The 57,671-nt window shown below is 47.1% G+C and carries 48 protein-coding genes, 1 tRNA gene and 3 pseudogenes (1 of these 52 running past the window's edge); 26 read left to right on the forward strand and 26 right to left on the reverse strand.

Annotation, left to right across the window (positions count from 1 at the left end; translation table 11 throughout):
• The 4 genes and pseudogenes from C5O23_RS14705 to C5O23_RS08425 form a co-directional block, all read left to right on the forward strand.
• Window positions 1–136, forward strand: a pseudogene (locus C5O23_RS14705) (IS30 family transposase); the annotation flags it as partial.
• Between the two features lie 122 nt (window positions 137–258).
• On the forward strand, window positions 259–459 hold the full coding sequence (locus C5O23_RS08415) for a hypothetical protein (protein ID WP_107032506.1): 201 nt from the start codon (window positions 259–261) through the stop codon (window positions 457–459).
• A gap of 225 nt (window positions 460–684) precedes the next feature.
• Window positions 685–1,689, forward strand: a complete 1,005-nt coding sequence (gene dusB, locus C5O23_RS08420) for a tRNA dihydrouridine synthase DusB (protein ID WP_107032507.1) — start codon at window positions 685–687, stop codon at window positions 1,687–1,689.
• A complete protein-coding gene (locus tag C5O23_RS08425) occupies window positions 1,686–2,381 on the forward strand; it encodes a GIN domain-containing protein (protein WP_107032508.1) in 696 nt (231 codons plus the stop codon). Before dusB ends, C5O23_RS08425 begins: the two co-directional genes overlap by 4 nt.
• 89 nt (window positions 2,382–2,470) lie before the next feature.
• On the opposite strand, the gene C5O23_RS08430 is transcribed toward C5O23_RS08425, so the two are convergent.
• The 3 genes from C5O23_RS08430 to C5O23_RS08440 all read right to left on the reverse strand — a co-directional run bounded on the left by C5O23_RS08430 (window position 2,471) and on the right by C5O23_RS08440 (window position 6,447).
• Window positions 2,471–3,196, reverse strand: coding sequence for a GIN domain-containing protein (locus C5O23_RS08430; RefSeq protein WP_107032509.1), 726 nt, complete (start codon window positions 3,194–3,196; stop codon window positions 2,471–2,473).
• Window positions 3,197–3,280: 84 nt separating this feature from the next.
• Complete coding sequence (locus C5O23_RS08435) at window positions 3,281–4,444, reverse strand: dicarboxylate/amino acid:cation symporter (RefSeq protein WP_107032510.1); 1,164 nt, start codon at window positions 4,442–4,444, stop codon at window positions 3,281–3,283.
• Between the two features lie 47 nt (window positions 4,445–4,491).
• Complete coding sequence (locus C5O23_RS08440; protein ID WP_107032511.1) at window positions 4,492–6,447, reverse strand: NAD(+) synthase; 1,956 nt, start codon at window positions 6,445–6,447, stop codon at window positions 4,492–4,494.
• A gap of 125 nt (window positions 6,448–6,572) precedes the next feature.
• Here C5O23_RS08440 and cls point away from each other — a divergent pair, with 125 nt between their 5' ends.
• From cls to C5O23_RS08495, 10 genes are all read left to right on the forward strand, one after another.
• The gene (cls, locus tag C5O23_RS08445) at window positions 6,573–8,027 is read left to right on the forward strand and encodes a cardiolipin synthase (protein ID WP_107032512.1); all 1,455 of its coding nucleotides are present in this window, start codon (window positions 6,573–6,575) and stop codon (window positions 8,025–8,027) included.
• Window positions 8,028–8,546: 519 nt separating this feature from the next.
• Window positions 8,547–10,934 carry an endopeptidase La gene (gene lon, locus C5O23_RS08455; protein WP_161553576.1) on the forward strand — a complete coding sequence of 796 codons (2,388 nt, stop codon included), beginning with the start codon at window positions 8,547–8,549 and terminating at the stop codon, window positions 10,932–10,934.
• Between the two features lie 46 nt (window positions 10,935–10,980).
• The gene (locus C5O23_RS08460) at window positions 10,981–11,571 is read left to right on the forward strand and encodes a PASTA domain-containing protein (RefSeq protein WP_107032515.1); all 591 of its coding nucleotides are present in this window, start codon (window positions 10,981–10,983) and stop codon (window positions 11,569–11,571) included.
• Between the two features lie 2 nt (window positions 11,572–11,573).
• Entirely contained in the window at window positions 11,574–12,644 is a 1,071-nt protein-coding gene (locus C5O23_RS08465; protein ID WP_107032516.1) for an RluA family pseudouridine synthase, read from the forward strand.
• Between the two features lie 106 nt (window positions 12,645–12,750).
• Window positions 12,751–13,629, forward strand: a complete 879-nt coding sequence (locus C5O23_RS08470; protein WP_107032517.1) for a cell division protein FtsX — start codon at window positions 12,751–12,753, stop codon at window positions 13,627–13,629.
• Window positions 13,630–13,646: 17 nt separating this feature from the next.
• Window positions 13,647–13,934, forward strand: coding sequence for a DUF3098 domain-containing protein (locus C5O23_RS08475; protein ID WP_107032518.1), 288 nt, complete (start codon window positions 13,647–13,649; stop codon window positions 13,932–13,934).
• Window positions 13,935–13,966: 32 nt separating this feature from the next.
• Window positions 13,967–14,785, forward strand: coding sequence for an undecaprenyl-diphosphate phosphatase (locus tag C5O23_RS08480; RefSeq protein ID WP_107032519.1), 819 nt, complete (start codon window positions 13,967–13,969; stop codon window positions 14,783–14,785).
• A 22-nt stretch (window positions 14,786–14,807) separates the two neighbouring features.
• A complete protein-coding gene (truB, locus tag C5O23_RS08485) occupies window positions 14,808–15,533 on the forward strand; it encodes a tRNA pseudouridine(55) synthase TruB (protein ID WP_107032520.1) in 726 nt (241 codons plus the stop codon).
• Window positions 15,534–15,600: 67 nt separating this feature from the next.
• Window positions 15,601–16,653, forward strand: coding sequence for a tRNA preQ1(34) S-adenosylmethionine ribosyltransferase-isomerase QueA (queA, locus tag C5O23_RS08490; protein WP_107032521.1), 1,053 nt, complete (start codon window positions 15,601–15,603; stop codon window positions 16,651–16,653).
• Between the two features lie 57 nt (window positions 16,654–16,710).
• On the forward strand, window positions 16,711–17,343 hold the full coding sequence (locus C5O23_RS08495; RefSeq protein WP_107032522.1) for an IMPACT family protein: 633 nt from the start codon (window positions 16,711–16,713) through the stop codon (window positions 17,341–17,343).
• Window positions 17,344–17,441: 98 nt separating this feature from the next.
• Here the strand turns inward: C5O23_RS08495 and rsgA are convergent, their stop codons facing one another.
• The 7 genes from rsgA to C5O23_RS08530 all read right to left on the reverse strand — a co-directional run bounded on the left by rsgA (window position 17,442) and on the right by C5O23_RS08530 (window position 25,099).
• Window positions 17,442–18,389: a ribosome small subunit-dependent GTPase A gene (gene rsgA / locus C5O23_RS08500; protein WP_107032523.1), complete on the reverse strand. Its 948-nt coding sequence runs from the start codon at window positions 18,387–18,389 to the stop codon at window positions 17,442–17,444.
• Window positions 18,386–19,264 (reverse strand): tetratricopeptide repeat protein, encoded by an 879-nt coding sequence (locus tag C5O23_RS08505; protein ID WP_107032524.1) that lies wholly within the window; start codon window positions 19,262–19,264, stop codon window positions 18,386–18,388. The genes rsgA and C5O23_RS08505 overlap by 4 nt, the downstream gene beginning before the upstream one ends.
• A 55-nt stretch (window positions 19,265–19,319) precedes the next feature.
• Window positions 19,320–20,165 carry an AraC family transcriptional regulator gene (locus C5O23_RS08510; RefSeq protein WP_107032525.1) on the reverse strand — a complete coding sequence of 282 codons (846 nt, stop codon included), beginning with the start codon at window positions 20,163–20,165 and terminating at the stop codon, window positions 19,320–19,322.
• Between the two features lie 122 nt (window positions 20,166–20,287).
• Window positions 20,288–21,415 (reverse strand): endolytic transglycosylase MltG, encoded by a 1,128-nt coding sequence (gene mltG / locus C5O23_RS08515; RefSeq protein ID WP_240597755.1) that lies wholly within the window; start codon window positions 21,413–21,415, stop codon window positions 20,288–20,290.
• Window positions 21,390–21,725 (reverse strand): MerR family transcriptional regulator, encoded by a 336-nt coding sequence (locus C5O23_RS08520; RefSeq protein ID WP_107032526.1) that lies wholly within the window; start codon window positions 21,723–21,725, stop codon window positions 21,390–21,392. The genes mltG and C5O23_RS08520 overlap by 26 nt, the downstream gene beginning before the upstream one ends.
• Before the next feature lie 164 nt (window positions 21,726–21,889).
• Entirely contained in the window at window positions 21,890–23,971 is a 2,082-nt protein-coding gene (locus tag C5O23_RS08525) for an outer membrane beta-barrel family protein (RefSeq protein ID WP_107032527.1), read from the reverse strand.
• Between the two features lie 144 nt (window positions 23,972–24,115).
• Entirely contained in the window at window positions 24,116–25,099 is a 984-nt protein-coding gene (locus C5O23_RS08530; RefSeq protein ID WP_133166531.1) for a hypothetical protein, read from the reverse strand.
• 295 nt (window positions 25,100–25,394) lie between these two features.
• Here C5O23_RS08530 and C5O23_RS08535 point away from each other — a divergent pair, with 295 nt between their 5' ends.
• Window positions 25,395–26,033 (forward strand): energy transducer TonB family protein, encoded by a 639-nt coding sequence (locus C5O23_RS08535; protein ID WP_107032529.1) that lies wholly within the window; start codon window positions 25,395–25,397, stop codon window positions 26,031–26,033.
• A 12-nt stretch (window positions 26,034–26,045) separates the two neighbouring features.
• Here C5O23_RS08535 and C5O23_RS08540 read toward each other — a convergent pair whose 3' ends face one another.
• The 3 genes from C5O23_RS08540 to rd form a co-directional block, all read right to left on the reverse strand.
• Window positions 26,046–26,336: a hypothetical protein gene (locus C5O23_RS08540; protein ID WP_107032530.1), complete on the reverse strand. Its 291-nt coding sequence runs from the start codon at window positions 26,334–26,336 to the stop codon at window positions 26,046–26,048.
• Between the two features lie 53 nt (window positions 26,337–26,389).
• A complete protein-coding gene (locus C5O23_RS08545; RefSeq protein WP_205743438.1) occupies window positions 26,390–26,917 on the reverse strand; it encodes a P-loop NTPase family protein in 528 nt (175 codons plus the stop codon).
• Window positions 26,918–27,273: 356 nt separating this feature from the next.
• On the reverse strand, window positions 27,274–27,435 hold the full coding sequence (gene rd, locus C5O23_RS08550; protein WP_107032531.1) for a rubredoxin: 162 nt from the start codon (window positions 27,433–27,435) through the stop codon (window positions 27,274–27,276).
• Between the two features lie 335 nt (window positions 27,436–27,770).
• Here rd and C5O23_RS08560 point away from each other — a divergent pair, with 335 nt between their 5' ends.
• The 3 genes from C5O23_RS08560 to C5O23_RS08570 all read left to right on the forward strand — a co-directional run bounded on the left by C5O23_RS08560 (window position 27,771) and on the right by C5O23_RS08570 (window position 30,638).
• A complete protein-coding gene (locus tag C5O23_RS08560) occupies window positions 27,771–28,412 on the forward strand; it encodes a flavodoxin family protein (protein ID WP_107032533.1) in 642 nt (213 codons plus the stop codon).
• 414 nt (window positions 28,413–28,826) lie between these two features.
• Window positions 28,827–28,899: transfer RNA gene (locus C5O23_RS08565), tRNA-Lys, on the forward strand.
• Window positions 28,900–29,399: 500 nt separating this feature from the next.
• Window positions 29,400–30,638, forward strand: coding sequence for a site-specific integrase (locus C5O23_RS08570; RefSeq protein ID WP_016411861.1), 1,239 nt, complete (start codon window positions 29,400–29,402; stop codon window positions 30,636–30,638).
• 58 nt (window positions 30,639–30,696) lie between these two features.
• On the opposite strand, the gene C5O23_RS08575 is transcribed toward C5O23_RS08570, so the two are convergent.
• From C5O23_RS08575 to C5O23_RS08600, 5 genes are all read right to left on the reverse strand, one after another.
• The gene (locus C5O23_RS08575; RefSeq protein WP_107032534.1) at window positions 30,697–30,987 is read right to left on the reverse strand and encodes a helix-turn-helix domain-containing protein; all 291 of its coding nucleotides are present in this window, start codon (window positions 30,985–30,987) and stop codon (window positions 30,697–30,699) included.
• 414 nt (window positions 30,988–31,401) lie between these two features.
• Complete coding sequence (locus C5O23_RS08585; RefSeq protein ID WP_107032536.1) at window positions 31,402–33,360, reverse strand: DNA topoisomerase; 1,959 nt, start codon at window positions 33,358–33,360, stop codon at window positions 31,402–31,404.
• A gap of 189 nt (window positions 33,361–33,549) precedes the next feature.
• On the reverse strand, window positions 33,550–34,998 hold the full coding sequence (locus tag C5O23_RS08590; protein WP_161553577.1) for a DUF4099 domain-containing protein: 1,449 nt from the start codon (window positions 34,996–34,998) through the stop codon (window positions 33,550–33,552).
• A 20-nt stretch (window positions 34,999–35,018) separates the two neighbouring features.
• A complete protein-coding gene (locus C5O23_RS08595) occupies window positions 35,019–35,390 on the reverse strand; it encodes a hypothetical protein (RefSeq protein WP_107032538.1) in 372 nt (123 codons plus the stop codon).
• Window positions 35,391–35,569: 179 nt separating this feature from the next.
• Window positions 35,570–36,166 (reverse strand): hypothetical protein, encoded by a 597-nt coding sequence (locus C5O23_RS08600; protein ID WP_107032539.1) that lies wholly within the window; start codon window positions 36,164–36,166, stop codon window positions 35,570–35,572.
• A 412-nt stretch (window positions 36,167–36,578) separates the two neighbouring features.
• Between C5O23_RS08600 and C5O23_RS08605 the strand changes: the two genes are divergently transcribed.
• On the forward strand, window positions 36,579–37,805 hold the full coding sequence (locus C5O23_RS08605; protein ID WP_205743439.1) for a sigma-54-dependent transcriptional regulator: 1,227 nt from the start codon (window positions 36,579–36,581) through the stop codon (window positions 37,803–37,805).
• Between the two features lie 51 nt (window positions 37,806–37,856).
• Here the strand turns inward: C5O23_RS08605 and C5O23_RS08610 are convergent, their stop codons facing one another.
• From C5O23_RS08610 to mobA, 8 genes and pseudogenes are all read right to left on the reverse strand, one after another.
• A complete protein-coding gene (locus tag C5O23_RS08610) occupies window positions 37,857–43,991 on the reverse strand; it encodes a MutS N-terminal domain-containing protein (RefSeq protein WP_107032541.1) in 6,135 nt (2,044 codons plus the stop codon).
• Window positions 43,981–44,436 (reverse strand): DUF1896 family protein, encoded by a 456-nt coding sequence (locus C5O23_RS08615; protein ID WP_107032542.1) that lies wholly within the window; start codon window positions 44,434–44,436, stop codon window positions 43,981–43,983. Before C5O23_RS08615 ends, C5O23_RS08610 begins: the two co-directional genes overlap by 11 nt.
• Window positions 44,437–44,458: 22 nt before the next feature.
• A pseudogene (locus C5O23_RS08620) lies at window positions 44,459–45,766 on the reverse strand (TraM recognition domain-containing protein); the annotation flags it as partial.
• A gap of 115 nt (window positions 45,767–45,881) precedes the next feature.
• The gene (locus C5O23_RS08625; RefSeq protein WP_107032543.1) at window positions 45,882–47,693 is read right to left on the reverse strand and encodes a reverse transcriptase domain-containing protein; all 1,812 of its coding nucleotides are present in this window, start codon (window positions 47,691–47,693) and stop codon (window positions 45,882–45,884) included.
• A 564-nt stretch (window positions 47,694–48,257) separates the two neighbouring features.
• Window positions 48,258–48,947 (reverse strand): annotated as a pseudogene (locus tag C5O23_RS08630) (YWFCY domain-containing protein); the annotation flags it as partial.
• Window positions 48,948–48,962: 15 nt separating this feature from the next.
• Window positions 48,963–50,222: a conjugal transfer protein MobB gene (gene mobB, locus C5O23_RS08635; RefSeq protein WP_107032545.1), complete on the reverse strand. Its 1,260-nt coding sequence runs from the start codon at window positions 50,220–50,222 to the stop codon at window positions 48,963–48,965.
• 81 nt (window positions 50,223–50,303) lie between these two features.
• Window positions 50,304–52,112, reverse strand: coding sequence for a reverse transcriptase/maturase family protein (locus tag C5O23_RS08640; protein WP_068960681.1), 1,809 nt, complete (start codon window positions 52,110–52,112; stop codon window positions 50,304–50,306).
• A gap of 673 nt (window positions 52,113–52,785) precedes the next feature.
• A complete protein-coding gene (mobA, locus tag C5O23_RS08650; protein ID WP_107032546.1) occupies window positions 52,786–53,211 on the reverse strand; it encodes a conjugal transfer protein MobA in 426 nt (141 codons plus the stop codon).
• Between the two features lie 1,347 nt (window positions 53,212–54,558).
• Here mobA and C5O23_RS08655 point away from each other — a divergent pair.
• The 7 genes from C5O23_RS08655 to C5O23_RS08685 form a co-directional block, all read left to right on the forward strand.
• On the forward strand, window positions 54,559–55,314 hold the full coding sequence (locus C5O23_RS08655) for a ParA family protein (RefSeq protein WP_107032547.1): 756 nt from the start codon (window positions 54,559–54,561) through the stop codon (window positions 55,312–55,314).
• A 9-nt stretch (window positions 55,315–55,323) separates the two neighbouring features.
• Window positions 55,324–55,707: a DUF3408 domain-containing protein gene (locus C5O23_RS08660; RefSeq protein WP_107032548.1), complete on the forward strand. Its 384-nt coding sequence runs from the start codon at window positions 55,324–55,326 to the stop codon at window positions 55,705–55,707.
• Window positions 55,708–55,710: 3 nt separating this feature from the next.
• Window positions 55,711–56,013 (forward strand): DUF3408 domain-containing protein, encoded by a 303-nt coding sequence (locus C5O23_RS08665; RefSeq protein WP_107032549.1) that lies wholly within the window; start codon window positions 55,711–55,713, stop codon window positions 56,011–56,013.
• Entirely contained in the window at window positions 56,010–56,774 is a 765-nt protein-coding gene (locus tag C5O23_RS08670; RefSeq protein ID WP_107032550.1) for a hypothetical protein, read from the forward strand. Before C5O23_RS08665 ends, C5O23_RS08670 begins: the two co-directional genes overlap by 4 nt.
• Window positions 56,775–56,857: 83 nt before the next feature.
• Entirely contained in the window at window positions 56,858–57,166 is a 309-nt protein-coding gene (locus C5O23_RS08675) for a DUF4134 domain-containing protein (protein ID WP_068960688.1), read from the forward strand.
• A 3-nt stretch (window positions 57,167–57,169) separates the two neighbouring features.
• On the forward strand, window positions 57,170–57,484 hold the full coding sequence (locus C5O23_RS08680; protein WP_107032551.1) for a DUF4133 domain-containing protein: 315 nt from the start codon (window positions 57,170–57,172) through the stop codon (window positions 57,482–57,484).
• Window positions 57,481–57,671, forward strand: the start of a protein-coding gene (locus C5O23_RS08685; protein WP_107032552.1) for a TraG family conjugative transposon ATPase. The gene runs 2,299 nt beyond the window's last position; only the first 191 of its 2,490 coding nucleotides appear in the window; its start codon is at window positions 57,481–57,483; the stop codon falls past the right edge of the window. The genes C5O23_RS08680 and C5O23_RS08685 overlap by 4 nt, the downstream gene beginning before the upstream one ends.

The raw sequence follows: 57,671 nt of genomic DNA on the forward strand, positions 1-57,671 counted from the left end.
TTTCAATGATTTCACTGACCTATACATCAAGAATGTCGCAAAGAAACTAAACCTCAGACCACGGAAAAAACTCGGTTTTTCAAACCCGAAAACCGAGTTCTTCAAACAAATCGCTAATTTTGCACTTGCCAGTTGAACCTGCGGTGGGTTCATTCCCAACAAAAAAATAATAAAAAAAGTTTGGTATGTAAATAAAATGTCTTACCTTTGCGGTGTTTTTGAAGCTTAAAATTGTTTTATAATTTAATCAAAAAGAAAATGAAAAAGTTAGTTTTATTACTCGCTGTAGTTTTCAGCGCATCTCTTTTCTCTTGCGGTTCTTCTGACAAGAAGGCTGAAGCTGCTGACTCTGCAGTTGTAGAAGAAGTTGCTGTAGAAGAAGTTGTTGTAGCTGATTCTGTAGCTCCTGCTGACAGCGCTGCTGCTGTTGTTGATTCTGCTGCTGTTGTTGCTGAATAATTCAGGCAAACAGACACAGACGCAACTTTCACACGAAAGAAATCAAGCTGATTGCTCCAAGAGCGACCAGCTTCTTTTTTTATATATTTGTGTCAATAGCCGGAACGTGGGGCTGCGTCAGATTGTCCTTGGGATTGGTGGATAAGAAGAATATCTTATGCTTTTGGACGCTTATATTTTATATTTGAGAGAAAAATTGCTAATTTTGTTTTAGAATTAGCACTTATGCAGATATGTAACATAGATTTGGGCGAGCGTCCGGTGATGCTTGCCCCGATGGAAGACGTGACAGACCGCTCTTTCCGCCTGATGTGCAAGGAGCAAGGAGCCTCGATGGTCTATACTGAGTTTGTCAGTGCGGATGCGCTCATACGTGACATTCCGGCTACTACCCGCAAACTTGCTATAGATCCGGCCGAACGTCCTACCGCAATCCAGATATATGGTCGTGAAATCGAGCCTATGGTAGAGGCTGCAAAAATAGTCGAAGCAGCCGGCCCTGACATCATAGACATAAATTTCGGGTGCCCAGTTAAAAAGGTGGCCGGCAAGGGTGCGGGGGCAGGAATGTTGCGCGATATTCCGAAAATGCTCTCGATCACACGTGCTGTGGTTGATGCTGTCAAACTACCTGTCACGGTAAAGACCCGTTTGGGCTGGGATCATAATTCCAAGATAATAGTCGAGCTGGCTGAGCAACTTCAGGACTGCGGTATAAAGGCTTTGACTGTGCATGGCCGTACACGCTCTCAGATGTACACCGGATCGGCTGACTGGGAAATGATAGCTAAAGTCAAAGAAAACCCGCGTCTGACCATTCCGCTGATTGGCAATGGCGATATCACTGCTCCGGAACAGGCCCGTGATGCTTTTGATCGTTACGGTGTTGACGGGGTGATGGTAGGGCGCGCTTCAATCGGTGCTCCCTGGATTTTTCATGAAATCAGAAGCCTGATTGACGGAAGTGGGGCTGAGCCTTTGAGTGTGGGGGAAAAATTCGCCCTGATACGCCGTCAGATTAGAGAGAGTGTCAGTCGGATAGATGAATACAGAGGCATTTTGCATATACGTCGCCATCTTGCGGCTTCGCCTCTTTTCAAGGGGATATCGCATTTCCGCGATACTCGCATTGAAATGCTTAGAGCATCGACTGTCGATGATCTGTTCGGTGTCCTTGACCGAGTAGAAGAAATTGTAAAAGAAAACCAATCAAAAGAAAACGAGATATGAAAACACTGACCACCTTACTTATGTCGCTTTGCTTCCTTGGAGCATCGGCCTCCGGGCTTGTGAAATATGAATTGAAAGTCAACGAATTTCATGAGCTGAAAGTGGTTGATGCAATTAGAGTTGTCTATTCAAGTAGTACGGATTCGGCCGGCATGGCTGTTTTTACGTGTCCTTCTGAACAGGCTTCAGCTCTGATTTTCAATAATAAAGGCGGAAAGCTTTCCATGCAGATTTCTACTGAAAGTGTAGGGTCTAAAGATCTGCCTGTTGTTTATGTCTATTCTTCTTATCTTAACAAGATTGAAAATTCGGGAGATTCCCTTGTTAAGGCTGTGAGGATTACAGAATGTCCGAAATTCACTGCGACTCTGATCGGTAATGGCCGTCTTTCAGTTCCTTACGTGAAGGCAACTGAGGTCAATGCCGCTATTCAGACCGGTAATGGGACTTTGGTTGTCGGTGGTGAATGTCAGCGGGCTAATGTCAAATTCATGGGAACCGGCGTTATTCAGGCTGATGAGCTGAAGGCTGTTGATGTCAAAGTCAAGGCTGGAGGTACCGGGTCAATAGGAGTATGGCCTCAGGAGTCTCTTGCTGTTTCCGGCGTGGGCAGCACTAAGGTCTACTATAAAGGCAATCCCGAAATCAAGAACCGCACTGTCGGAGTCAAGACCCTTCCGATGCAGCAGTAAGAGGTTGTTTATGGAGATATAGAAATCCCGCGGTCCGATATGCCGGAGCCGCGGGATTTTTTTCTGTCGGTATTGTCAGACTTGTAGGATCAGTTTGCGACTTTGATTGATCCGGCTGATGATTTTTCGACTGTCGAGCGGTTGACTTTGAGGGCGGGGGCTTTTATCGAACCTGCGCTGGATGCTTCGAAATCGCCTCTGTCTGCCTGTCCGGAAGTAATGGAAATCGAGCCTGCGGATGATGCCTCGCAACTGATATGCTCCGCTTTTATGGCTGCTGTTTTTACGCTTGCTCCGGATGATGCTTCGAGTTCTATATGTGAAGCATTGAGATTCCCGGTTATGACAGAGGCTCCGGAGGATGCTTCAATGTCAAGTTTGGCGGCAGTCAGTGATGCGAAGACGATTCTGCCGGCAGAAGAGGCTTCGAGGCTGATTTTCTTTTTGGATGATGAAATCGGATTTGTGCACTTTACGGTAGCTCCTGAAGATGCTTCTACAGAGCAGACAATCGGAGTTGACACTGTGACGGTGACGCCGTTGATTTTCTTATTGGAGCTTTTCCAATTGTGCTTTGGCTGGATTTCAAGTGTTTTGCCGCTGACTTTTACATCAATAAATTCAATCCGTTTTGCATCGCCGGATATAGTTACGTTGGTGTTTTCCCCGGTTGTGGGTTTGTAGATCACGTTGACTCCGGCGCTTGCTTCTATGGCCTCGATTTGTTTGGTGATTTTCAGAACTTTTGATTCGGCAAAGGCGATCAGGCTGACGGTTAGGCACAAAGTGCTCAGAATGGATTTTTTCAGTGTCATAATAATAATAATTGTTGAAACAGTTTTTTATAATATGACGCGAGAAATTCGGAAAAGTTACATTCAGCCTTTTACAAATTTCTGTTATTGTTTGCTCGCCTCCGGAGGAAAGATGCGGTTGATGATGGCTGCTATCGCGCCGTCGCCGGTTACGTTGCAGGCTGTGCCGAAGCTGTCCATTGCTATGTAAAGGGCTATCATGAGGGCTACCATCTGTTCGTCGAAGCCGAGTATCGACTGCAGCAGCCCAATGGATGCCATTATGGCGCCGCCTGGAATTCCCGGAGCTGCTATGATTGTGATGCCGAGCATGCCGATGAAGTGGCAGAACAGGCCAAGGTCATGTGGCTGATTGTGCATGATCATCAAAGCCAAGGCGCAGGCTACAATTTTCAGGGTGCTGCCACTCATGTGGATTGTGGCGCATAGTGGGATGACAAAGCCTGCGATGTCCTCGCGGACGCCCATTTTTATTGCCTGGCGGAGCGTCACAGGTATTGTGGCGGCTGAAGATTGTGTGCCGAGGGCTGTAAAATAGGCAGGGAGCATGGTTTGCAGCATCCGTAACGGGTTTTTGCTGGCAAACGGGGCGGCTATGCAATACTGGAGAACCAGAATGAAGACATGGAGAATGAATATTATGACTATGATCTTCATGAAGCATTTGAGGATCATTCCGACCTGTCCTTCAATGGTCATGTTGAGGAAAATGCCGAAGATGTAGATGGGCAGAAGCGGCAGAATGGCTGCGTCGATGGTCTTGGAAACAATGTCGCGGAATTCTGAAAAACCATTTTTAAGGGACTTCCCGTTGAGAAACGCCATGCCGAGGCCGAGCATGAATGCAAGGACAAGAGCGGTCATTACTGTCATAAGAGGGGGCATTTCAATTGTGAAATACGGCAGCAGCTGCGAGGCGTTTTCGCTTATAGCGATACTCTCTTCGCCTCCAATCAGAGACGGGAAGGTCAATGTGCCGGTGAAGTAGGAGAGGATTCCGGCCATGAAGGTGGCTATGTATGCGATGGCTGCGGTTACAACAAGCAGTTTGCCGGCGCGGCCTCCGATATCGGCTATGGCCGGCGCTACAAAACCGACTATGATCATCGGAATCATGAAGCCGAGGAACTGGGAGAAAATGGCATTGAAAGTAGCCATGATTCTGCCGCACCATGCAGGAGCTATCAGACCAAGCAGTGTGCCGATCACAATGGCGATGAGGATGCGTGGAAGGAGGCTTAATTTCATGAAATTACAGATTTAAGAGGTTGTTGTGATGAATGATCGGCATTGTATCAGCGGTTCTGGCGCCAAAGCGTGGATGACGCATCGGATGGCATGCGCCAGTCACCTCGTGGCGATAGGCAGACAGAGCCGACTTTTGGTCCGTCAGGCAGGCAAGATCGCTTGAACTGCTGGTTGAAGAATCTGCACATAAACACCGAAAGCCAGTGAGTTATGGTTTCGTCGGAGTATTCGTCTGCTGTAAAGGCGTTGCGGGCAAGGAGGTAGATTCTTTCAGGGGTAAAGCCGTAGCGCAACATATAGTAAAGGAAGAAGTCGTGAAGTTCATAGGGGCCTACGAGGTCTTCTGTCTTCTGTCGGATGTTGCCGTCGCTGTCGGCTGGAATAAGTTCGGGGCTGATGGGTGTGTCTATGATGTCGAGCAGGCATCTGCGGACTTCGGATTTTTCCGGGGCTTCAGATGCAAAATAGTTGACAAGGTATTTGACCAGAGTTTTGGGGACTCCTGCGTTTACTCCGTACATAGACATGTGGTCTCCGTTGTAGGTTGCCCAGCCCAAGGCAAGTTCCGAAAGGTCGCCTGTGCCAAGCACTATGCCTCCGGTCTGATTGGCAATGTCCATCAGAAGCATTGTGCGTTGGCGAGCCTGTGAATTCTCATATGTAACATCGTGATTTTCCGGGTTGTGTCCAATGTCTTTAAAGTGTTGCTTTACTGCGGCGCCGATGCTTATTTCTCGTGATGTCACGCCCAGATGGCTCATCAGGTCTACTGCGTTTGAATGAGTTCTGTCTGTTGTTCCAAAGCCGGGCATCGTGACGCCGATTATTCCTTTGCGGTCAAGGCCCAGGCGGTCAAATGTTCTGACGGCGATCAGGAGTGCGAGCGTGGAATCGAGACCGCCGGAGATGCCTACGGTTAGAGTGTGGCAACAGATTGCGTCAAGCCTTTTGGCCAGAGCGGCAACTTGGATGTTTATGATTTCTTCGCAGCGTTCGTGGATCGCTTCAGAGCCTGCGGGGACAAAGGGGTGAGGATCTATGTTGCGGAGTAATGCCTGAGCCAGGGTGTCCGATCCGGAGTTTTGGCAAGTGATGCAGATACTTGAATCAGAGCTTGAGTCTTCGATTGTAATTCCCTTGCACTCAGTTGAGGAGCAATCCGCAAATGTGGTCATGTGTATGCGGTCTCGTTCAAGCGCCTGGATATCGACGTCGGCAATCGATGTGTTGTCTGACGGATCCCAGCGTCGGTTAGCTTGGAGTGTTGCGCCGTTTTCGCAGATAATAGCTTTTCCGTCAAAAGTAAGGTCGGTGGATGATTCTCCCCATCCGGCTCCGGCGTATGCATAGGCGCAGAGGCAGCGGGCAGACTGCTGTTGCAGCAGGGATGTGAGATATTTATATTTGCCGATAAGGTCGTCGGATGCAGACAGATTCAGAATGATCTGTGCACCGGCCATTGCGAGTCGGCATGAAGGTGGAATCGGCACCCAGAGATCTTCGCAGATTTCTATTCCGACCAAAGTTCCGTGGGAGCGGAAGATGCGGCCTGAGGACATTTCGAAAGTTTCGCCGCAGATTTCCACAGTCTCGCATGAGCCGGGTGGCAGCGGGCGCCACCAGCGCCGTTCGTAAAACTCGTTGTAATTCGGAATGTAGGATTTTGAGACAAGGTCAACTTTGCCGTTGCGTATAAAGGCTGCGCAGTTGTAGAGCGCGCCGGCATGACGCACCGGCAATCCGACTGCAAAATGCACGTTAAGGTTCTTTGAATAGTCTCGAAGGTCGATAAGGGCCTTTGCGGCCGCATCAAGAAGTGTGGCATTGTGGAAAAGATCCCCGCAGGTGTAAGCCGTAAGGCTCATTTCCGGGAATACGGCCAGTTCGACCCGACTTGATTCAAGTTCCATCAGTTTTGACTTTATGCCGTCGAGATTGAACCCTACATCGGCCACCTTTACGGTCGGGGCTGCGGCTGCTATGCGAATAAAACCGTTGTGCATGGGATGATATATGTAAAATACGTGATTTGGAGCACGAAATTAGAAATAAATCCGCTATTTTTATAGTATAAGTTGATAAATTTTAAAAATAGGTTTAACTTTGTGCTTGCTGACATTGGTATATTATGCAGTTTGACTATATCACTTTAGACTGGGAGAGCATCTGGTGGAGCCTGATGATGGCCTACGGGGTGTTGATCTTGTGTGTTATCGGGATTGTCATAAGCGAGAACCGTAATCCGCTCAAGGCATTGGGGTGGATCATGGCGTTGCTGCTGTTTCCGGTAGGAGGGATTATTCTGTATTTCATATTCGGACGCAGCATACGTAATGTGCGTATGATCTCGCGGCGTAACCGCAGGCGTTTGCTCAAACTGGAAAATACATTGCCGCTGCCGAAGCTTGACAAGGGGCTTTCAGCGGAAAACCGCCAGCGTATACGTCTGGCATATAATATAGGGGGGGCTAACCTTTACACTGGAAATCAGATAAAGATTTTCAATAACGGAGAACGTCATTTTGAAGAATTGTTTGATGACCTCCGTCATGCAAGGTCTTATATAAATCTTCAGTTTTATATCATAGCTAACGATTCGCTCGGCCGTCGGTTGCGCGACATTCTTGTCGAACGGGCTCAGGCCGGAGTCAAGGTCCGTGTCATCTATGACTACATCGGTTCTTTTGATGCGAGGCGACTGGATTTCTTCCGTCGCATGAAGGAGAACGGGGTGGAGGTTCATTCGTTTTTTCGCCTGTCGTTTCCGAGTCATGTCAACAGAGTGAACTGGCGCAATCACCGTAAGGTTGTTGTGATTGACGGTAATGTCGGTTATATCGGGGGCATGAATGTGGCTGACCGTTATGTCAGAGGGACCGGCCGGGGAAAATGGCGTGATACTGCGGCAAGGATATCTGGGCCGGGTGTGGCGGCTTTGCAGTATAATTTTGCTGTCGATTGGAAGTTTATGGGCCAGCCATTGCTGTGTGATCCGGTGTCGGGAATACCTGACGGAGTCAAAGACTGCATGCGGGGAGTCACGTTGCAGATGCTTGCTTCCGGTCCGAATGATCGTTGGGGCAATATGACGTTGCTGTTCTATAAGGCCATATCCACTGCCCGGCGCAGAATATGGCTTCAAACACCGTATTTCCTGCCGAGCGACGGGCTTCTGAAGGCTCTGGAGTCGGTGTCTTTGGCCGGAGTGGATGTGAGGGTGATGATGCCGATGTCAGCTGACTCGAAAATTCTGACATACGCGTCTCACAGCTATATAGAAGAATGCTTGCTTGCAGGAGTGAAAATATATCTCTATGAGGCTGGTATGCTTCATTCGAAAGTTATGATTGTGGATGACGATTTCTCCACATTAGGCTCTACTAATTTTGATTTCAGAAGCATGGAGCATAATTTTGAAGAAAACGTGCTTCTTTATTCTGCTGAGGCAAATGAAGCGTTGACTCGCGGATTTGAAGCGGACGCTTCTGAATGCAAGCGTCTTAAACTTGCTGACTGGAATCGTCGCAGTCGTGCCACTCGTGCGTTTGAATCGCTCTGCAGATTGCTTAGTCCGATACTTTGATTGAATTCCGGATCGGGGTATATATAAAAAACGAAGGCTGGCCTCACGGTCATCCTTCGCTGCTTACACATAGTACTTAACGTCAGTGGATTTATAAATGTCTAATAATGCAAATGTCTCTATTATAAGAAGTAGAGTTTTTGGGGTAACGCCACGGATTCAAAATTGTTTTAAGAATGTTTTTGAGCATTGCTCCCGTGATGTTGTTGCAAAGTTATAGTATTATTTTGTTAATTCCTAATATTAATTTGCGCTATTGCGTGGCGCCGAGGTGCGGAATTATCCGGAATCGTGCTTCAAAGTTTGAATTTATAAAGGAGTGCTTGCAGATGTCTGAAATCTGTTTTTGGGAGCGGGGAGAAAGTAATAAAATGTAATTCGGTTAAAATGTGTTAAAGTGTAATTTTGGAAATACTGCACAATATATAGGAGGTAATTGTGGATTTTTTTGTAACTTTGAGGCCTTGTTTTGCATTGTGCTTACTGACGTTGCAAAACCGGCTAATCATGGATAAGAGTATGAAAGAAGATACAACAAAGATAGTTTCAGTAGGACAGATAGATATAGGAGTCCCCTCCGAGCGGCCTAAGCCAAATTTCTCAGATCTCCCGATCATAGCCATGCGGGACCTCGTTCTGTTCCCGGGTGTTACTTTCCCGATTACATTGGGGCGTGAAGCCTCTGTTCGGACAGCATCGGCTGCTGCTGAACACAGCATTCCGGTTGGAATATTCTGTCAGAAAGTAGCATCAGTTGAAACTCCTGTACTTGACGATCTGTATGAATATGGCGTAGTGGCCGATGTCCTGAAGACATTTGATTTGCCTGACGGCACACATACGGCCATAATAGCAGCCCGCGAAAAAATCAAGATAGAAGGTCTTTCTGCCGGAAGCCATATCCCCGGTGTTCTGTCTGCCCAGGTCAAACCAGTTCATGACAGTGTGTCGCGGTCATCCGACAAAGAGTTTGTGGCTATCGTCGATGACATCCGGCAGACCACTCTCAATATACTCCAGAGCGGAAATGAAAAGATGAGCGATCTGGCCTTCAATATAGAAAATATCCCAGGTCCCCAGTTGCTGATCAATATGATCTGTACCCACTCGCCTTTTACTCCGGAGGTCAAGATCGAATTGCTGAAAAAGAACCGTCTGAAAGATCGCGGACAGCTTCTTCTCAGCCATCTTGCTCATAGCGAGGAGATGGCCGAGATCCGAGCGGAAGTCCACCGCAAAGCTCGGCGTAACATTGACGAGCAGCAGCGCAACGCATTCCTCCAGCATCAGTTTGAGGTTTTGCGCGAGGAGCTGTATGGCGATGATGATGACTGTGCCACACTTGAAGCGAAAGCCAAGGATATCGACTTTCCCCAGCCCGTGCGCCGCACATTCGCAAAAGAACTCGAAAAGCTCAGACGTCTGAACCCCCAGAGCCCCGATTATAGTGTGCAGTATTCCTATCTGCAATTGCTGACAGATCTTCCTTGGGGAAAATCGACCCCTCTGAACGCTGATTTTGCTTCTGCCGAAAGAGTTCTTGATGAAGACCATTACGGTCTGGAAAAAGTCAAGGAGAGAATCCTTGAACAGCTTGCGGTGATGATGAACACACCTGAAGGCCGTTCGCCAATCATTTGTCTTGTCGGTGCGCCTGGAGTCGGAAAGACCTCTTTGGGACAGTCTATAGCCAAAGCGCTTGGACGTAACTATCAGCGAGTTTCACTCGGCGGCCTGCATGACGAAGCGGAGATCCGCGGACACCGTCGCACATATATCGGAGCGATGCCAGGCCGTATAATTGATGCTGTCAAGAGAGCCGGTTCGTCAAATCCGGTGCTTCTCCTTGATGAAATAGACAAAACCGGCAGTGACTTCAAGGGCGATCCGTCATCGGCTCTGCTTGAAGTGCTTGACCCTGAACAGAACAGTCATTTCCATGACAACTATGTTGATGTGGACTATGATTTGTCACATGTGCTCTTTATCGCCACAGCCAATACTCTTTCTACTATTCCCCGCCCATTGCTCGACCGAATGGAGGTTATCGATATCTCAGGTTATCTTCCTGAAGAAAAGATAGAAATCGCGCGCAAGCATCTGATTCCGCGTATTTCCGAAGAAAATGGATTCGGGAAAGACGAAATCGCGTTTACAACCGATGCTCTTTCGAAAATTATAGAAAGCTACACCGGAGAAAGCGGTGTGCGCATGCTTGAAAAGGAACTTGCCAAAGTGATCAGAAAGATCGTGCTTAACAAAATGCGCGGTAAGGACTATAAACTCACCGTTGAAGCCGGTGATCTGGTAGACTACCTCGGAGTAGAGGCTTACACGCCTGAACGTTATGAAGTGTCGGATACCCCAGGTGTTGCCACCGGACTGGCATGGACTGCGGTAGGAGGTGAGATTCTTTTTATTGAGACATCTGTCACCCAAGGGAAAGGTGAGAAGCTGACCATCACCGGAAATCTCGGCGATGTGATGAAAGAGTCGGCAGTCATAGCCACTCAGGTGGTAAAGGCGCGATCTGCGGCAAATGGCATTGATCCTGACAGTTTCGAGAACCGCCAGCTGCACATTCATGTGCCTGAAGGAGCCATTCCGAAGGACGGCCCTTCGGCCGGTATCACCATGTGTGTGTCTATCCTTTCTGCTTTGACCGGGCGCCCTGTGAAACCACGTCTTGCAATGACCGGCGAGATCACCCTGCGTGGCAAAGTGTTGCCGGTCGGCGGAATCAAAGAAAAGATGCTTGCGGCGAAGCGGGCGGGAATCACTGACATAATACTCTGTACCGATAACCGGAAAAATATCGAAGACATCAAGCCTATCTATATCGCAGGACTGACATTTCATTATGTCAGGACAATTGACGAAGTATTTGCGGTGGCGTTTGGCGACTGAGTCGTAAAGAATCCTCTCGATCACTCAACTATACATTTTAAAAGACATGAAGAAAGTTTTTCTCCATATCGGGATCATGATAATAGTGGCTGTAGCTATCGGATGGCTGGCCATGCTTTGGCTCGACGTCTGGACACGCCATGACGATACAATAACAGTGCCTCCGGTCAAGACTCTTTCTTATGGCGAAGCTGCCGCCAGGCTTGATCAGCATGGATTGGTCGCCGTGTTGAGCGACTCCGTCTATGACAAGTCTACTCGTCCGGGCACAGTGATTGATCAGAATCCCAAGGTTGGAACCATCGTTAAGGAAGGACGAGAAATATATTTGACAATCAACGCATTTTCCCCAAAAATGGTTTCGTTGCCTACTCTTACCGACATATCCTTGCGCCAGGCCAAATCAATTCTTGAAGGTCTGGAGATAAAGAAGGTGGTTGAAAAACGGGTTCCGAGCGACTTTAAAGATCTTGTGTTGGCTGTCCGTTATAAAGGCACACGGCTTTCTCCCGGTGCACGTGTTCCGGTCAATGCTACAATCGAACTTGAAGTTGGCGAGGGCAAAGCCGAGGAACTCATTGATACGGTCGGCGAAGATTCGGTCGAATCGGCCGGCGAACAACTGAATCTGTTCTGATCATGACAGTCGAGGATTTTGATGAAGAACTTGGCGGAGCTCTTGACTGCGAGATTTCTGCTTCGGGTGGCGAAGGCGAGCTCTATGAGCATTTCCGTTTCATTGTCGACAAGGGGCAGCAACTGCTGCGTGTAGACAAATATCTTGTCACAAAGCTTGAAAAGTCATCGCGCAACCGTATCCAGCAGGCTGCTGACGCAGGTTGCATTCTGGTCAACGGCAAGGCTGTCAAGTCAAACTACCGGGTCAAACCGCTGGATGTCATCCAGATCGTGATGGACCGTCCGCGATATGAACTTGAGATCATTGCAGAGGATATTCCGCTTGAGATCGTTTATGAGGACGATCAGCTCCTGGTGGTCAATAAGCCTGCCGGACTTGTGGTGCATCCCGGTCACGGAAACTATTCCGGGACTTTGGTCAACGCTCTGGCATGGCATTTCAGGGACAATCCGGATTACGATGTGAGTGATCCGCGGCTTGGGCTTGTACATAGAATTGACAAAGATACCTCCGGCCTTCTTGTCGTAGCCAAGACGCCTGATGCCAAAACCCATCTTGGCCGTCAATTCTTTAATAAGACCACAAAACGTGAATACAATGCCTTGGTGTGGGGAGTTCCATCGCCGTTAAGCGGGCGCATCGAAGGCAATATAGGCCGGAATCCGAAAGATCGCCTGCAGATGACAGTGCTTCCGCCCGATGATCCGACAGGAAAGCATGCTGTCACTCACTATGAGGTGCTTGAAGATTTCGGACATGTGGCGTTGGTGAAATGTGTGCTTGAAACCGGACGCACCCATCAGATCAGAGTCCATATGCGCCATATCGGCCATCCGCTGTTTTCTGATGCCCGCTATGGCGGCGATGTGGTGCTGCGTGGCGAACGAAGCGGATCATATCAGAAATTTGTAGCCAACTGCTTTGAATTGTGCCCTCGTCAGGCACTCCATGCCAGGACTTTGGGCTTTGTCCATCCGGTGACCGGAGAAGAAATGTTTTTCAGCGCTCCGATTCCGGCTGACATGCAGGCTCTGATTGAGAAATGGCGCTCTTACGCCTCGCAGCGATAGAGAGTGGCATTGAATGAGGCCCGATATTGATCTGATGTGTTAAAATTAGGTTAAATTACTTGACAAGGGCTTAATAAGATTGTATTTTTGTGTTCTATTATCTATTATGGCAAGAAGGCGTCATCACATAATACCCTTGTTTACTACCCGTGCCACGGCGACAGTCTCGGTTGCTTTGGTTCTTTTCATCCTTGGAATGGCAGCCCTGATCGGGATTGCCACACGTGTTGTCACCGACAATATACGTGAGAATATGGGGTTTGTTGTTTTGTTCAACGAAGATGTGACAGCTTCTGATATAGATGCTGTCAAAAAAATGTTTGATAAGGCATCGGGGGTGTCATCTACGGTTTATTCTTCTCCGGATGTTGTTCTTGAACGCTGGCAGTCGATGGTCGGAGAGGACGAGGATATTGTAAAGCTTTCAGGGATAAATCCTTTTGTAGGCGAACTTGAAGTGCATGTTACTTCGGAATACGCATCGTCTGACAGTCTTGACCGGATGATCGCTCCTCTGATGCTCATGCCGCAAGTCAGCGAAGTCAAAGTCCATACAGAACTTGTGGATAAGGTGAACGCCACCCTTCGCAGCGTCGGGCTGGGGCTTCTTATTGTTGCCGTAGCCCTTTTGATCGTGTCATTCGTGCTGATTTTCAACACTGTCAGACTTTCGGTCTATGCACGGCGTTTTACAATCTATACAATGAAACTTGTCGGTGCGACAGGCAGTTTTATACGCCGTCCGTTCCTTGTCGATAATATTGTCAATGGACTTGTGGCGGGACTTATAGCTTCCATTGCCTTGGCTCTGGTTGTGCTTTACTGCCGTTCGCTTGACCTTCCGGTAGCGGAGATGTTCACTCTCCGGACGGTGCTCCCGGTTGTGGGCGCTTTGCTTGTGACCGGAGTGTTGATCTGCCTGATTGCGGCATTGTTTGCGACCAATAGATACTTGCGCCTGTCATATGATGAAATGTTTAAATAACTACATATATTAATATAATGGCATACAAACAGACAACAAAGCCATCTGCTCCCCAAGGTTCTCAGCTCGATCCTGAGAGCCGCAGTCAGCTTCCTTTTTTGAAAATGAATTTCATACTCATGGCTATTGCCGGAGTTATGATCGTGCTTGGTTTCTGCCTCATGGCTGGTGGGGCTACCGATTGGGATGCCTTTAATGCTGATATTTTTTCAGTCCGCCGCGTGGTTGTAGGCCCGACTATAGCATTTCTCGGTTTTATCTTTATGGGATTTGCTATAATGTATAGCCCTAAACGGAAAGTGTGAATAAGAAAATCAACTAAAAGGAATTAAAAGAAATGGATTGTATTGATGCCCTTGTCCTTGGCATAGTGCAGGGCTTGGCCGAATATCTCCCTATAAGCAGCAGCGGCCATCTTGAAATCTGCCGCGAGATTCTTGGCCTTAGGCTTGCCGGTGCTGACGCTCTTGAATTTGATATTGTACTGCATGTGGCTACCGTCTTGAGTACCATCGTAGTCCTTTGGAGCGAATTTGTGCCGCTGTGCAAGTCGTTTTTCACAATAGCGAGAGATGATAAGTTTTTCTATGTCTGCAAGATTCTTCTGTCTTGTATTCCTGTAGCGGTTGTCGGCTTGCTGTTTAAAGATTTTGTAGAACAGTTTTTCGGAGGCGGACTGCTTGTGGTCGGTATTTGCCTCCTTGTGACCGCATGTCTGCTGTCATTTGCTTTCTTTTTCCGTAATCCTGACCGGGAGAAGAGAGAGGGCATCAGAGGTCATGAGATTTCATGGACCGATGCTTTTATCATCGGTTGTGCTCAGGCAGTGGCGGTGCTACCCGGTTTGAGCCGTTCAGGTACTACGATTGCCACCGGTCTGCTTCTTGGCGACAAGCGTGACAAGATAGCCCAGTTCTCATTCTTTATGGTCATCATCCCTATACTCGGTGAAGCGTTGCTTAGCGCTAAGGATCTTATTGCAGGAGAAGGTGTCGGTGAGGCCATCGGTATGTGGCCGCTGCTTGTAGGTTTCATCGCTTCGTTTGTGGTCGGCTGTGCGGCTTGCAAGTGGATGATAAGCATTGTCAAGAAAGGCAAACTGGTATGGTTTGCAGTCTACTGTCTCATAGTCGGTGTGCTCTGCATCGTGTGGTAAATACAATTTCCCCTTTTTAAGTATGGATTTCGTAACCGGAGAAATTTTATATATTGACAAGCCTCTTGAATGGACTTCGTTTGATGTGGTAAAGCGTCTGCGAGGTGTTATCCTCCACAAGATTCATAGAAAAAAATTCAAGGTGGGACATGCCGGAACGCTTGACCCCCTTGCTACGGGAGTTATGGTTGTGGTGACCGGTCGTGCGACCAAACTGATAGAATCGCTGCAGGCTGGAGTGAAAGAGTATGTCGCCACTCTGCAACTCGGAGCAACAACCCCTTCTTTTGACCTTGAAACGGAAGTCGATGACACATATCCGACTGAACATATAACTCTTGAGTCGATACAGGAGATTTTACCTCGTTTTATAGGTCGCATAGAGCAGGTCCCACCCGCATTTTCAGCATGTAAGGTCGATGGCAAACGGGCCTATAAGATGGCACGCAAAGGTCACGATGTAGAACTTAAGCCCAAAGTGCTGGTCATTGACACCATTGAGATCACAGACTTTGATCAGGCTTCGATGGTCTTGACGCTCAGAATTGTTTGCAGCAAAGGAACTTATATCCGGGCTCTTGCGCGTGACATCGGTGAGGCTCTTGGCTCCGGAGCGCATCTGATCGGCTTGCGCCGCACAAGAGTGGGCGAGGCTACCATAGAGCGCTGTCTTAGTGTCGACGCTGCTGTAGAGATGATCAGAAATGCAGAAGTGACTTTCCCTGAAGGAGAGGAATCTCAAAGTTGATCACTCCGGAATTATTCACGTTTAATTATTCAGAAATCAGTTCTAAAAGTTTATCAGATATTTAAGGATGAAATTATCGCAATTTAAATTCCGCCTTCCGGAAGAGCTTATCGCCCAGCGTCCGGCTCCTGAACGGGACCAGTCAAGAATGATGGTTGTAAACCGTCGTACCGGAGAAATAGAACACAAAATTTTCAAGGATATCATTGACTATTTCGATGACGGAGACCTGTTTGTCTATAACGACACGATGGTATTCCCGGCCCGCCTTTATGGCAACAAGGAGAAGACCGGCGCTCGTATCGAGGTTTTCCTGTTGCGTGAACTCAGTGCTGAAAATAAACTTTGGGACGTTCTTGTGGAACCGGCTCGCAAGATCCGCATCGGCAACAAGCTTTATTTCGGTGACGATGAGTCGATGGTGGCGGAAGTGATTGACAATACAACATCACGCGGCCGTACACTCCGTTTCCTCTATGACGGCCCGCATGAAGAATTCAAGAAGGAACTGTATAAACTCGGCACCACACCTCTGCCTTACTACATAAACCGCGAGCCGGACGAAGAGGATGCCGAACGCTATCAGACCATCTTTGCCCGTAAGGAAGGAGCGGTGATTGTGCCCGGTGCCGCGCTCCATTTCTCGCGTGAACTCCTCAAGCGTCTTGAAATCAAAGGTGTGAACCAGGGCTTTATCACAATCCACAGCGGCCTCGGCAACTACCGTGACATTGATGTCGAGGATCTGACAAAGCATCGCATGGATTCTGAAGAGATGGAGGCCGATGAAGAACTTGTAAAGCTTGTCAATGCCACTAAAGACGGCGGCCATCGTGTCTGTGCGGTCGGCACCTCGGTGCTCCGTGCGGTTGCAAGTTCTGTCAGCATGGGCGACCACATGAAGACTTACTCAGGATGGACCAACAAGTTCATATTCCCGCCTTATGATTTCTCGGTTACAGATGCGCTTGTGTCGAATTTCCATCTGCCGTATTCCACAATGCTCATGATGGTAGCTGCTTTCGGAGGCTATGATCTTGTCATGGACGCTTATAAGAAAGCTGTTAAGGAAGGTTACAAGTTCGGAGTATATGGTGATGCCATGCTCATTGTATCATAACTTTGGGAGATCAATTAATACCCTCTCTTACTGATATTCTCTGACTATAATCAATATATGGCCAATTATCTGACCATTGCGAATCAAAGTGAAGCGGCTTTTCGTGAAAAGATGAGCCGCTTCATCTCTTTTGCCATTCCGGTCACCACGGCTGCGGAGGCTAAAGAGTATGTGGCGCTGTATACAAATGAGTATCACGATGCGCGCCATGTGTGCTGGGCCTATATGCTTGGATCAGACAGGAAGGAGTTTCTTTCGTCAGACAACGGAGAACCTTCCGGCACTGCCGGCAAGCCCATACTCGGCCAGATCAACTCATTCGGGCTGACCAATGTGCTGATAATCGTTGTCAGATACTTCGGAGGGATCAAACTTGGCACATCCGGCCTTATTGCAGCTTATCGTGAAGCGGCCCGGCTGGCGATTGAAGCGGCCGAAATCATAGAAGGCCGCGATATGACAACTCTCAGCCTGACTTTTCCGTATCTGGCCATGAACGATGTCATGAAACTTGTGAAAGCTCAGAATCCTGCCAATGGCCGTGAATGTGTGAAAATAATTTCGCAGGATTTCGATAACACCTGCTCCATGACGTTGTCTTTGCCTCTTGATCTTCTACCGGAATTATCCGGCCGTCTTGAAGCGATATCCGGCACATCTGTCATCGCCCCTGAGGATTCTGAAAATTAAGAGCCGGTTAGACAATAAATGTTAAATTTATACAACCCCACATAGTGGCATTGCAGATTCCCGTGTCAGGTCTTGTCTTACAGTCATAGAGGCGCAGATCAGTAGCCTTTGCGGTATTTGTCTTCTTCGGAATCTTCAAGTATCGACAGGTATGATGCGTAGCGTGACTCTGATATCCGGTGATCGTCTACTGCCTCTCTGACGGCACATCCCGGTTCGTGAGTGTGTGTGCAGTCGCTGTAGCGGCATTCCGCTCCGGTTTTGAATATCTCAGGGAAAAAGTGGCTTACCTCATGGCGGTCAAATTCGAGTGTCCCGAATCCCTTTACGCCCGGAGTGTCAATGATTGCAGACGGCTCGTCCATATCCGGCAGATCAAACATTTCTGAAAAGGTAGTGGTATGCATGCCGGTGTCATGAGTCGATGAGATCGAGGCGGTGGCAAGTTGCAGTCCGGGAATAAGATCGTTGATCAGAGTGGATTTGCCAACTCCGGAATTGCCGGAAAACAATGTCGTTTTTCCTCTGAGATTTTCACGTAGAGTCTCCAGCCCTTCACCGGTTTTGGCCGATACTTTCACCACTGGATAGCCGATGGATTCATACAGATAGCTTGCGGCGTTGAGATATTCCATTGCGTCAGGATCATCTTCAAGCAGGTCTATTTTGTTTATGACTATAACAGCCGGCACACGATAGGCTTCGGCTGTAGCCAGAAAACGGTCAATAAATGTGGTGGAGGTTGTTGGATGGAAGAGTGTCACCACAAGACATACCTGATCAAGATTTGCCGCCAATATGTGGGCCTGCTTGGAAAGGTTGCTTGCTTTGCGGATTATATAGTTGCGCCGGGGTGCAATCGCGGTGATATAGCCCGTGTCACCGTCAGGCAGACTTACGGTCACGTGATCTCCGACAGCCACTGGATTGGTAGTACGGATTCCTTTCAGCCTGAAATTTCCTTTTATCTTGCAGTTAAGGTCTTCGCCGCTTTCGGTGCGCACGAGATAGCTGCTTCCGGTATTTTTGATTACAGTTCCGGTCATTTCGATTTACTGTTTGATTGTTTGTCTAAAAATTGCGCCGCTCTTTTCTTGTCCACGCCGAGTTCGATTGCCTTTAGTGCATCGGCCTTGGCGTCGTCGGGCCGATAGCGCATTTTATTTAACGCTGCACGGTAGAGATAGAGTTCACCATCATCTGGGGTCATTGATAATGCTGCGTTGATATCATCCGAAGCATCCTGTAGATTTCCGCAGAGCATGTGGCAATAACCGCGACCACTGTAGAATTCGGCATCCTTGTGCTCTTCAAGAACTTTGTTGTAATAGGGGATGGCTGCTGCAAATTCTCCGGTCCCGCTCAGTACAGAGGCACCGGCTATGTTGGTCTCGGTCTCGGAGGGGAAATTACGCTCCATGAATTCGAAATCAGCTTTCGCGGTCTTGAATTTATGAGCTCTTAAGGCGAGCAGACAGTGATGAAAACGAGGGCTGATAACCGTCGAGTCAAGTTGCAGGATCAGATCATAGTCCTTGTATGCCTCTTCTTCCATTCCGAGTGCAGAGAGAACGCGGGCGCGGTTGCTGAGTATGGTGACTGATGCCGGAGCCATCACATGTGCGTCAGTCAGTATGGCCAGAGCCAAAGAGTCCTGACCCATATTGAATCTGATTATTCCGAGATTCGACATGAGAAGAATGTTTGATGGGTTGCCGGGCTCTAACTTCAGAGCTGCTGTCAGAGCCTCGGCTGCTTCTTTCCATTTCCCTTCGTTGCAGGCCTTGTCGGCTTCATCTACTTTTTGCATGTAAGGGCTGTCCTCTTCCGGTTTGGCCGTTGAGGCCGTGGCGGTGAAACAGGGTGTCAGTATGGATAATATCAGTATACTTGTGCGGAATATATTCAGAAGTATTTTCATTTTGGAAACTATGGTGGTGAAAGAGAGGGCGCCGACCGTGAATGGTGGCTTGAAATCAATTTTCAGACAGCTTGTTGCGGTAGTCACGAGGCGACATGCCGGTAAGATGCTTGAAGTATTTCCCGAAAAACGACTGGTTGGAGAAGTTCAGCGCCAGACTTATTTCCTGGATGTTCATGCCAGTGCTTCGGAGCATGAGTTTTGCTTCGAGGATCACACGGTGATCAATCCATTCTCCTGCGGTCTTTCCGCTGATATCTTTAAGTACAGCAGAAAGATGCTTTGGAGTTACAAAAAGTTTGTCGGCGTAGAAATTGACCGCGCGTTCTGATTTGAAGTGGGTTTCAATCAGGTCAATGAAATTGGCCAGTAGTTCTTCGCGCCTGGAATGGTGACTGTGGTCTTCCGATCTTGAGGCATAGATGCTGAGGGTGTTGTAGAACAGGAGTTCGCAGCTGGCGCCGAGAGTCAGTTTGTTGAACGGGCGGCCTTCAAGCCTGATCTGCTTCTGGAGCATCTCATAGATCAGATACTGGCTTTCAAGTTCCTCTGCAGTCATCTCGATGATCGGGTTGGAGTTGTAGTGGAGAGTGTAGGGGGCTACGAAATGGAGCGATGGCAGAATTTCGTTCAGCTTGTCTTCATGAACCACAATGAAAAAGCCTTCGAAGTCGTGACTTTCTTTGCACTGGCTGATGATATGGCCGGGTTTGAGGACCATAAGAGAATTAGGCCCCATATACCTGGGGGCGACATCAACGGTCGCTGAAATCTCGCCCTGTCTGCACACGGCTAAAAGCATGTGGGCAAGACGTGAGGGAAATTTGACGTTGCTGATTTCAGAAAGTGAGCGAAACACTCTTATTGTTTCATACGGACGGTCGTGTAGAGCTGAGATCATCGGAATCAATTGATGTTTGTTTCGCTGCAAAGGTAGGAATTATTTCAATAGAAAGTGGTCAGTTTCTCGCTTTTTTGAGTTTAAAGTTGTTTCGGGTGGTTAAATTTTGTCCAGTTTGGCGGTCAGCGTATTCCACGTCGGTTAAGTTCGGCCTGATAGCGCCGGGCATTGGCCATGTGTGTTGCATAGTCAGAGGCAAAGTTGTGGTAGCCTGAAAAGTCTTCTTTCGCACACATGTATATGTAGTCGTGTTTCGGAGCATTCAGCACCGCGTCAATTGTTGCAGCTGCCGGTATTCTGATAGGTCCGGGTGGGAGTCCGTTGACTTTATATGTATTGTATGGCGATTCGATAGCAAGGTGCTTACCGGTGATTCTGCGCAGGGTGAAGTCACCTGTTGCAAACTTGACTGTTGGGTCGGCCTGCAGTTTTATCCCTTTTTTGAGACGGTTGAGATACAGACGCGCCACTTTCGGCTTTTCATCGGCTTTTGCTGTCTCTTCCTCAACAATGGATGCAATTGTCGCTACCTGAGAGGGTGTAAGTCCAAGGCTTGCGGCTTTGGACCGGCGCTCTTTGCTCCAAAATCGGTTGCGGTAGTCAAGCAGGCGTCTGACCACATTGGCCGGAGAGGCGCTCCAGTAAAACTCATAGCTGTCAGGAATAAATGCGGCCGGGAAGTTCGGCCGTGAAAAACCGCTGTCAGGCAGGACTTCTTCACATGCACGCTGGAATTCATCAGGAGTGCATTGAAGCTGTGAGGCTATACGCTCAGACAGCTGTTTCATGGTTCTTGTGCCGTTGAACCGGACATCGACAGGTGTCTGGCGTCCGCGTGCTATGCGTTTGCTGATATTCAGTGCGCTTTGGCCTCCACTCACTTTATAGGCTCCCTGCGAAACATCAGAATTTCCTCCGAACAGTTTCCAGATTATATAGACGCGGGTACCCATTGATGATCCCAGCGAATGTTTCATCGAGTCTTTGACTGCATTTGTTGAGATGCCCTTCGGAATATAGATCCACTCGCTTTTGCCGTCTTTGGCGGAGTAGGGGATAAATACGAATCCTATGGCCGAGCATACCGCTACGAAGATAGCGATTGCTCCGATGAGCAGTCCGAGGCTGTGTCTCTGTCCCCATGACTGTTTCTTCTTTTTCTTCCGTTTAGTTTGTGTTGCCAGGGCTGTGAATTTTAAGGGGTTATTCTGTCTGAAACCGTGTTTAGCGAAGATGGTGGAGCGAATCAAGCATTTCCTGCAGACGGTCGCGGACCTGCCTTAGCCGCTGCACGGTCTCGAATTTTTTTGTAATGCCGTCGCGATTGCGTTTGAGTTCTTCTTGAGCCGCTTCAAGTTTCATGCCTTTGTCCTTGACGAGGTAGCTGATCATGCGTATCGCTTCGATGTCACGAGGAGTATAAAATCGTGTGCCACGGTCGTTTCTGCGTGGATTGATTGTCGGGAAGATGTTCTCCCAGAAACGCAGTGTTGACATTGGCAGTCCTACCATTTCGGCTACTTCGCTGATTTTATAATATTTTTTGCTCGTGCTGTCCATTGGCAATCGGAGGCTGTTAGCTCAAATTGCAGGCAAAATTAGCCATAAAATCCGAATCTGACAATACTTTCTACGAATAGAGCAGAGCCTTGTGCGGAGGGGTGTCTAAAAATGTTGCCAGATACTCTCCGGGGACAAGGCTCTGCCGGTATGGCCTGCTGTTTCTACAGGCGTTTAAGTTCTGCTTCGGAAGCCGGAACTCCTTTATATGCGCTCTTGCGGGGCTGAAATCTGTAGATCAGGCTAAGAGCGATGCCTCTGCGGTCATAGCTCTGCTTTTTGTCGACAAAGACACCACAGGTGTTCATTGTCCAATCGTTGTTCGCGGTGTTGAATATGTCAGTTGCCGAGAGTCTGACGGTCAGAGATCTGTTCAGAAATGTTTTTACGACGGAAGCGTCAATTGACATCCATGTCGCACCGAATCGGTTTGTGTGCATGTCTCCCTCTGTCTGTCCGTTCATATTGGCTGTTATCGACCATCCGTGAGGCAGTGAGAACGTATTGTCAAAGTAGTATGAAAATATAGGCTTATTGTGGCTTGTATTGTCGAGAGTCAGCCATTGTCGATACAATCCGGCTGTGACATTCGGTGTCCAGCAACCGACGGGCTTGCTCCATACAAGGTATAAGCTGAGTGCGGTAACGTCAATGTTGACCGGGTGCATGAGCAGTTGCAGGCTGTTTGCTGGATATAGTTCCTTGATGTAAGCGTATGTGTCAAGGCTACGTGTCAGATCGCCCTGTAGTATAAAATCTTTCCACATCCCGAAAAGCCTGATGTCATGCATTCTTTCATCACGCAGACTTGGATTGCCACCCTCTATTTCGTGTTGCCCGACATAGTTTAACGATCCTGTAAGGCGGGAATATGGAGGTTTCACCGTGGACATTTTATAGCTCAGGCTGATCTGAGCGTCATTATTGAATGTGTAGCCGAGCGAAATGTCTGGTGTAAGCATATGGTCGCGGCGGCTTACGTCTTTATCGCGCTTTCCATCGGTCTTGAAGTCATAGTCAACATACTCGTATCTTGCTCCGGCAGAAAGAGAAAACTTCCCGAACATGCGTGACCATGACGCGAAAAGCGCGGCTGAAGTCTGCTTTGTGTCGGTCAGAGAGGATGGAATGTATTCTCCTATCAGGTTGTTGAGCATGTGGTAGTCAAGTCTGGTATGTGTGTAGCTGTCCTGTGTGCCTATGGTGAAATTCCCGTTCCAGATAGGGTAATCCAGGTAGAGTTTGGCAGCCCAGAGAGAGGATTTGCGCTTATCCGTAGAGTTGACATCCGGATCTGCTGATTCAGGATATGTCGTTGCCACGCTGCTGTTGCCTTCCGAGATACGGAAGTCTCCGTCAAAATGGATTCTGTATTTGTTTGCAAATGTGTTCTCATAGTACACTGATGCGAGGTGGCTGTGGGCACGGATGTGCTTGTCGATATCACGCCTAAGTGCAGGATTGTTGTCAATCCATTCGGTTCCGGAATTTTTAAAGTCGCCGTGTTCAGGATTGTAGCGATAATATGCTCCTGCTGATTGGGTGCCTTTGGCATAGTTGAAACCAGCTTTGACAACTCCTGTTGCTGTAGGGTAGGAATTGTTCTGGCTGCTACCTACCACTGTTTTTGTCCCCTCATATGTGAGCGCGTTTGTGGTGGAGCCTTTAGCAAGTGAATTATTGTAATTTACTGAACTGTTGACAAACAGATCCCAATTAGCGGCCCGGTAGCTGAGATCAAGATCATCCATGACCGACCATTTGCGTCGTCGCTGAACCCGAAGCTGGTTGGTGGCCGAGAGGCCATCAATGAAATTGCGCCTGGTCGTGATTTTCAGCACTGCGTCTGTCGTACTTGCGTAGGCTGCGCCCGGAGCCATCAATAGTTCTACTTTTTTCAGATTTGAGGACAGTATCTGTCGCAGTTCCTGCTCATCGCGCATCTCTCGCCCGTTGATATAGATTTCAAGGTTGTTTTTGCCTATGACACAGACGGCATCGTCCTGTACCTTTATCATAGGAAGTTGGGCGAGGACATCGAGAGCATTGCCGAGTGTGGCAAGCTTCGAGCCTGGAATGGTAGATACAAGAGTTGAGCCAACGAGTTTTGTGGCAGGTTGTTTTGCCGTGACAATGATCTCCTGCAGCTCATGTGTGAGGCTGTCAGGCACTGCTTGATGTTGAGCTTTCGCCGTAATGAAGGCAAAAAGAATGGTGAGACCTGTGATGAATGTTTTTGTGTTCATGCGAGTAAGATTTATGCTGCAAAATTACTCACATAACCTCTGTCAATCCAAAATAATAATCTGACCGGGCTGATTGTAATCGATTGATAATAAGGGGTGTGTTTTATCGGCTTTCGGAAAAGTCTGACCGCTGTTGAAAATGACTTAAAAAACAGGCATAATGTCTGGGCAGCCAGACGCTGCGTTCTCTTTGAGGCGCGCTTTCAGTCGTGATTTACGTTTGTATATCACATCGACGGATTCGCCAAGGAGCAGACTTGCTGTGCGAGTCGAAAGTCCGCTTGCGAGATAAACCAAAAGTTGATAGTCTTCCGGCTTAATGGCTGGGTAATACTCACGGACTTTGATGAGAAGATTGTCGCGGCAGTCGTTTACGGCCTGCTCCATGTCAGGGAAAGAATCGGTGCGAACAGACTCGATTTCAGCTTTTACTTTGTCGATTATCGCCTTTCGTTCAGTTTTTGTGCCTTGCGACTCATAATATGTCTGGCAGAGGGAGTCAATTAATGTAAAACGGCTTTCAAGCAGGCCGTGGAGCTTTGATTCGAGGCGCCCGATGTCATCACGGTTGGCATCAATCTGAATTTTAAGCCCGGAGGCCTCAGACATCAGTGCATCGTTGCGGGCTGACTGTAATCTGATGCGTTGTCGCATCCAGACGATTGTCATGGTGGCAAAAAGGAGAATGACAAGGCCGATTATCAACTGCATCTCACGTTTGGCCCTTTCTTTATACAGAAGGAACTCCTTTTCTTTCTGTAGGTAGAGCGCTGTGGCAAGAGCATCGGATCCACCGGTTGACTGTATCAAGGCTTTAAGCCGTGAAGCTTTTTTGTGTTCATCAGTCTGGTTGTGCCTGTTGTAGTAGTCTACGGCTATATTTATTATAGTATCTGTGGGTGCTGAGAGTCGGTTGATAACCATCGCCTCGCTGTAAAGAAGCGCCCAACGAGCCATCGTGGCTGAGTCGCGGAATTCGGACACATCAATGCTGTTGAGCCGAGACATAGCTGCGGATGGATCACTCTGCATGAGGCGTTCGGCCTCATCAAGCACTACCGGATGCGAACTTGAATAACTGCATCCGGTGACAATGACCATAATGACTATGTAAAGCAGACTACGCATGATGCAAAATTAAGCAAAAAATTCTGTACCATACAATATCGGCTTGTCTTTATTGTCAATCGGCCGCTATTTTCAGAATGACGAATGGTGATTTTTCAGATTATGATGCTGTTATACATTGTTATATGGGTTAAGTTAAATTGTTTTAAAAGCGAGTGCGGAGAGTGGTGAATTATCTGAAATTCTGTGATTTTAAGCCGGATTTAATTATGCCTGATAGCATCTTTTCTCTGCCTTTGATCTGCAATTAGCCGATAAACTCAGAAGAATTTTTTAACTCTCCAAATAAAAAATTATGAAAAAACTATTGCTTGTCTCTGTTGTGTTGATCCAGTCATGTATAGCGCTATTCGCCCAACAATTATATAATGACAGTACTTATAGTTATAGGGAGATACGATTCCCTCTGACAGAGAGTGACACGAATACTGTTTTCTACTATTTCAATGATGAATGGATTCCGGGGCTCATGCTGGAAATGGTCGAGCCACAATCAATAGAGAAGATTGAAATTAAAAATGACAATTTTGGGAATCAGGCAGTTTTCTTTACGTTGCCTTCAAAAACTCTGTCTCAACTGAAAACGAAAGCCGATGAAATCAGAAAGCATCTGTTTGAAAATTATGATCCTATATGTGAATTTCCGGGAGGTAACGGTCTGTTGAAGGAATGGTTGAGCGCCAACAACAGAATTCCGGAAGGATATAAGGGACATGAAAGGGTAGTGGTTTTGTTTAAGGTTCAGCCTGACGGTGAAATCACAGATGCTAAAATGTTGAAACAGAGCAAAAACGAGGCTGTCAATGAAGGGGCTTTGAGGCTGGTTGGTGAAATGCCTAAGTTTCGGGTCAAATACTATACTCCAAAGAAGATGCCGGTCGGAATGGCTCTCCCGATTGTGTTCAAAGATCCGAATGCAATTTATATCAGATAAAAAGGAGTCGGTTTACCAGTCATCATCGTCAAGATCATGGTATAGATCAAGAGTATCTTCTACATCATCGTATATGTCATGATCGTATTCGATTTCGTCAAGGCGGTCTTGCAGTCTGTCTATTTCATCTTGAATACGGTCATAGCGCTCTGACATGATGTCGCAATCGTCAAGCTGGCATTCAAGTCTGTCTATACGGTCTTGCAGAGCGTCAGTGTCATTATCGCTTATATCGTCGGCGTAGCGGGAATGTTTGATGTATGGCTGAATTGGCTTCGACGGCAGTTTTGGAGTTATAAACAAAAAAATACCGACAAGACTTTCGACGGCAAAGTGATATGAATTTTAAGCAGTTTCTAAGATGATGCGTTGTCATTAGAAGTTAGCAGTTTGTCTATAACGTATTTATCAGCTTGTGCTCTGGAGGTGAATTTGATCACGTTTCCGCTGAAATTGTCTAAGAGTAGATTTATGACCGGCAATTGATCGGATGAAAAATTCAGGATCCATTGCCGGAATTCTTCGTCAAGGACGAACTCGGTCCAGGGTATATCTTCTCTCGGTCTGCCAAGCCTGCTGATGGCTCCGTCAATGCAGGCTTCTGATGGAAGATCGAAAAGAAACACAGTGTCGGCTTTCTGAAGCCTCATCGGGAGTGTGCGGAGGTAGTTGCCGTCAATGATCCAGTCTTCATAATTGAGTATTTCAGAGAGCCTTGTGTCAAATTCATCGTGAGTCACTGTCGTTCTGTCTGGCTTGTGCCAGATCATGTCGAGATAGTACAATGGCAGACCGGTCTTAGCGGCAAGTTTACGTGCAAAAGTGCTTTTCCCGGCTCCGGGGCAGCCGATGATCAGGATGTGTTTCATGATTCTGTGGTTCATATTTTGCACATAGAGTTACCTTTAATAACAAGTATAAAGCCGGTATGGAGTCAAAAAGATATAGCGCATCTTTTGTCAAATATAATGATGGTGATATCCCCTCGAAAAATCAATTGCAAAGATATGATTGTTTATGAATCGAGTCAATAGATTGTGCGGAAAATGGCGGCTCCCGATATGTCGATAGAGTTGGCAGACCGAGCTCTGACCCATGATGAACTGTGGGCAAGGCAGAATGTGGCAATAAAGAGAAACAGCCTTGATTTTATTTGAGATCAAGACTGTTTCCTATTTGTCAAAAAGCACCGACGGATTAATAATGTTAATTCCGTTTAATAAAGAGGAGTTGGAGACACCTAAGATTCAGGTTCAAACATATCCTTCCCAACTCCGCATTCAGGGCAGAGCCAGTCTTCGGGGAGGTCAGCAAATGATGTACCGGGCGCAATGCCATTTTCAGGGTCTCCGACAGCAGGATCATAGATCCAGCCGCAGACAGTGCAAACGTATTTGTCCATAAATCAAATGTATGTTTAAAATAGTTGAATTAATTTGTCAATGGCTATAACACCGGAGATGTCTGATTTGTTTATTGATGCTGATGGAAAAAATCCTTGATCTTTTAGTCCTCTGAATAGATCGAATTTCCATGCCTTGTTGATAGACCGGTATACCGGTAGCTTGTTTTTTGCAAATGGGGGAGGGAGAAGTTGTTGATCTATAACGAAACAAACTTCTTGGTAAGGTGCATACCTGTCGGTAAGTTGTTGGTTTATTTTGGGTTCCATGTAATTTCGCAGTGTGAAAATAATAGGAACAAGATTGAAAATTAGTTAGACAATGAAAAAAAGTAATAGTAATCAATGGCAGCCCCAGGCGTAATGGAAACACTCTTCGTATGGCTGATTCAGTGGTTGCCGGTATTCAAACTGTGCTTTCGGAAGTAGAGGTGAAGTGGTATGATCTTTATGAATTCAGGTATAGTGGATGTCGCAGTTGTTTTGCCTGTAAAGCGAAGGATGGTGGTAGCTATGGACGATGTGTGATTGACGATGATTTGTCAGCAGTGCTTGACCAGATCGCCGATGCAGATTGCCTGATAGTTGCATCGCCAGTATATCTTATGGATGTAAGCGGTCAGACGCGGAGCTTTGCCGAGCGGTTGTGTTTCTCGTTGGGCTCATATGAAAAGGGCTACCGGTTGCTTGCGAAGAAAAATATGCCTGTCGTAACGGTCTACACCATGAATGCACTACCAGAAATGGCCTCCTACAGGGCATTTGATAATATAGAATACTTCCTTGGACATATATTTTCACTACCACGGCGCCTGTGTGCACTCAATATTTATCAATTTCAGGATTATACCAAATATGTAGTCGAGACATTCTCCGAGCTGGAAAAGGCATACTGGCGTGACGTGCATTTTAAGGATGATTTGCAAGCAGCTTTTGATGCGGGCAAAGATATCGCCGGACAATTGCATGAAGGGTAGGGGACGGCGAAAGTCAGTTTCGGGCTTGTTCTTTTATATTGTTGTCATCGACATACGGCCCGGATGTCAAAAAAACAGAAATAATGACTCCCAAAAAATCGCATATGAAATAAGTTTGCAATTGTGACAGATAAAAATGAATGTTTTTGTCTGGAAGAATCAGTTTGTGCGGTTGATGATGCTGGTCTTACTGGCAATCATCTGATGTATAATGTGTTGCTGCTCATATGAACGGTGCAGAATGATCTTGAACACTGAGTTGAGAAGATAAATGCGAAAAGAAAAACGAAAAAAATCATTTTTTTTGAAAAAATATTCAAAAATATTTGCATGATTAAAAAAAACTCTCTACCTTTGCATCGCTTTTAAGGAAAAGCCCACTTGAAAACTCAAGCGGTCACCGACCAAAGCATTGATTCGCTAGCTCAGCTGGTAGAGCACAACACTTTTAATGTTGGGGTCCTGGGTTCGAGCCCCAGGCGGATCACGAAAGGGTTCGGAAGAACACCGCAAAGCACTGAAATCAGTTGATTTTCAGTGCTTTTTCTTTTTGGTGAAATTGCAGGATAACGCAGAATATTACCTACAGGCGTGTACAAAACGTGTACATCGTGTTTCGTGTACAAAAATGTACACGGTTACACGGAAAGGCCCGCAACAGGTTGAGGACTGCACATTTGCAGAAATTCAACTTTGAAAAAGTGGGGTTCTGCGGGCGGGAACGCGACCCTCGACCCACAATTCGGGTGTGATACGGCTAATTTTAACTTTATTTAAGATTTGGCCTTGTCCGATGATTTTGTCAGTCGTCCCTGCTGTGGTCTTCCCCATTCTGCCGTGTGAAATTCGTGTACAATGTTAAATCTCGCTGAAAAATCGGCCGGATGTACACGGTTACGCCACCGCCGGAGTATCATGTTCCGAAGCGCATTTGGAATCCGGGTTAAAAATGAGTATCTTTAAGTAACCATTAAACCCGTAAGTAACATGACAAACAACCCTTATTTCACCCTGACCTTCTTCACAAGGAAGCCAAGGTCGGAAGGCTACACCGACCACAAGGTGTATGTCAGAATTTCAGTGGCAGGTCAGCAGACTGACCTCGCCATAGGCCGCTCGGTCAATCCTGAAAACTGGGACCAGAAACGCAAACTATCAAAAGGTCGCTCCCGGCGCGATCTGGAGCTGAACAAGTACCTCGATGAGATACGGGCCAGATTCTGCGAGATACATACCAATCTCGTGCGTGAGAAGAAACTCGTCAACCCTATTGTTATGCGCGACCTGTTTCTCGGCAAAGTTGAGAAGCCTAAGATGCTATGTGAGATTTTCACTGAATCCAACGCAAAGAGAAAAGAGGAAATGGAGCGTGGCGATATGGTCAATGCCACCTATCTTCGTTGGGAGCGGTGTGTGACCTACCTCGGCGAGTTCCTGCGTCTGACTATGAATGTCGATGATATTCCAGTCAGGGATGTCACGGCAGGAATGATAGATGATTTCGAGCATTTCCTGCGTGTCAGCAAGAACTGCGCCAACAACACGGCTGTGAAGTACCTCCGCTATCTCAAGAACACTATCCAGTATGCCATCGCGCATAAGTGGATAACTGAAGACCCGTTCATCGGCAGAAAGTTCCACCGTACTCAGGCGAAACGCCAATTTCTGACTGAGGCTGAGATTATGGAGATTCTCAAACTCGACTTCTCCATGATGCCGCGTCTGGAACTTGTCAGGGATACATTCGTGTTCTGCTGCTTCACCGGACTTGCATTCTGCGATATAAAATCGCTTCAATGGAGCGACATCGAAAAAGACCGCGACGGCAATATGTGGATACGCAAATCCCGCGAGAAAACCGGCGAGTTGAGTATCATACCGATGTTGGAGGTGCCGCGTCAGATAGCCGACAAATATGTCAACCACCCCGTTGCAGTATCTACCGGAGTCGTGCTGCCCGTTTGCTCCAATCAGAAAATGAACGCTTATCTCAAAGAGATTGCGGATCTCGCAAAGATAACCAAGCCTCTTACCACACACATCGCGCGACACACTTTCGCGTCTCTGTCGCTCAACAACCATGTCCCTCTCGAATCAATCCAGAAGATGCTCGGACACAGCGACATCAAAACAACGCAGATCTACGCGAAGATTCAAGACCAGACCGTCTATGAGGATATGCAGACCATGCGCAACCGATTTGACAGACTGAGCATCAACAGATGACATCAACATCAGACAACTGAAAAGGGAGAGCTACCGGTCGATTCGGTAACTCTCCCTTTTAATATTTGGGTATGTAGATTGAGGACAGGTATTCCTCTATATCCGTTTCTTCATAAAGTATCTTTCCGTCAAGACGATAGAACGGAATAATGCCTCTGTCGCGGAAGTCCTGCAATGTTCGGCGCGAAATACCGAGTCTTTCAGATAACTGGGCATCAGTAATAAAGCGTTTACCCATCAGGAAAGGTTTATATTCCAACGCTATTTCCTCCAGCATCTCAATATTCCGCCTTCCCATCGAGAGGAATTTTCTTATAACGTCATGTTCTTTGTCATATATTTCTTTCACTCTTGCCTTTGTTTATTTTTGAATATACGTCCTCTGACTTGTAAAAACATTTCCGTCCATGTTTTACATAGCCGATTTGTCCGAGCGTTTTCATAGTTCTCACTTTCCGGGTTGAAACACATAGCAGTTCCGCGACGGTCTCAGTTGGAATCCATTTGCCGGATTGGATTGAGCGGCACTTCTCATACATCGCCGCAATCAAAAGGGACTGATACTCCATTATCTCGAACATTGCATCCAGTGCCTCTTTGTCGATTCTTACGTATTCCAATGTTTAGCGGTTTCAAATGTGACCGAGTGAAAAAAGAAGGCGGAGTCCCCTCCGCCTTCAACCACTAAATCCGCAAGTCGTATGTTACATAGACTGCGATTCGATTGCGAATTTAGTGAATTATTTTCAAACGGCGGTTATTTTCAGTATAATTTGGCTTCAATCGGGGCGAATGACAGCCCTTTGCCCTTGCCGCGCACAACGATGTCGTAGAACTCATGGCCGTGACGGTTGGTGAACATTATCTGCGATGTGTAGCCGTGGGTCAGAAGGCTGGCGACCTCCTTGTCGGTGAACTTGTGGCCCATGAACTGCAAAGGCATGGTGAATCCGCAAACGTGGCATTTCGCAACGCGGGGATAGCGGATAACCGAGTGTCGGCCGCATATCGGGCAGACATGGGTATCTGCCTTAGCCGGGAACAGACGGTGGTCGGTGATGAGCTGTTCGGTCTTGTCATAGATCCATTTGCCATACTCATTCATGAGCTGCGCTCCGCCGACACTGTTCTTGCGGTCGCCGTAGAGCCGTTCAACCTCTACCTGATATGCCATAAGGTGACCGAGGGCATAAGTTGCGTTGAAGGTTTCAAGCAGGAGATTTCCCTCGCCGGTGATTGCAGGTTCACCGCATACGTCCAGAAGAAGGCGGTTGTCGCGGAGACGGTCGAATGCGTCCGCCACATCATGGTGTGCCAATGTGAAAGGCATACCGGGATTGTATTTGTCCGACAGTGAACGGAGCAACATTGATATTGCGCAGAGAAGATCGTTCATTTTGGGCGCTGTGGGAGCCACTGAGGTGCGGGAGAATTGGGATTTACCGGTGAGTTTCACTTCCACGGCCTTAGGCACCTTGATGTCGGGGGTGTAAGGGATAGTTCCATAGAACGGTTCGCCGTTGATTTCCACCTCGATAACCAGCTCGTTCACTGCGGTAGGGCCGGCAAGGTTGGCATAGAAGCGAGAACGGATAAGGTCATATACACGCTGTTCATCACTGTCGAGGAACAGAGGCTTGTTGCCTGAGATGATGATGCCGTGATTGCCGGAGATTGTCCCGTCGGCGGCAAAAGGATACTTCCTGCACCATTTGTAGCGGCGGAGTTCATCGCGCAACGATTCGGGCAGTTTTGCGCATGATGTCAGGGGCGACGAGATAAAACCACGCTCATAGAGGCTGACGGTGATGTCGCGGGTTGTGGAGAAATTAAGATTGAGTTTTTCCCATGCCTCGCTCTGGAGTGTGGCGAGAGTGAAGAGTGCCGGAGCCGGACTCATCTCAGTGTCGAGCATAACATCGGAAGCCTCGACTGTCGCCGGAACACACAGAGTCTTGTATGCCTGCGCCGCCTCATCTTTGGTGGAGTATGTCGAACAGGGATAGAACTTGATGTCCTTGCCGAGTGCCACGCCGCTCACCATGACGGAATGGGTGGTGACGGGAACGTGTTGGCCACGGGCTTCTGCGTCGGATTCAAGATAGTTCTTGACGGCGGCAAGTACAAGCACGTCCTGACGGCAGATAGGCGACTTCATTTCCTTGAACAGTGAACGGTATGCTTCCGAAACATTGTACTTGAAAGCCTCGTCCATCGCCATGCCCACAAGTCCTGTTTGGGCGAGATTATGGAACTTACGTCCCCACTGACGGGTCTTGAACGCCGACTTGATTGCCTTGCGCTCCAGACGGGTCAGGAACATACGGCTTGTGGGTGCGCCGACTTTGAAGAAACGGCAGATGTTGGCGAAACGTCCCTGAGCGTCGGCTCCGCCGTCGGACGCGAAGATTACCTCATCGCCGCCACGGATAAGTTTGCCAATATAGTCGGCATAGGTCTTGTCCTCGGTCGAGATTCCGTAACGGCCGTTTTCATCAGGAGTATGTCGGATACCGTAGGTGTAGCGTTCCGGCACGATGGGGAGAGCGTCCTTGCCGGGAAGCACTCCGAGTCCGAAGGGACGGATGAAGTCAGGAGTGACGGTGATGACTGCGATGTCATTGTTATAGATTACGCCGGGAACGGCTACATTGGTGGTTACGTTAAGGGCGCGGGCGATGGCTGAAGCCACGGGAACGGCCTCGGTGATTATGACTTTCATGTCTGTTTTTTAGAGTTTGTAAATTGGGGTTGTTGGCGGCTGACACTCTCAGCCGGGAGGTTTGGAGAGAATGACACGGGGAGTTCGCGACCTCCCCATGTCGGCGGGAGGATTGCCATATCATCGCTTGCGCACGCGAGGGAATGGCGGTCTGCTCAATTCAGAGCTTGCGGATAAAGTGGATGAAGGTCAGAGTTTGGGGCCTTTCGGCTTTTGCTGTTTCTTCTGCTCTTCGTTTTTGGGTTCGGTCTGCCCCCTCTGGAGAGGTTCCTTAACCACTTTTGTAGGTTCGTTGGTCTTACCCTCATTGTTGACGGCATATTGCGTCTTGCTCTCGCTGTCTATACCGACAACCTTTTCTTTGTCGGGATAGACATAGGTCTGCTTCGGACGCTGCTTCTCAGGGTCAAACTGGATATAGACCGTGCAGGGATTCCCGTTTCGATCAGGGATTTCACCTACCATAATCTGTTTGCCTGCACGATAGTCTGCTTGGGCAGTTTCGGAGAGCGGCACACCTTTCCATTTGGTGAGGTTCTTGATGTTGCCCTCCTTGTCGAGCCATGAGTTGTACTGCTGTCCACCCTGTTCCTGAGATTGTTCCCGCTTCTGGCGGTATTGTTCCGAGTTGACGAAAACCACATCACGCTTGTCGGCATTGTACTGGAGGTCGGCGGTAAACTTCCGTCCGTTGGGCAGCTCGATATGCTGCTCTCTGATTATGCCTCCGTCTTTAAGGATGCCTATCTGCTTCATGTCAAGTTCGATGTTGGCGACCTTGTTCTTGATGTAGATTTTATCCACGGGGATACTTTCAATCTCATTGGTGAGACGGTCGATGCTGACGAGCGACTTCTTGACCACCCCTGTTTTCGGGTCGGTAAGGTCAACAGGTCTGCCCAGATTTCCTGTCTTGCGGAGCTGAGTCTTGTCCTCGTCCGTGAAGGTATAGCCTTTATAGGTTTTGTCGAGCTGAGGCTCGTGCTTCACGAAATGAGGCGTGAGGGTAAAACTGCCGTCAGGATTGGACTTGAACGATAGCCGGGCCTGTGCCTCGAATTTCTCGCCGCCGATTTCCGGTCTCAGGGTGAAAAGCTGCGGAGACTTGTGGTTATAGACCATCTGCTGCAATGCTCCGGACTTTTCGAGGTCATCTCTCTTGATGCCCCATTGTTTTTCGATGGTGTCCCAGTCAACTTTGTCGGGGTTGACAGGTGCCATCTTGATTGCGGTCGAAGTCTCCTTGGCCGGAGTCTGGTCATGCTGTTCAGTAACCGTCTGTTCCTTTGCCATTGATTTGACGTCAACCTCAAAAGGTTTAAGGAGGTCGGCGTTAGCCACAGGGTCTTGGAGCATATCGGACATCGCCGGACCGATTTTGTCGAACTCAGTTTCAGGAATCTTGAAGAAACCGAATAGCGAAGGGTTCTTTGCCTGTCGGATGAAGTTCGACATGAAGGCTTCGAGGGGATTCTGACCTTTAGAGAATTTCACAAGGTCACTGAGCTTCGCGGATTTTACATCCGCCATTTTCGGGGTGCCGTCGGGATTCTGTCCCACGACTGCGCCGACCTGCCCTGTTTCGTTGTTGCGGGCAATCAGCACTTCAGGTTGTTGCTGTTCTTTGTTTTGTTCCATTAAAATTATTTGGTTAAACATTACGCCGGACTTGCGGCGCGATAATTATCTCTGGTGACGTTGACGAAGTTTTGTAGAACGTAATCGTCAAACTGGTCTTGGGTCATGAATATGGTGCGTCCATCATTGCTGATATAGTATTCCATTTTCCCCTCGGCTCGCATTTTTCTGATTGTTCGGGTCGTTTTGTTAAGACCTATTGCAAGATCCTCAAGCATTATTATAGTACTACCTTTGTAGGAAAGCTGAGGCTTGTCAGATTTCTTTACGAGCTTTATCATTGAGTTGGCAATGGAGTTCAGCAAATAGACCACAATGGTCATGGTGTCCATCATCCACTTGGATAAAGGGGTTGTGTCCCTCGGTTGATCTGGTGGTTTTGTATTCATCATATTTGTCGTTGTTTAAGTTTTACGATGCAAAGTTACTGCGGCTTTTTCCGGGCATTGTAAGCACCGGATAAGTGCTGATGTTTTATTGCGTCAAATATTCTTCGATTGATGATTTTCAAGCAGTTACTCTTTAGCTATCATCTGGATTCATAAGTGAGTATCAGCATTTGAGTGTGTTATCATGCTGCAAGTTCGGCATTTACGACATCCACCATATTGTCGAGGAAGTATGTCACCCGGCTACCCTTTGCGGGACAGCGGCGTTTTATGCCGTCTCTTGCGTTCTGATATTTCTTCGGGTCGAAGTCAAGACCGAAAAGTGCATGAAGCCCTTTCTTGATATGGAGCTGGTACGCCTTATTCCCTCCATTTATGAATTTGCAGGCTATTATAAGGTGGATAAGTTCACAGAAGTCGGCATAATTACCGGTGAAAGTCACATCTGATGTTGTATCAGTCACTTTATTATTCTCAGCCACTGTATCCAGTGCGATTTTCGCTGAAACAGCCATCTCTATCTGGTTTAGCAGACATTTGGCTATTTCAAGGATACGCTTTGCATATCGGCTCAACAAGCCATTGGCATAACCGAGGATTTCGGCCACCTCGGAAATAAATATCGACAGGCCGGTGTGTATCACTCGCCATTGGCTGTTGCCGTGGGCATATTCCACGATTGTGGCTCTCATATCGGCGTAGAGTGCCTTGATGTTGCTTTCATCGCCTTCTTCCAACTGGTGAAAGAACTGGCTGTTCAGGAGGGTTAATATTTCCATTTCAATATCGTTTTTGAGTTATGCCCTTCTCAATATATTTAATTTCAACAAAGTTCAATATCCGATGTAAAATATTTGTAACACTCTATAAACCTGCAATATAAATCTAATATAACTCCGTGCGTTTGAATTGTCGAGTGTGTTAAAAGTGTTGGATTAACACAACACTATGTTGTGTATGCTACATAAATTCACGCAATATCAGCCATATTTAATTGTGCAACAGTATGTCATTCTAAAATAAAAATTGTATCTTTGTACTCAGTTTTGGCGAACAAATACCCTATACACATTTGTTATAATGGCAAAATCATTTTTAACACTCCCCGAAAGTCTTATGAATATAGACAATGATCCACCGAGTAATCGGAGCCTCCTTATCTACAGTTCCCAGATAGAGGATGGTAAAAAAATGGAAGAGGTATTTTCCAAACCGGGACGAAAAATACAGACCACCAACAGCATCAGCACTGCAAAGAAAATTCTTGAACGAAGTGATTGCACTATGCTGATAGTGGCAGTCTCAGGTAAAGACTGTGATGGTATAAAACTGCTTGAATGGACAAATGACACCATTTTAGGAATTAAAAAAGTTGGTGTGGCCATGACAGAGTCGCCGGATATATATAATAAGGTGTATAAGTTAGGTGCTGACCATTGCTTCTATTTTGATTCACTTGTTGTTGACAGACTTACAATTGCAATAGAAAAGTGCCATAAAGAAGACCAAAGATGGTTTCAACGGAATAGCAATGCTTTTCAGGGATGTTCGAGAAGGATAAATATTGAGAGCAACTCAAATTCCACGCTTCTCCTTTCAGGACCCCAAGGTGTAGGAAAAAGTGCGATAGCGCGAGTGATTCATGACAGCAGCCCTCGCCGCTCCGGACCATTCGTTGTGGCTGAGTGCGCACATTATCTGAGCGCGACTGAAAGTATGGATATATTCCGTGGCAAGGAAACAGGTGTGAAACATCCTTTGTATCGCAACCAGCAAGGCCTGTTGGCTCAAGCCAATGGAGGCACTCTTTACATTCATGAAGTTTGTATGCTGCCGTTGCACGTTCAGGAAGTGCTTGCCACTGTAATTCAACGCGGAGTGTTCACTCCTCAGAATCTTACAAAGGAAATCAAGTTTACCGGACGCATAATCCTATCGACAAAAGTAAATCTCGCTGAAAAAGTACGGGACGGTGATTTTTCCGAAGCCTTGTTTCATTGCATACACAGCAATGTTGTGATTGTTCCACCTCTTTCAGATTGTCAGGACGATATTATTCCTTTGGCGGAGTGCTTTATTAAGCAGATCTGCGCTGAGTCGGGTATCAAATCCCCTCGCCTTACAAAAGGTGCTATCAACAAATTGACCAACCATATCTGGACCGGCAATGTGCGGGAATTGTTCAGCACAATATCACGCGCTTGTTATGAGTTTCGTGGTGAAACATTAGGGAAAGATGATATAGTCCTGAATGAGATTCCCAAGAACAGAGAATCCCATACCCGTCATTATCGTGTGCAGCGGGCATTGAGGCAGACTAAAGGCAACAAGGCTCAGGCCGCAATGTTGCTCGGCATAAACCGCTCGACTCTCTATGCTTGGATTAAGGCAGAGGGTATTCCAAAGGATTATAGATAAGGATTTGAATGGCGACGCTCTACATATCAAGAGTGTCGCCATTCAATTTATCTACAATTTGGGACCGGCAGCTCGGAAACCTCCGGGGGGAGTTACGCCACAACCACCGATAATGATGCGGGAACTTAACGGTTCCCGTTCTTTGTATGTGGTGGTTGGCTCCGCGACCATTGACTTTTTATTGTCTGTGTCCGGTGTCGGAGCATCAATTGTCTGGACAGTGTGAGGAGAATCCTCTCGCTTTACCTCCTCGCCGTCCTCCTTGTTCTCATGCTTAGGTGCTAATTCAGCGGCGATTTTGCGGTCGAGAGCAGCAAGTTCGGATTTGAGCTGTTTTAACTCATCCTCTTTGCCCCACGTCTTAGCCATAATGCCTTCAATTATGGGAACATCGGCTTTGAGTTTGGCGGTGCGTTCCTCATACTGGGCGATTATGCCGGGGATTTTCTCCAAAGCATTGACAAAGTTCATACAGGCGGCGTGGGTGTCAGCCATTGCCAACTGACCGTTGTTATACTTGTATTTGTAGTTGCCCTCGACAACAAAGCGGTTCTGCACTTTCTCAACACCGTCAGCCAATACTCTTTCAGAGATAATGCTGATTGGGAAGCCATAGACCTCGCCCACACGCTGATATTGTCCGTGAGTGTCAGTTCGTTGAGCCAAACCTTGCAGGTGGATACCCATATTCTTCTCATCGGATAGGTTACAGGTGTCAATGGTGAGATTGTTGATGGGGTTGCCATCCTTGTCACGCTGCACCACTTTGTCGTACCGCTCCCAGTCTGCCTTCATCCGCTCTATTGCCGCCTCGTTGTTGGCAATGTCATGGGTTATGGTCTGGAGCCGGAACTCGGAATCGCCACGTCCCTTGTTGAACGACTTTCGTTCACTCTCCAACGCCGCTATCCGTTTTTCAAGTTTTGCCTTATCGAGCAGGTCGGTGTTGCCGGATAAGATAGCCATGTACTCAGAGAAATTCATGCCATTCTTCTCGTCCATAGAACCCTCGTCGATTGTTCGCGCTCCCAATGCACCACTTTTAAGTTGGTTTATGAACGTAGCCTTGCAATGAAGAAGATTGAACTTGTAGGAGTCCAAAGACTTCTCAACCGCGTAGATAATCACATCCACCTTATTATCAGCATACAGTTTGGCAATCTCGTTGCCGGCACGGATAGCGCGACCCTCGCGTTGTTCGAGGTCGCTCGGACGCCACGGGCATTCCAATTCATGGACAGCGACAGCTCTCCTTTGGGCGTTTACGCCAGTTCCCAACATGGAGGTTGAGCCGAAAAGCACCCGCACATCGCCGTCATTCATAGCCTGAATGACAGCCTTTCGTGACCGCTCAGTCTTGCACTCTTGGATAAACCTTATCTCATGCGGAGGAATACCATAATCCTCAACCAATTTTCGCTTGATTTCAGAATAGATATTCCATTCACCCGGCTTGTAAGTTCCTAAATCGCTGAATACAAACTGTGTGCCTTTCTGAGCGTCATACTTATGGTAGTATTGGGCAATCATCTTGGCACAGTGGCTCGCCTTATTGTTCGGGTCATCAGAATAATTGGGGTCAATCATTCTCATGTCAAGAGCCATCTTCCTTGCATAATCTGTGGCGATGAGCATCTTCGCCTTCTCCTCAGTGTCAGACAATGGCGCACGACCCAATATTGTGGCATCACCGCTTTTGGCAAACTCCATTAGTTTCTGGATAAACTCCTCCTGTTGAGGCGTGGGTGGGATATTGTGAAGAATCTCGTTCTTATCCGGTCGGTCAACACCAACATCCTGTGCGGTTCTATAATCCGTTATCTCATTATAAAAAGCCGCCAACTCCGGAACCTTGATGAAGTAGCGGAAACGCTCCTTAGCGACAATGCTGTTGGTGACATTGAACTCATAGTCGGTTGTCTTCTTGGCGAAGATTGCCGCCCACGCGTCGAAACACCTTATCTCCTGCCTTTCAAGCTCTTTCGGTCGGAGATACTTGAACAAGAGATACAACTCCGTCAGTGAGTTGGAGATTGTAGTGCCGCTGAGGAATGTCGCGCCCAAATCGCGCCCGGTCCTCTCTTGGATGGTACGGATGGCATAGAGAAGATTCAGTGAGCGTTGGCTTCCTTCGGAGTTGCCAAGTCCAGCCACACGGTCATGTCTGGTATTGAACATCAGATTCTTGAAACACTGGCTCTCGTCAACGAAAATATGGTCGATGCCCATCTGTTTGAAGTCAACCACACTGTCCTTGGACTGTTCCATCTGATACTGTATGGTGGTTATCTTGGCGGTGAGGTTCTCCTTACGCTTCAACAGCCCCTTCAGCATACCACGCGAAATGTCGTGTCCCTGCTGCTTGATGACTTCAAGATTCTCCTCAACCGTATCAAGTTCGGCTTGCAGGATCTGCTGCTGCATCTCCGGCGACTGCGGTATCTTGCCGAACTGGTCGTGCGACATTATGATACAGTCATAGTCGTTATTCTTGATCTGGTTGAAGAAGTTCACGCGGTTTGCCGCCGTGAAACTCTTGGCATCGGCATAGAGGATACGGGCATTGGGATAGGCAGTCTGATAAGTCATGGCAATTTCCGCGACATTGGCTTTCATTCCGATAATCATCGGTTTATTCACCAATCCGAGACGTTTCATCTCATGCGCCGCCATACACATTATAAGTGTCTTTCCCGTACCAACCTGATGGTCGCATATTCCTCCACCGTTCTGAATCAGCATCCATACGCAATCCTTCTGTGACTGATATACGGAATTGATATGGTAGCGGTCGCCCAACAGTTTCATGTTGAGGTCGGGAAACTTCTGATGTGAGCCGTCATAATGAGGTCTGACGTAGCAGTTGAACTTGCTGTTATACAAATCAACAAGTCTATCCTTGAACTCCGGCGATTGAGCCTCCAGCCAGTCCGAGAATCCATTACGGATTTCATCAATCTTGGTGTTGGCTAACTGAATCGCCTCCGAGTCCGGCACCTTGATGTCGTGACCGTTATCATCCTTGCCGATGGACTTCTTGATGTCCGGCACTGTGTTGTGCAGGGCGTGTTTGAGAAGGCTCATGCCGTCATATACACGATAATAACCTCTGACACAGAACTCTTCCCAAATCTTCATATTCTTGCGACGGACATCACAGGAATATTCGTCCATTGATGAAGAATAGGCTATATTAACTTCAGTGCCATATAGGTGACTCATATATGCTGAGTATATTCCGGTCGGGATCCACCTCTCTCCGAAATTGAAGTCCAGTTCATCGAAAGTAATCTTTCGGGGAATAGCTTCCTCCAATGCTTTCAATGACTCTTTCGACAAGTCGATGAACGGCTCAACGCCGTCAAAGCCGGGAAAATTCTTGGTGCGTTCTTCCTCGCGGTTGACCCATGCCTTGATGTCCTCTGCTTTCTGCACTACATTACCGGCGATGAAGCGGTCGGTAATCTCAAAGTTTGACACGAGCGGATTATAATATATGTGTCCGGCAAGGCTGTCAATCATCGCATCCTGCTCCATATCGACAATACTTCCCATATATTCGAGGTTGACTTCTCCAAATTTATTGAGTGAAGCTGTCAATGCTTCCATCGGGGTATCAACTGATGTAACCTCGTCAACGGCGAATGATACCGGATGGTCAAAGATGTCGGCTTTGACAAAGCAACCATTCTCGCCACGCTCCAGAGCCAACGAATCACGCCCGTTGGCATCCATGAGGATGAACTTGACATTCTGTTTCTCATTGAGGTTGCCGTATCTGTCCACGAACTCATCGTAATACTGATTGAGGTGTTCGCGCATATCGGCATCTTCTTCATGCGTCTCAGCCTCAAAATGGTATAGTTGCTGATAAGTTTCCGACAGGGTGATATAGAGCATGGCTCGTTTCTCCTGTTCCGGTTTGAGCGTGAGCGGCGAGAATGTTGCTCCATTCTTGCGAACCTCCGAGAGAAACCCTACCTGACCCTTGTCCACGACCATGCTGCCATTGTGGTGGAAGAACTGAATATCCTCCGAGAAAGGACGGGGCGACATATCACGATCCGCAGCCTTGGGTGCTTCCGCAGCCACTCTTGGCTTCGGAACAAAATCACCTTTTGAAACTTCGATGATAGTGCCGTCTTCGGTGATTGTCTCTTTCTTGGCCGCTTCCATTGCCTGACGTTCAGCCTCCATTTCCGCGAGTTGACGATGGGCAATCGACATCATTGTTTCGTAGAATCCATTGATGGGCGGATTGGTTTCCCAATCAAGAGAACCGTAAAATTCCAGCTCCTTTTCAGAGAGCGGACGGAATTTCTTCGCCTGAGTATCGGTTACTGTTATGGTAGGCTTTGGCTTTTCTTCCGGTTGCTGAGGTTGTTTTGGTTGTCGCTGAGGTTTGCCGATAGGCTCCAGTTCTCCGAAAAGATTATAGGCGAACAAACGAGGGTCAGGGTTATCGTTATAATCCGGGCCATCAGATGTTTCTATCTCCTTATTGGTTTGAGGTGGTGGCGGAGTTGTAGCCTCCGGTGTTTGAGGCACTGGCTCATCCTCCATTGGAGCCGGAGAAGGTGATGCCGGTTCCGGTTTTGGAGGCTCTGGCTTTGGCTTATCCTCCGGCTTAGGATTATTGCGTTTCACCGTCTTCTTCTGCTTTGGGTCTTCCAACTGCTCACAGATAGCCACTCTGTTTCCGGCTCTTACCAATTTGGGCAGATAGACATCCAGTGCATGATGTGGGAATCCTGCAAGTTCAATACTACTCTTGTCGCCGTTCATTCGGCGGGTAAGGGTGATCCCCAAGACCCCCGACGCTTTGACCGCATCCACGCCCATACACTCGTAGAAGTCCCCAACACGGAAAAGAAGAATCGCATCGGGATGTTTCTTCTTCATCTCCCGATATTGCTGCATCAACGGGGTATCCGCTATGCGCTTCGGCTTTTCGACCTTGTTTTCGGTGGAACGCTTAACAGGCTCAGGTGTTGGCGGTTCAGGTGTCGGAGGTGTGAGACTCCTATCATTATAGAAGTCCAGATTGAGGCGCAGTTTCAGTGACTCATCAAGAGCCTTTCGCATATCGGCTGCAATACCATCGACACCCTCCTCATGCTTGTAGATGATAGCCGGTTTGCCGAACTGGTCAGTGCCAACCTTTGCTTCCGTGCAGATAATATTTTGCGGAAAGGCAGCAAAATATTTGTTATTCGGAGCCTTGGTTTCACGGTCAACAATGGATTGGATGAAAAATTCCTCATCAGCTGACAACGCTTTCTTGTTGGTGTGCTTCTGGAGAATAATCAGGTCAGACCCGGCATCTGTTCCGGCATTGTCGGAAAATGTATTGTTCGGCAGACGGAAAGCGCCCACCAAATCCGCACGGCGCATCATCTCCATTCTGACAAATGGACTGGCAGCATTCATCACCCCTTGCGAGGCGATGAATGCCACTATACCACCTTCATGCACGGAGTCAAGGGACTTCAGAAAGAAGTAATTGTGTATAGTCTTTGTTGACTGACGGTAGGCAATCTCCCTGCTCGTGGCATATCGAGGGTCTGCAACCGCAAAATCTCCGAAAGGAATATTGGACGCAGCCACATCGAAATACCCCTCAAAATCAGGGTCAATCTTCTCAAAACCCTTTATTTCGGTGGAGATGGACGGATGCAACGCAGATAGAATTTTACCTGTCAGCAAATCCTTCTCAAATGCCAACGTCTCGGCACCGGGATAATTCTCATTTTTCAGAAATGAGTCAATGAAAGCGCCTTGCCCGGCGGACGGTTCAAGAAAACTCTTTACTACAACACCGTTAGCCTTTAACGAGCTGGCGATGGCATCAATTACAGGTGCCGGAGTATAGAATGCAGTCAGCACAGACGCTTTCAGCGAGTCCATGTAGGCGGCAAACTCCTTGTCATTCTTGGAATAGTCATGGATAAGGCGGCGAAGTTCAACGGTTGGCGCAAACAATTCAATGTCAGATTTGCTCCATTTGGCTGCATCGGCAAGTTCATTTGCATCGTTGAGTATGCACTTCAACCCACCGAATCCGGCATATCTGCCCAGCGCCTCACGTTCATCTGCGGTAGGCGGTCGCTTCTCAACACCGAGGCGAAACGCGACGCGAATCGCCTCAATGTTGTCGCGCATAGTCTGTAAACGATTATAAGCCATACTCCTCAAAGAATAAGGTAATACGGCCAATAACCGTCAGTCGGAATACTTCTCCTTCGGTAGTGTTGAAGAACTCTTCGCCAAGAGTAGTTCCTTTGAACTCCTCTTTCAATTCTTCAATAAATGTGTAAGTCCAGAACTCAATGGATTCATCTTCAAGTGAGATGTTGTCTTGAAACTCATCAAGCAACAGACCGCTGATGAAATCGTAAGGTGACATTTCAAATCCGGCATAAAGTGCCGCCATTGCTTTTTCATTGGAAATATACCACTCGTCACCGGCAAGGCGGGATTCAACGAAAACATCGTATGCGTGTTCCGTGCGTGTGGCAATAAACAGATCATCCTCTGCTTCCGGAAATCTATGCTCTGAAAGGTATCGGCGGAGAAAAAGGTTGTAGTAGTCAAGGTCATACCCCCGGCTGTCAAAATGGTTATTTGCCATCAATAAACTTTGATTGATGTTTTCAACCCTTCTGTTGGAGAAGGTGTCGCAATTTCGGGTCTGCGGCTATGCGGGCAATCTCATTGTCAACTATATCCCGCACGTCCTGCTTGATTTGGTCGTAGTTCGCCTGAATGTCGGCTTTCATCTTGTGCTTATCCTCCGAGGCATCTTTGAAATCGGTAAGGATTGGAATCGGCACATATTTTTTCATTTCGGCATCGACTTTTTTACTGTCCACGACAATCTCTGCGTGAAAAATCTTCTGGTCAATGCGTTGGTCGATGTTGTCGGAAACCGCTCCGACGAATATTCCTTGTGTCAATGTGGAAATCTTGCTCGGTGGAATAAGCGAGTCCATCTGAGTGTTGAATGAGTGGCTTACATCCTGACGGTTGATTGATATTGACTGCCGCTTCTGCAACACCTTACCAAAGCGTTCAGACAAAGTTTTGGCGGTCGAACCTACCACCTGCCCGGAGAAGATATTGCCAACGGTATTCATAACGACCGCCGCCTCCGGCTTTCCATAGTCACGTTCCAACTGTGAGAAATCCTGAAAACCGAGACACACGGCAACCTTATTGCTTCGGGCCGTGGCAATTAGGTTATCCAAGCCCTTAAAGTATATCGTGGGAAGCTCATCTATTATGACACCGGACTTCAACATCCCTTTCTTATTGATTAGTTTCACGATTCTCGAATTGTAAAGTCCGAGGGCCGCGCCATAGATATTCTGACGGTCAGGATTGTTGCCAACGCATAGAATCTTCGGCTCTTTTGGGTTGTTGATGTCAAGAGTGAAGTCATTGCCGGTCATTACCCAATAGAGCTGTGGCGAAATCATACGCGAGAGGGGTATTTTTGCTGAGGCAATCTGACCTGCAAGCTGCTCCGCCGCCCCTCCAAGCCAAGCATCCATGAATGGCGATAGGTAATTTTCCAAGTCCGGATAACTGGTGAGTATCGGAAAAATATCCTCATACCTGCGGCAAAGAAACTCGATGGCATGGGGAAATGTGCAATACCGTCCACCCTTATAGATTCGCAGAAACCAGATGATAGCCGCAAACAATACAATCGGAGATTCAACAAAGAAGTCACCCTGCTTTTGCACCCACGACTTATTAAGGTTGAGCATTATGGTATATGCGCTCTCATAGGCATCGGCAATATCCGACATGAAATCAGGGTGAATGGGGTTACAACGGTGGCTGCGCTCCGGATCATCGAAATTTATCATATAGAATTTCGGTTCCACATCTACGTATTTGTCAAGGTGGTTCAACAGATGGTTAAATGCAATGGTACTGAGGTCGGGACTCTTGAAATGTAGGCTAAGCACCCAGCGCCGTGCCATGCAATCATGACCGGTTTCCAAATACTCGCCTCCGAACCGGACGTACACCTTCCAGCGTATCCGGCTCTCCGTTTTGATATTCAGTCTATGCCTTGCCATTGTGAACTTTCTTATGACAACTACTGCACAGTGCAATCGTTTTTCTTCTACGTGCAATCATCATTCTTTCCCAAGGCTCTTTTCCTTTGAGTCCTTTGAGTTTTCTTACATGATGCATTTCGAGTCTGTCGGTTGCCCCGCATAATTCACACTTTTGTGCTTTAAGCCTGTCCATCAGGCTTGTGGTGCTTGTGTGCATTATGAAGTTCGGCAGAGTTGAAATTCTACTGTCCTTTGATGGCTTTAGCCTTTTGAAGCCACCATTATAGAATTTAGCTTCGATAGTATTTCCTTTCTTGCCTTGGTAGCTCACGGTGAAAATGCCGTCTTTCTTGTATTTGCGACATATCTTTGTAACCTTGCTACGATATTTTGCGGCAAAAGTCTTATACATGCTGTATTCCATAATGTATCCGAAATTGTTCATCTGCTTGGCGCAGTTGACACCAATTCCGAAATAGTTGTAGAAACCCCTTATTTCAGAATTGTATCTTTGAAGAATTTCAAGGTCATCGTTAAAGTTGAGTTCGGGTCTTGCTTTCGGCTTCCAGATTTCTTTACCGTTGTGTTTCTTTATTTCCACAACGTCATAATCGAGAAGCTTTTTCTTGACCGTATCTTTAGGGATACGAATCTCAACCGTTTTATTCCGAGACCTTTTCTTTCTACCGAGTGTGTCTCTGCGTGTTTCCGCACATTTTCTGTTTCGGATTTCAAAGCCGAGAAACTTCGCAGGATTATTTGAGTAGGTGACAAGGGTCTTCTCTTCGGATAATTCCAATCTTAATTTGGATTCAAGGTATTCTTTTATGTCCGCTTTAATCTTGATTGCATCCTCACGAGAGCCTATCACGCCACATAGGAAATCATCTGCGTATCTAACGTATTTCAATCGTTTGTAATTGGTGTCTCCCTCGTTTTTCGCAGGAGTCACCATCATGAGACTGTCATACATCTTGACGAGGCGAAGAGCCTCGTTTCGTTCCTCTGCGGTCTTGGCTTTCTTAAGAGCTACTTTTGCACGTCCTTTCTTACGTTGGTAGTGTCTGTATAGTTTGCTCACCTCCTTGCGTACACCTTTGTCGAATTTTGAGGCATACTCCTCCATATATTTGTCAAGCTGGTCAAGATATATGTTAGCAAGTATCGGGCTTATGATTCCACCCTGCGGTGTTCCGTCATAAGATTTGAAGTATTGCCAATCCTCAATGTAACCTGCGTTGAGAAATTTACGGATTAATCGGATGAAACGGCAGTCGCCAATGCGTTTTTCAAGGATTTTAATCATGACATCGTGATTAATGTTGTCAAAAAATCCTTTAATATCGCCCTCGATATACCATTTGGCTCCACAGAAAGACTTTGAAATCTGTTCCATTGCGGTATGGCAACTTCTTTGAGGTCTGAAGCCGTGGGAACAATCAGAAAACTGTCCCTCGTAGATTGCCTCAAGAATCATCCTCACCACTTCCTGCAACAGTTTGTCCTCTATAGATGGTATACCGAGTGGACGCATTTTACCGTTTTTCTTGGGAATATATTCCCTCCTTGACGGTTTTGGCTGATAGCTTTCATCTTTCAATGACTCTATCAGTCTGTCAATGCGCTCGATGCTCATTCCGTCAATGGTTTTGCCGTCAGTGCCTGCCGTCATATTACCCTGCTTAGGGGCAATACGTTGGTACGCGACAGCATACATATCCTTGTTGTAAAGAATACGATACAGACGCTCGTACTTGTAATCCAAGTCCTTGCAATGTTTGTATAGACTGTTTAATACGTTTGTTGAATTTCTCATAAAGTCTCACACTTCATTCATTAATTGTATTAAAAATCTCCACTGTCTCCCTTCGCCATGTACGAGGCTTTCCCTCGCTCGGACTACTGCGGAGACTCCGTTACCATGCTGTCAGCGGATGCTGACAGTTTAGGCAATCCCAGTTTATAGTGCCTTAACTATTGGCTTGACAAGTTGTCGGGTATGACTTCCACCTGTTCCTGTATATTACAGTTGCGCTGCACCAAGTTCCTGCTCTCCCTACGCTACGACTGCAAAGAGAGTGATGCAGTATGACGATTAGAAACTTCTTGTGGTTGTTTCCATAGTTACCTTACGTCATAGCCTACTACACGGACCGCTTAGATTATCATTCAACCAATTCGGGCTTTACCCTCATACTTGTCTTATCATCGCTATTCAGTCGCAGTTTGGTAACTAACTGACTTATAGTTGTACCGACGTGCTACACTCCCTGCCGTCTTTCGTTGGACAGATAAGTCGGTGATGATAGGTCATTTTCAAAGAACACTTGCCTAATCCTTGCCAAAGGGACGATTAAGACACTACCTTGACTGGCGCACCATAGACATAAAGCGAGTACCCTTTCTCGATCATCTGTTTGATGAAGTTGTTGACAACAGCGTATGACTTACCGGAACCGGGAGTGCCGAGAACGATTGTCGCTCTGAATGGATTGACAATGTTTATCCACCCCTCGTTCCACCGTTTTTTGTAGTAGAATTTTGTGGGAAGGTTGATGGAATAGTCATTCGTAAGCAGGCGTGTTTCCTGCTGGAATGATTCATTCTCATCGTTGAAACGGTCGTCCATCATGTTATTTTTGAGCATACGACTCATCCATATTCCTCCCAAAAGGAGGCAAACATAGCCGGCAACTGTGGTCACGATGTAAGTAATTTGCCAACCTAAACTCATCATCCACCAGTTGAAAAGGAACAGGACACCGCCAATGCCAATGATTATCCAAATTTGCTTCCACTTGATTTTCTCATTCTTGACACCTTTTGTTCCGAAACAAGAGAGAGCCAACAATAGAAGGGCCCACCATTTGGCATTCCATAGGTTGTTGTATAGACCTCCGGCTTCATTAAGTCCATTAAGGATTTTCATTGTCTGGGCATGGAATACCCAATCGCCGATAAGGTTATGGCAGTACCAGTAGATTTGTGTGACCACAACGAGGATGCTAAGACCACGGATTAAATCCATAATTTTAGCTAATGCCCGCAGGTCGTCCTCTTGCTGAGACATTTTTATATACAATATTTAGAATTTCGGTCGTTGACCGCGCTTCTTCTTCCGCTTCATGCGGCGTTTGAAATCCTCCTCATCAGCGTCAACTGTCGGACTGAGCTGAAACAGATCCAGACCGGGGAGAGAGTAATCATAGTCGTTACCGCTATCCTGATGCTGTTGAGTAGGAGCCGTGTTGGTTGATGTCTGCTGCTCCTGTGATTGATTTGTGTCATTATCCGGATTTGTCGATTCAACAATATCAGGAGTCCGGCTGACCTCATTATCTCCGGAGAATCGTTCATTAAGAGCATTGGCGGCATATTCCCTGCCAAGGCGAGAGCCATTCAGTACGGGATGTGTATCATGGTCTATGAATGTTGCGCCATAGATTCGTCCATCTTCAGTGTATCTCAATACAAGGTCGATGTTACGCTCTTTCAGTGCAGCAATAAATTCTTCCTTACTGTGAGATTCATTCAGTGCCTGAGCAACTCGCCTTCTTGTCTTTGCCACTGTCTCAGGAGTTATCTTCTGCTCGGAACGGTTGATTTTCTCGTGGACAGCATTAAGGCTGGTGAACTTGCCGAGGCGTGAAGCCTTGAACGGGTTACCAATCTTTCTGCCGTTTTCATCCAGTACAGAATAAACGATGCCATGATACTCCCTGCCATTGACTCTGCCATTGGTTTCCTCGGAGGTCAAGCCATAGAGCGACAACACAGCGTTGTATTCTCCCATTGTCCGGAATGAGTAACGGCTCATTATGAGCTTGACATTATTGGCAACCTGTCGTTTGACATCACCTGCATTGTAGTCAACTCTCCTTAATGGAGTGTCCGGATCCAGACGCTGACGCTCTGCCTTATGGAGATTGTATTTCTCCTCAATTTCGGTAGTTGCCTTCTTGCTTCGCCGATGGATGAAATCCATATTGAGCCTTTTCCCCTGTTCATTGACATTGACCGTCACTATATGGATATGGTGTCGTTCAATGTCGGTGTGCTTATAGATTATGTAGGGCTGCTCACCAAAGCCGAGTTTGTCGAGATACTCGCTGGCAATGTTGGCGAGGTCGGAATCCGACAGCACATCATCTGGATGTGGATTAAGGGAGATATGGAGAACCGGCTTCTTGGTGCGTCCGGTCTTCGGCATGTAGTTTTTGAAATCCTCCACCATTTCCGGAATGCCGATTTTTCCGTCAGGTGGCACATAAATCTTGTTAGTAGAGAGTACACGACCCTCCTCTTTGTTGATTTGTAGGCTCGACACCGGGGCGCCTTGCCGCATTTCTGCGGTAGGTTTCCCCGAGTCTGCCCCCGAACCGGACTTACACCTTTCAGCGTATCCGGCTCTCCATTGGTATATACTCTAACGCTCACTTTCTTTGATTTTGGCATAACACTCCGCACATACGGCTACCGTTTTACGGTGCCGATACAGCATCTGTCGCCCCCAAGGGGTATCGCCATTAACTGTCTTTAATGTGCGAACATGGTGCATAATGAGAGGTCCCTTGGTCCCACAGACTTCACATATGCAAGACCTTAGCCTATCCGCAAGGGTGGCTTTTGGAAGATACATTGTGCATGGGAGACGGTCACAGAAATCGAATTCTGACGGTTTTCGTCTTTTGAAACCTCCGTTGTATAGTGTACGAGTTCGGTCTTTCCCTTTCTCGTCTTTATAAGACACTGTGAACACCTTGTCTTTTTTATATTTGGCAAGGATGCCCTGCACAGTACTGTTAAGTTTCTGAGCAAGTGTCTTGTAAAGGCTATACGACATTATGTAGCCAAAACCTGCGCAGGCTTCGGAGGAGTTGTTGGCAAAACCGTAATAGTTGTAGAAACCTCTGATTTCAAGGTCATATTGAGCGACCATTTCATGTGGTTTCATTCCTATCATCGGGGTTCTTGCTTTCGGTTTCCAAACTTCTTTGCCTTTTTCTTGGGTAAATTTTACCGCTCCGAGTTCAATCAGTTTCTTTCTGACAGTTTCGGACGATAGATTTACTTTGACTACACCTACAAACATACGTTGGATGACACCTCGCTTGTTTCTTTTTGTATCATCCAATGTTTGGACGGTGATGTCAAAGCCAAGAAATTTTGCGTTCTCTGACGCATGGGTTATCAAGGTCTTTTCAGCGGATAGTTCAAGGAGCAGTTTTTCACTCATATATTGTGTGATGTCTGCCTTTATACTTTCGCTGTCGGCTTTCGACCCGATGACCCCAATCAAGAAGTCATCCGCATATCTGACATATTGAAGTCTGCGATAGTTCGCATCCATCTGTAGCCCTGCGGGTACTGAAAGACATTTTGCCTGCAATTCCTTAATCCGTTCAAACAAGCAGGCTTTCACCGTCTCATCTGTTTCGGATTTCCATTTCTTGCGCACTTTCGCGAGTTTCTTGTTAAGACTGTCGTATTCGGGATTTACCTTACGTTTATTCCCTTTCTTGAAATTTTCAGCGTATTCTGCCATGTATTTATCGAATTGGTCGAGGTAAATATTGGCGAGAATAGGGCTCACAATACCACCTTGCGGTGCTCCCGAATAGGTGTTGTGATAGTGCCAAATCTCAAGATAACCTGCACGGAGAAATTTCCATATCAGACGGATAAACCGCTCGTCGGCAATACGCTTACGGAGTATGTCCACAAGTACAGAGTGGTCAATGTTGTCGAAGAAGCCTTTTATGTCCCCTTCGATAAACCACCTGCTACCCGTGAACCGTTTCTGAAGACTGTTCAGTGCGGTGTGGCAGCTTCGGGATGGTCTGAAGCCATGTGAGGTATCCTCAAAGTATCCCTCATAGATAGCTTCCAAAATCATCCTTGCCACCTCTTGCACCAGTTTATCTTCGATTGTAGGTATGCCGAGAGGTCGGAGTTTTCCGTTTTTCTTAGGAATATAGACCCTCTTTGCAGGGTTAGGAATGTAACTCTCATCTTTTAGCGAAGAGATAAGAGCGTTGATTCTCTCCAGCGACATTCCATCTATGGTCTTTCCGTCCGAGCCGGGTGTCATGTTGCCAGGCTTGGATTTTATGCGCTCATACGCTACCATAAACAGTTCTTCGTTGAAGAACAATCGGTAAAGCCGCTCATACTTGTAGTCAGCATCGCTACTGTGTGAGCATAGAGTGTTCAATATTATCTCTGGATTTCTCATACGTCTCTCACGTTATCCGTTGATTACATTGAAGATACCAACTGCGTCCCTTTGCCATGTACAGGGCGTTACCCTGCTCGGACTACTATGGACGCTCCGTTGCCATGTCGGATATTCAGAACCGAAGTCCATAGCCTTGCGGCATTCCGATTTAGGCAATCTCCGTTTAGCACGCATAACAACTATTGGCACGACTGACTGTCGGATGCGACTTTCACCTTTTTCTCCGCTTATTGCGGTCTCGCCGTGGTAAGTTCCAGCCGTGTCAACGCGAGAAGATAGACACGGTGCCACGGGATGGCGTAAATAGCTACCTTCCGCCACCGTCACAACTGATACCGATAGATTATCGTTCAACCATTCAGGCTTCATCCTTATGTCAGTCTTTTTCCCTTGCAGCTCAGTCGCAACATGGTAGTTAGTTGACTTGCCGCTTCTCCGAAGTGCTATGTTCCCCCTAAGGATTTCTCCGCAGGGTAAGTCGGATGGGAATAGATAATATAACATAGTTAAACTTTGTTATTTGGTTGTTAACAACTGTTTGTTGGGGTGATTTTACCCCAATATGTTATTTGGAACACTTATCTAACCTCTTGCCAAAGAGGTATTTGTTATGCGACCATTACGGACGCACTCTCTCCGTTGTATGAGAGTGCGCCGTACAGACTGCTGCCTACTGAGATTTTTGCGACCATTGGTTGCGCATATCCTCAGTAAGTGCAAGGACTTTGGCGGTGACAGCCGCCAGTTCCTTCGTTTCTTTTTCAAGACGGTAGAGCAATGTCATTGCCTTTTTCTCGGAGAATCCTGCTTTGAGTTCCCTCACCACAATGTTGTAGTTGACGCCGATATTGCGGTATTCGGCAAACAGGGCTGAAAGTTTGGTGAGATAATCGAGCATTGTCTTGTCAATTTTATGCACCTTGAAAGTCTTTCCAAAGACCAGTCCCTTGATGAAAGTAGCCTTGACGCTTTCCCCGGCAAGCTCCATCATGCGGATAAGTTTGTCATATTCGAGGTCATCAAAACGGACTTTAACGCAGTTGCAGCACTTGTTGGCGACCGGAGGTCGGCCACCTTTATTGAAATTTTCTGCCATAACAGAACGGGGTTGAAAGTGACGTATGGCGTTTTTTGTAGCCGACGGCAGGTCTATTCAAGGTAAATGCGACTTCGGAGCATTTACCTTGAATAGCAAGGTCGTTTTGTGGGTACCCGGTTCCCCAAAACCTTTACAGACCCTGTAAAGACACCTTGCTATGTTCTTGTGAACATCCGATATAATATAAGGAAGTGGATTTTGGATTGATGTATATCAGAATCCGTGTTTTTCATTCGCTCCTGCCTGATTTTCGGCTGCGTCATGCGCTATTGCTCTTACAAAGATACGACATGGAGACCCCCAAATGCAAATTTTAGACCCTCTTGGAAGCACTTTTTTGAAAACAGAGATCAATCAAGTTGTTGCCACCTCACCAAAACCTTCAAATATGCAATGAATCCGAGGCTTCCTCATAGGCGGAAATAAGCGGAAATAAGGGTACTTTATGCGGTCGAGCTATGCAAATATTTGGAAATCCAATAACTCAGGCAGTAACTTTGCAACGTGTTCGATTGACAGACCGACTTCCAAGACGTTCAATATACTAATCTTCGGAACGATTCTTCGACCGTCAGTTATATCTTTTGAATAATTTATCCGACAATCGCCTGACCATATATAAAACGGATAGTTCAACAATTAGATTATTTTGCCGACTACCATACAGTTCATACTATCTACCTTTGGAACTGCTTATTGTTAAGTCAATAGAATATTTAATCGTTAGATCTAACTAATTAAATATCGGTCAATCGAAAATTCGGAATGTAGATTGATACATTGATTTGTCCTCCGATAAATCTATTTATTGAACTATATATTACTAAGTTCCTCGGGTACACAATTCCTCAATTCCCAATGGGCAGATGTCCATCGTGAGCAATTAAAGGAATACCCAAAACTATTTTCAGCCGCTCATCAGCGGAGTCAACAACAAGCGGAAAAACGCGACCAAAACATGACTTTATGCGGTTGAGCTATCTGAAAATTTGGAATACGGAACTTGTGGGTTGTAATTTTGCAGAGCATTCCAGCCGATGGAAACATCCGTGCGTTCAAGAGAATGGATATAGGAACAGCGACGGCCCGCTCCTGAATCTGAAATGCGAACAAAAAAACAACTCACAGCTGACACGATGACGACAAAATGGTAACCGCAGAGTTCAAAACAGTTACCAAGCGGGACTGCACGTCAGGGGCCATTGAAAGTCAGAAGTAAGGCATCCCCACTTTTTATTATCAACTGAGACACAGACGAAAGGGACGGTTAACAATTACCCGGATTGATAATCGGAACTTGCGCCTCAGGCTCGCTTTGTGTCTGAACATCAACAAAAAACATGAATGAAAGAACCCAAATTCGTGGCTTTCTCCACTCAGAAAGGTGGAGCGGGCAAAACAACCCTTACAGTAACGATGGCAAGTTACCTTTACTACTGCATGGGCTTGAAAATTATCGTGGTTGACTGCGACTATCCGCAGTACAGCATAAACGATATGCGTGAAAGGGAGAAGATGTTGCTGGAATTAAGTCCGGCATTCAAAAAGACCTTCTCCGACACCCTGCTCCGTACAAAGCTCAAGCCTTTCCCTGTTCTTGTATGTCCTCCTGAAGAGGCTATGAAGAAAGTCAGGGAATTGATCGAGGAAGGCGAAGATGTTGACATCGTATTCTTCGACTTGCCCGGAACGGTCAACAACCGTGGCGTAGTGAATGTGGTGAACTGCATGGATATGGTGGTCGTTCCCATCGCCGCCGACAATGTTGTCCTTGAAAGCTCGCTCGCCTTCGCTCTCAAATTACAGGAATGGCTCACGACAGGCCGCTCTCAGATTAAAGGGCTTTATATGCTCTGGAATATGATGGATGCCCGTGAGAAAACTGACTTATACGACCGCTATGAGAAGTTATTTGAAGAGTTGGGACTGGCAACACTTCGGACAAAAGTACCGGATACAAAAAAGTATCGCCGTGAGGGTTCAGAAACCCTTGAAAGGGCGGTTTTTCGCTCCACGGTCATGCCTCCGGACAAGACGCTGCTTAAAGGCACACGTCTCACTGAACTTGCGGATGAGATTCTCAAAATCCTCAAAGACTAAGCCTGAGCCATGTCGAAGGTATATGAATCGGATGTAGATCCCGATGAGTTCATCCGCAGTTTCCGCGAGGAGTCCTCCCAGTCAACCGTGAAGAAAGAGAATGAGAATAAAGCAGAAACACCGACCAGACCTTCGGACTCCAAACGTAGGAAAGTGCAATCGCAACCTTTACCGGAAGAAGATGAATATCTGGATACTTTTGTAAGGAATATGGAACACATGCGCCCTTTATGCAAATATCTTATGGTTGACATCCATCCCGACTTTATCCGGAAAATCAAGCGTGTGCTGTCTTACGAAACAGGACCGGTATGTTCTACCAAAGCCTATATCAACAACGTGCTTGCCGAGCATTTTCGGCAGTATGAAAACTTCATAAATAAACGACAATAGAATATGTCACATAAAGTAACAATCAAAGTCTCGCCCGACATTGTCGAGGCGGAGTTAAAAACGGCAGACCCTGAACAGGTAGCATACGTTAGCAAATATCTTACCCGCTCAAACTGCCCGACCCATGTCAAAGTTCATGTCACGGCGGAGGTCCACAGAGTGCTTTCGCTGATGGTTGCAGCAAACGCTCAGACAGGAGCGACAATCGGTGGGTATCTTACAGCCATCGTCCTCGACCACTTTGCAAAGAATGCGGATTTAATGAAGCGCATATTTGAAGATAGCCGTGAGGAGCTGTTCCTATGACAGTATTTTTAGTATTAGCTTTGCTGGCAAGCAATATCTTCCTTGCCAAAATGCTGTTGTCAAAGGACACAAAGAAGACAAGTGAACCTTCGGACATAGCAGAGAATAATGTATCGGAGGAAACGGCTGAAAAAAAATACATACCCGATACGAATAATTCTCTTGATGAAAAAGTCGCCGCAGTTGTAGGAGAAAGCAAATATGACCCTGACACATATAAGAAGATTGTGGAAGAGGTTGTAAAGGAGGTCGTCCCCTTGATAATTGAGGAGTACGGCAGTTATGCCGATGCAGGATTGCCGGAACCTCCAATCAAGGAAAATACCGGCGTTGTTCCTGTTGAAAAACTGGATGAGGTTTTCTCAAACAAGACTGTTGCCGACATTACGGGGGAAACTCCGGAACCGACAGAACCCCGTGCTGATGGAATAGACTTCAATGACATCAACACAACCATGAATGTCCTAAAAGAAAAGTCAGACAATCCGGAGGATTTGGTGATTGCCCAACGCACGCTTCAAGAATTGGAGGGCACTATCATTAAGGAGGAAATTTCTCTCGATCCCGTCATAAAAAAGCGGATTATGCTTATCGAACTTCATCTGCCAAAGAAAGATGAAGAATCAAATGAACAACCCACTACGTCAACAATGGATGAGGATGAAACAGTGGAACAGCAAACTAAACCCAAAAAGATCCTTTTCCACGCTGACATCGACACCTCAGACATTGATGCAATTGATTTCAATGTCTATCATTGACACTTGGCCGCAAGGCAAACCTATCTATAATTTAATTCATGTCTAATTTTTTCAAGAAATTCTATGAAAGAACCGTCGCGTTTATGAACGCACCCCATCGCCGCCGTCCTATTGCCGCAATGCTTCTTCTGACGGCCGCAATCCAGATGTTCGCCGCCGGCAACGGTCTGAGTGGCATCAATGAAGCCACTTCAATGGTCACCTCCTATTTTGATCCGGGAACGAAACTGGTGTACGCAATCGGTGCTGTTGTCGGTCTTATCGGTGGCATCAAGGTTTACTCCAAATGGTCGAGTGGCGACCCCGATACGAGCAAGACTGCCGCCTCATGGTTCGGGGCCTGTATCTTCCTGATTGTGGCCGCCACAATCCTCCGCTCATTCTTCCTCTAACCAATGGAATACTCAATCAATAAGGGCATTGGTCGGTCGGTTGAGTACAAAGGTTTGAAAGCGCAATACCTATTCGTCTTCGCAGGAGGATTGCTTGCCATGTTCGTGGTATTCGTCATCATGTATATCGCCGGAATCTCCCAATGGGTCTGCATGGGCTTCGGTGCGACAGGTGCGTCCTTTCTTGTCTGGCTCACATTCCATCTCAATGCCAAATATGGCCAGTACGGTCTGATGAAACTGACCTCGGTCAAGTATCGACCACGATATATCATCAACCGTCTGCGCATAACCCGATTGATAAAACATAAAACATGAGGAATATACTGAAAGCTACAACATTGGAGTCAAAGCTGCCGCTGTTGGCGGTCGAGCATGGCTGCATCATCTCAAAGGACGCGGATGTAACCGTGGCCTTTGAGGTGAGCCTCCCGGAACTTTTCACCGTAACCTCCGCTGAATACGAAGCGATGCACTCCGCTTGGTGCAAGGCAATCAAGGTGTT

It is taken from the genome of Duncaniella muris, from assembly GCF_003024805.1.
Lineage (GTDB): Bacteria > Bacteroidota > Bacteroidia > Bacteroidales > Muribaculaceae > Duncaniella > Duncaniella muris.

Coding starts and splice junctions, on each gene's coding strand:
- C5O23_RS08415 (WP_107032506.1), top strand. CDS start 259: ATGAAAAAGTTAGTTTTATTACTCGCTGTAGTTTTCAGCGCATCTCTT.
- dusB (WP_107032507.1), top strand. CDS start 685: ATGCAGATATGTAACATAGATTTGGGCGAGCGTCCGGTGATGCTTGCC.
- C5O23_RS08425 (WP_107032508.1), top strand. CDS start 1,686: ATGAAAACACTGACCACCTTACTTATGTCGCTTTGCTTCCTTGGAGCA.
- C5O23_RS08430 (WP_107032509.1), bottom strand. CDS start 3,196: ATGACACTGAAAAAATCCATTCTGAGCACTTTGTGCCTAACCGTCAGC.
- C5O23_RS08435 (WP_107032510.1), bottom strand. CDS start 4,444: ATGAAATTAAGCCTCCTTCCACGCATCCTCATCGCCATTGTGATCGGC.
- C5O23_RS08440 (WP_107032511.1), bottom strand. CDS start 6,447: ATGCACAACGGTTTTATTCGCATAGCAGCCGCAGCCCCGACCGTAAAG.
- cls (WP_107032512.1), top strand. CDS start 6,573: ATGCAGTTTGACTATATCACTTTAGACTGGGAGAGCATCTGGTGGAGC.
- lon (WP_161553576.1), top strand. CDS start 8,547: ATGAAAGAAGATACAACAAAGATAGTTTCAGTAGGACAGATAGATATA.
- C5O23_RS08460 (WP_107032515.1), top strand. CDS start 10,981: ATGAAGAAAGTTTTTCTCCATATCGGGATCATGATAATAGTGGCTGTA.
- C5O23_RS08465 (WP_107032516.1), top strand. CDS start 11,574: ATGACAGTCGAGGATTTTGATGAAGAACTTGGCGGAGCTCTTGACTGC.
- C5O23_RS08470 (WP_107032517.1), top strand. CDS start 12,751: ATGGCAAGAAGGCGTCATCACATAATACCCTTGTTTACTACCCGTGCC.
- C5O23_RS08475 (WP_107032518.1), top strand. CDS start 13,647: ATGGCATACAAACAGACAACAAAGCCATCTGCTCCCCAAGGTTCTCAG.
- C5O23_RS08480 (WP_107032519.1), top strand. CDS start 13,967: ATGGATTGTATTGATGCCCTTGTCCTTGGCATAGTGCAGGGCTTGGCC.
- truB (WP_107032520.1), top strand. CDS start 14,808: ATGGATTTCGTAACCGGAGAAATTTTATATATTGACAAGCCTCTTGAA.
- queA (WP_107032521.1), top strand. CDS start 15,601: ATGAAATTATCGCAATTTAAATTCCGCCTTCCGGAAGAGCTTATCGCC.
- C5O23_RS08495 (WP_107032522.1), top strand. CDS start 16,711: ATGGCCAATTATCTGACCATTGCGAATCAAAGTGAAGCGGCTTTTCGT.
- rsgA (WP_107032523.1), bottom strand. CDS start 18,389: ATGACCGGAACTGTAATCAAAAATACCGGAAGCAGCTATCTCGTGCGC.
- C5O23_RS08505 (WP_107032524.1), bottom strand. CDS start 19,264: ATGAAAATACTTCTGAATATATTCCGCACAAGTATACTGATATTATCC.
- C5O23_RS08510 (WP_107032525.1), bottom strand. CDS start 20,165: ATGATCTCAGCTCTACACGACCGTCCGTATGAAACAATAAGAGTGTTT.
- C5O23_RS08520 (WP_107032526.1), bottom strand. CDS start 21,725: ATGGACAGCACGAGCAAAAAATATTATAAAATCAGCGAAGTAGCCGAA.
- C5O23_RS08525 (WP_107032527.1), bottom strand. CDS start 23,971: ATGAACACAAAAACATTCATCACAGGTCTCACCATTCTTTTTGCCTTC.
- C5O23_RS08530 (WP_133166531.1), bottom strand. CDS start 25,099: ATGCGTAGTCTGCTTTACATAGTCATTATGGTCATTGTCACCGGATGC.
- C5O23_RS08535 (WP_107032529.1), top strand. CDS start 25,395: ATGAAAAAACTATTGCTTGTCTCTGTTGTGTTGATCCAGTCATGTATA.
- C5O23_RS08545 (WP_205743438.1), bottom strand. CDS start 26,917: ATGAACCACAGAATCATGAAACACATCCTGATCATCGGCTGCCCCGGA.
- rd (WP_107032531.1), bottom strand. CDS start 27,435: ATGGACAAATACGTTTGCACTGTCTGCGGCTGGATCTATGATCCTGCT.
- C5O23_RS08570 (WP_016411861.1), top strand. CDS start 29,400: ATGACAAACAACCCTTATTTCACCCTGACCTTCTTCACAAGGAAGCCA.
- C5O23_RS08585 (WP_107032536.1), bottom strand. CDS start 33,360: ATGAAAGTCATAATCACCGAGGCCGTTCCCGTGGCTTCAGCCATCGCC.
- C5O23_RS08590 (WP_161553577.1), bottom strand. CDS start 34,998: ATGGAACAAAACAAAGAACAGCAACAACCTGAAGTGCTGATTGCCCGC.
- C5O23_RS08595 (WP_107032538.1), bottom strand. CDS start 35,390: ATGATGAATACAAAACCACCAGATCAACCGAGGGACACAACCCCTTTA.
- C5O23_RS08600 (WP_107032539.1), bottom strand. CDS start 36,166: ATGGAAATATTAACCCTCCTGAACAGCCAGTTCTTTCACCAGTTGGAA.
- C5O23_RS08605 (WP_205743439.1), top strand. CDS start 36,579: ATGGAAGAGGTATTTTCCAAACCGGGACGAAAAATACAGACCACCAAC.
- C5O23_RS08610 (WP_107032541.1), bottom strand. CDS start 43,991: ATGGCTTATAATCGTTTACAGACTATGCGCGACAACATTGAGGCGATT.
- C5O23_RS08615 (WP_107032542.1), bottom strand. CDS start 44,436: ATGGCAAATAACCATTTTGACAGCCGGGGGTATGACCTTGACTACTAC.
- C5O23_RS08625 (WP_107032543.1), bottom strand. CDS start 47,693: ATGAGAAATTCAACAAACGTATTAAACAGTCTATACAAACATTGCAAG.
- mobB (WP_107032545.1), bottom strand. CDS start 50,222: ATGCGGCAAGGCGCCCCGGTGTCGAGCCTACAAATCAACAAAGAGGAG.
- C5O23_RS08640 (WP_068960681.1), bottom strand. CDS start 52,112: ATGAGAAATCCAGAGATAATATTGAACACTCTATGCTCACACAGTAGC.
- mobA (WP_107032546.1), bottom strand. CDS start 53,211: ATGGCAGAAAATTTCAATAAAGGTGGCCGACCTCCGGTCGCCAACAAG.
- C5O23_RS08655 (WP_107032547.1), top strand. CDS start 54,559: ATGAAAGAACCCAAATTCGTGGCTTTCTCCACTCAGAAAGGTGGAGCG.
- C5O23_RS08660 (WP_107032548.1), top strand. CDS start 55,324: ATGTCGAAGGTATATGAATCGGATGTAGATCCCGATGAGTTCATCCGC.
- C5O23_RS08665 (WP_107032549.1), top strand. CDS start 55,711: ATGTCACATAAAGTAACAATCAAAGTCTCGCCCGACATTGTCGAGGCG.
- C5O23_RS08670 (WP_107032550.1), top strand. CDS start 56,010: ATGACAGTATTTTTAGTATTAGCTTTGCTGGCAAGCAATATCTTCCTT.
- C5O23_RS08675 (WP_068960688.1), top strand. CDS start 56,858: ATGAACGCACCCCATCGCCGCCGTCCTATTGCCGCAATGCTTCTTCTG.
- C5O23_RS08680 (WP_107032551.1), top strand. CDS start 57,170: ATGGAATACTCAATCAATAAGGGCATTGGTCGGTCGGTTGAGTACAAA.